The organism is Vibrio sp. QJM3NY_27, assembly GCF_057785955.1.
This window is the reverse complement of sequence record NZ_CM173511.1, coordinates 2,479,876-2,537,546: the sequence shown is the minus strand read 5'-3', so window position 1 is coordinate 2,537,546 and position 57,671 is coordinate 2,479,876. Positions and strand designations below refer to the sequence as shown.

The following is a 57,671-nucleotide window of genomic DNA, read 5'->3' as shown; positions in this document are numbered from 1 at the left end:
CCATGCTTGGTGCAAAAACTAGCCACCATGCCCAGTAGAAAATGGTCCAATCTTGTGGGAAATGCGTATTTTCGAACGTACCGTAGCCGCCGAATGGTTCTGCCCACGTTGCCATCACAAAGAAGTTAGACAATAGGCGACCAATCGAGTCTAGACCCGTCTCAAGCATGAAAATCGTTGGGCCAGCGATTAGGACGAATATCAATAGTCCCATTGCGCCCCAGAAGTTGATGTTACTGAGGATCTTGATGCCTTTTTCCAAACCCGCATACGATGAGTATGCGAATATAGCAGTACAAACCAAAAGCACCATAACTTGAGTTAGGTTATTTTTTGGTAGGCCGAATAAGTGGTTAAGACCTTCAGTAATAAGAGGTGCTGCTAAACCTAACGTTGTTGCTGCGCCACCTAATAGACCAAAGATGAATAGGATATCTACAACTTTACCTGCAACGCCGCGGCTATGGTGTTCACCCAATACTGGCATCAATGCACTAGAAATTTTTAGTACAGGTTGTTTACGTACATAGAAAAAGTAGGCAATTGGAATAGCAGGGATTAGGTAAATAGACCAAGCAATTGGACCCCAGTGGAATAAACCATAGGTCGCAGCCCAACGAACGGCTTCTTCACTGCCGGGTTCTAGTTGAAAAGGAGGTGATTGGTAGTAGTAAGCCCACTCGATACAGCCCCAGTACAAGATACTTGCCCCGATACCACCACAGAAAAGCATTGCTGCCCATGAAGCGGTTTTAAATTCAGGTTCTTCATCGGCTTCACCCAGTTTAATTTGTCCCATATCACTGAACACAACGTAAACCATGAAGGCACAAGCTGCGAGTCCAAGCGCTAGGTACAAGAAACCAAGTTGGTCTGTCATAAAGGTTTTAGCGACCGCGATCCAGTCTGCTCCTTGCGTCGGGAACATAATCAGCGGGAAGATGATCGTGAGTAGGAGTGCTATCGCACCAAAAAAGGTTGGCTTATCAATAAGCGCAAAAGAGTTTTTCACGAGTATTATTCCATTAAAATGAGAGCGGAATTATGTCGTGAACTCGTTTTTTAGGACAAATCAGGTCTGTTGTCGTGACGACAAATCGATTTTTTGTAATGAAAGAGGCTCAGAGCAATAGGGTCAATGTGAGCAGTGCTGTGCAAACAATGCACGTGGTGCAGTGAAAGGAATGCCGTAAAGGAAAGTTATATAAGAGCGAGAAGAATGCCACCAACCGTTGCCGCTGCGGATAAGTATTGCCCTGCTGAATAAGAACCATCGTCCTCTTCTTCAATCTTATCTGGGTGATCCATACCTAATGCGCCGTGAGCAAATGACTCAACCTTATCAGTAACGGTCGCGTTTTCAGCTTCGACTTTCTTGGCTTCTTTATCGATTTCTTTAAGGGCAGATAATAGGGCTTTGCCCTCATCGGAAAGCTTAACGGTATTTTGCTCAACCTTAAGAGGTGCAGGCTTGTCAGCTTCAATGCTTTTAGCTTGTGCGTTCATTTGCGAAGGTGAATACAGCTGAGTGTTACTCGTTCCTACTGGCGTCATATTGCTCTCCTTACCTATTCTTAAATATAGTATCGGCAGAGGTGTGAAAAACTTGTGCATTTAATCACCGTGGTGATGTTTTTTTATTCGCACAATATATCTTCGTCTGCTTAATCAAAACTGCTTGGTAATTAAGCAATTCCTATGCCGATATCAATATTTATCTTAGGGCGCGATTGAACAAGCTTTTAGTTTGCCAGACTTATAGCTATCCAGACCTAAACTTGAATAAGATTAAGTCTGGATAGCGAGTTTAGTCGCACTTGAGATCGGATCCGCGCTTAGATAGGTGCTTGTATGCCTTCATTCGGTTCTCTTTCTTAACAAAGCGAACCGGTGGCGAGAGAACTTCAAGCTGATAGTCACTGCTATCCGATGAGATCTCTTCAACTGGGCTGATGATGGCAATTTTCAAATCAGGGTTACGACGTAGAATCGATGCTGCAGTGCCTAAACCACCTTCGGTGTGGAACTTACCGGCCACATGAATCACTTGTTGGTCTGGGTTTGATGCGAGGTAATCAACAATCGACTCTGCCATGGTTTCGTCCCATGTTACTTGAGCCGCAAACTGTTTTTCTGTTTGCTCTGGTGTTCCGTGATGCATCGAAGCCATGAACTTTTCTTTGTAAAGGCTATCGCCAGTATCCACTTCTGAAGCAATCCATTGACGTTGTTCCGTCGTTAGCTTATCTAGATAGGATAATCCTTTACGGCCGATACATTGTACAAAGGATTTTGGTGCGTTTGCCGCAATGATATTGACGTCGTTGGTTTTAGCGAACTCCACTAACGCGCGGTAATCACTTTCGTAATTTGGCCAAGCAGCGGCTTGAGACATAAGAACTTGTTCGCCAATCTCATCATTTAGATATTGGTTTAATGTGTCTTGATGCTCTCGAGTGAATTGTTCCATTGAAAGCGCGATGTTTGATGTGGCGTTGCGGCGCACTTTTAAAAAATCGGTTTGGAAGCGATGGATTGCCGAGTGAGTGTGCCATTCGCCAATAAGAACCACATCAGCGTCAATCAGCTGTTTAGGTAATGCATTGAGAGAAAGCGCTTCGCCTTGTGGAGACGCGAATTGGTAGTCGTAGAATGTGGAAACGGCTTGCGTTTGCGTGTTAGCCACTTGTTGAGAAGTGTTGTTTGAAGGTTGATTAGCACAAGCTGTAAGCAGGGTAGCTAATCCGATAAGAATAATACGTTGCATGAAATGCCTCCTTGAAGAACACGCATACTAAAGGAGGCAAGATGAGATTTCAATGCAAACGATAATCAATATCAATTAAGTTGTTTGCGGTACACTCGTAGCATAAAGTCAGCTTCACAGTTGAATTGCCCTGAATCGGTGAGTTGTTGTTTAAATTCTTCACTCGCTTTCCAAGCAAACGGCGTCATCTGTAGCAGGTCGAATGCGTCTGACCCCGATAGTTCCATCATATAGTTTAGTTGCTCTTGGTGCTCAAGAGTAAAACCTTCGATCATCTCTGGATCTTCATCGTGCAAACGAACGCCATCATAAATCGCATCACGCAGCTGATAAAGGTGTCGGCTAGCAGGTGTCACGGTGACCACCACACCATTGTCTTTGATGGTGCGTTGCAGCTCTTCTGCCTTGCAAGGCGCGTAAATGCGTAGAATGCCGTCTAAGCTATTTTCCGCAAAGGGTAGGCGATGGCTAGAAGCGACTGAGAAGTCGACCGCTGGGTAGCGTTTAGCGGCGTATTTGATAGCAATCTTAGAGATATCTAGACCAAAAGTAGCGCCATTCTTTTCTTGAAGGTTTACCGCAATTTCATTGGTGTAATAACCTTCACCACAACCTATATCTAATAGGCTAGGGGCTGTTTCTGGCAGATAGCTAGCGCATAAACCAACAACGGCTTGGCGCATTGGATTGTAGTGGTTGCCTTCAAGGAAGCGGCGACGAGCCTGCATCATCTCTTTGTTGTCACCTGGATCTTTTGAGCGTTTGTGGTGTGCTGGCATCAAATTGACATAGCCTTCTTTCGCTAGGTCGAACTGATGGTTCTTTTCACACTTAAACGTACGATCGTTTTGAGATAAAGGTTGGTGACACAAAGGGCATTGGTAAGTCATTGCAAACTCGAGGTAGAAATTTCAAGTCCAAAATTTTAACAGGAAGCATAGTGGGGCGCTAGAATAAACGCAGCTGTCTTGGCTAACGGCAATCTGTGAATAGGTAGAGCCTGTTAGTGAAGAGATAGAGCCAACGTATGGTTGGCTCTATTGGTAATGAGCAAGTCACTGATAGAAAAAGTGAACTCGGCTTCTAGCTAAAAAAGTTAACTTGGTTCTTTAACGACTCAGCTTGTTTTTGAAGTTCATCAGCACTTTGAGAGGTCTTGGCGCTAGTTTCACGGCTTTGTTGGTTCAAATCGCTGATCGCATGCGCGTTCGCTGCTATTTCTTGAGAAACCTGAGCTTGCTCTTCTGATGTCGCAGCGATGGTTTCAGCTTGAGAAGCAATAGACTCAACTTGAGAGGCTATCGACTCTAGAGCCGTGCCTGCTTCTTGCGCTTTATCGAGTACTTGGTTGGCATTCGATTGGCTTTGTGTCATCAGGTTCACGGCATTGTTAGTGGAAGATTTCAACTTCTCGATGATGCTCACTACGTCTTGCACTGACGTTTGTGTACGATGAGCCAATGTTCTTACTTCGTCAGCGACAACGGCAAAACCACGACCCTGATCACCCGCACGCGCAGCCTCTATCGCAGCGTTCAACGCAAGTAAGTTGGTTTGTTCTGCGATGTCATCAATCATCTTGGTGACGGTTTGAATGCTTTCGCTATCAGAACTCACTTGCTCGATGGCCGATGCTGACTTGTCTAATTGATCATTCAGTTGGGCAACATCAATACACACACCTTCAACGACTTCTAAACCTTTCTGGCTGTCTTCATTGGCAAGGCGAACATTTTCAGCAATGCTGTTCACTTGCTGCGCTACAGATTCTGCAGAGGTGGCCATCTCTTCAATGGCGGTAACGACTTGCTCAACCTGTGCTTGCTGGCGGTCAGATTGGCTTAAGTTGTGGCTGGCATCTTGTGACACACTGCTCGAGCTATTCTGAACTTGATCACTGGTCGTACGTATCTCGCCCACGAGTGTATTCAATTGAGCAGCCATGTTCGCAACGCCGGTATTTAGGTTGCTGATCTCGTTTTTTGTTTGCTTGCCATTGTTTGGGATATGCAGGCTTACTTCGCCTTTTCCTAAACGCAGCATGTACTCGTTTAACGTCGTTAGTGGCGTCAGTGTACGGTTTAACACGAAGGTTAACGCGACGATGGTAGCGGCAGCAATCAAGGTAGCAATAATAGCGATGAGCTCGAGTAATTCATCACTGCCCTTGGTCACTTCCTTGATAAAAGTACCGCCAAGTAGTTTCCAATCCCAACCAGGAACTTCAGTGTAGACGAGATACTTTTCGCCTACCGTTCCTTGGTACTCAAAAGGGTAGAGAATCAAACCGGATTGCTGTTCAAAGATCTGATAGAAAGGTTTGTTGCCGTCGTAGTCAGCAACATCAACAATCGATTTACCACCGCCAACGTTAGTAGGGTGCAGTAAGTACTGGCCTTGATGCTCTTTCTCGTTATCAACAATGATGGTGTATCCCGTATCCCCCCAAGAAACAGAGCGTAGAGATTCAAACAGGCTTTGAGTCGCCTCTTCTACTGGCAGACCAATGAAAGAGACACCGTTTACTTTGCCTTGAGCATTGGTCAAAGGCGCATAGTAGGTGATGTAACGTTGACCGAAGAGCTTAACTTGAGAGTAATAAGGCTGGCCATTTTTGAGTTTGCTATAGCCTGGATGATTTTTCCCTAGCGTGGTCGCAACGACTCGTTCGCCTGAAGGTTTTTTAAGAGAAGTAGAGACACGAATAAAGTCGTCGCCAAATGGGGCAAATAGGGTTGCTACGGCGCCGGTGTCGCGGGTAAAGCTATCAACGAGTTTAGTGTCATTTATTAGGCTCTCACCATATTGAGTCATGTTGGGAATTGAATGACCGTTGAACTCAACGTCATAACTTTCAACATAAACACCTGCTAGGTAACCGTTACGAAAAGTGGATTCTAAAACTTTAGCGGTATGCAGGTAAGCATCAAACTGACCAGAGATGGTTTTGGCCATCGCTTCTACTTTGGATTGGTGTTCTTTTAACGTGTTGTCTAATAATACCTGTGAGGCATTGCGGTACACGAGTGTTGCAATGGAGCCAAAGGCAATAAGCAAGCACAGCAAAATGACCAACTTAAGTTGGAAGCCAACACTTTGATTTTTGTATTTCTCGAACATGAATTCACTATCCTGTCTTCATTGAGGTGTTGTTAAGTGGTTTTAAGGAAGTTTGTTATTGAGCTTTCTATCATAGGTACTTATTTATCGGCAGTAATTGATAATAATTAATGAATTGATAGTTATATTTATAAACTAGAGTGATGAGAACCATGTGGCGTGGGTTTAAACGGAGAGGCGATGGACTACTGGCTTGTGTTAAGACGTTGATTACTGGACGGTACGTGTGAGGTTCGGGGCAATAAAAAATGCAGCGTTATGAGCTGCATTTTTTTAATTCGATTAGCTAGAAGCTTAGTTCGAAGAGATAACCGTAATAAGCTGGTGGCTCTCGCCAGGCTGTAGCGTTTTACCAGCTTCTAGGCTTGGTGCGTGTAGTGTTGATTCTATACACATCATGGTTAGGTAACCGTCGTCTTGCATATCGCCCATACCTGCAGCGCCTTCCGCCCACGGGTTCCACAATACTGCAGAGTTATGACCGTGGTTCTCAACCGTTAGTGTGCGATCCAGATTTTTGTCAGCAACAAAGATTTGCGCTTCTGGTTGCGTGTAAACGCGGTCAATCGTATCGGTCAGTACCAGTTCAGAACCACCTTGGCAGATTTTACCACCTTGCAGACTATCAATGTACTCAGCACCCATGCCAGTTGTGGTTGTGTTGTGAATATCACCTACATTTAGGTAAGTGTGCAGTGCGCCAGAGAAAGTCCATGGTTGTGAATCTGTATTCTTCACGTCCAACGTTACTTTTAGTTGGTCACCAATTTCAACATTCAGTCGAGCATCGAACTGATGCGGCCACACTGCCAGAGTCGCTTCGCTAGGCTTTAGGCCTAGGCTTACAATAACGCCTGCTTCGCTTTCACGGTGCTCAATTAATTGCCATTCGCTTGAACGTGCAAAGCCATGTGCCGGTGCTGCAATGCGACCAAACCAAGGCCAACATACTGGAATACCACCACGTAAGGCTGTTTTTCCATCGAATTTAGCTTGTTGGCTCATCCAAATAAGGTTTTGTTGACCTTGTGGTTGGAATGACACCACATGGCCTCCAAACAATGAAATGGCTGCGTTTGCTTTATCGTGGATAACGCGAACCAATTTTACACCTTCGTGTTCAACGATAGTCACGTTGTCAGAAAGTACTGTCAGTGTAGGTAGAATAGATAAATCCATTACATGATCCTTCTAAGGAAATTGAATTCAAATGCTGGCTAGAACAGTGCTTGTGATTTTATGAGTGACAAGCAGAGCCAGTATTGGAATTAAATTTTGCGTTTTGATTTAAGTTTTTAGTTTTAGTTTTAGTTTAAGTGTTTGACTAGCCAAGGCATTTTGGTGGTCGGGGTCGAAGCCGCTTAAAAGATAGCAGGTATTAAAAAGGCGACACTAAGGTCGCCTTTTTCAAAGTCTGCTCAAAACAGTCTTCGCTAATGCTTATCTAAAGCTATTTCTAAAAAGAAATTACTTAGAGATGTGAGCGATTAGGTCTAGAACTTTGTTTGAGTAACCGATTTCGTTGTCGTACCAAGATACAACTTTAACGAATTTGTCAGTTAGAGCAACACCAGCTTTAGCATCGAATACTGAAGTTTGAACTTCACCGATGAAATCTTGTGATACTACTTGGTCTTCAGTGTAACCAAGAACGCCAGCCATTTCGCCTTCAGAAGCTTCTTTCATTGCAGCACAAATTTCTTCGTAAGATGCAGATGCTTTAAGGTTAACAGTTAGGTCAACTACAGATACGTTAGCAGTTGGTACGCGGAAAGCCATACCAGTTAGAAGGCCGTTTAGTTCTGGAAGAACAACGCCTACAGCTTTAGCAGCACCAGTTGAAGATGGGATGATGTTTTGAGAAGCACCACGGCCACCGCGCCAGTCTTTAGCAGAAGGGCCATCTACAGTTTTTTGAGTTGCTGTAGTAGCGTGAACTGTAGTCATAAGACCAGACTCAATGCCCCACTTATCGTTAAGTACTTTAGCGATAGGTGCAAGACAGTTAGTAGTACAAGAAGCGTTAGAAACGATGTCTTGACCAGCGTAAGATGCTTGGTTAACGCCCATTACGAACATTGGAGTTGCATCTTTAGAAGGACCAGTAAGAACTACTTTCTTAGCGCCAGCAGTGATGTGCTTACGTGCAGTCTCGTCAGTTAGGAAAAGACCAGTTGCTTCAGCAACTACGTCTACTTCGATAGCATCCCACTTAAGATCTTCTGGGTTACGCTCAGCTGTAACACGTACAGTTTTACCGTTAACGATTAGGTTACCGCCTTCAACTTCAACAGTACCGTTGAAACGGCCGTGAGTTGAGTCGTACTTAAGCATGTATGCCATGTACTCTACGTCGATTAGATCGTTAATACCTACTACTTCGATGTCTGCACGCTCTTGAGCTGCGCGGAATACGAAACGGCCGATACGGCCAAAACCGTTAATACCTACTTTGATAGTCATTGTAGTTGCTCCACAACTTAATTTCTGATTAAAGATAACTGGTAGTAAAATTACAGAATCCAGTATACATCTGCAATAGATAATCCGACTTAACTTGTTTAATGTCAAAAAAAAGCGACGCTTTTCTTAACAATTGGGCGTAAGTGGTTGAAAATTGACCATTGCAAGTGGCTCTGTACCCTTCCAGTTGGGTAAAATACCCCTAAATGATGATTCACTTATGAGTGTATATGTACAATGTTTCCTGGTGAGAAAGTATGTGCTACAAAACGACTGATATGCAAGCCTTTATAGAAAAAAGTAAATATAATAACTGAGAATGTGGAGAGATATTAACGTGGTTCAAAAGGGAGGAAATATGATAAAGCCTGATGAATACTGGCGTGAGCGCCTAACGGACGACGAATTTGCTGTGTGCCGTGAACGTGGTACTGAAGCCCCATATAGCGGTAAGTTACTGCACAACCATAACACTGGTGTCTATAGCTGCACATGCTGTGAAAGCCCTTTGTTTCTGTCGGATAACAAATATGACTCTGGGTGCGGTTGGCCAAGCTTTGATGCCCCAGTAAGTGATGAAGCGGTACGCTATATAGAGGATCTAAGTCACGGAATGAAGCGTGTGGAGATCCGTTGTACGGCATGTGATAGCCATTTAGGTCACGTTTTTCCTGATGGCCCGCAGACAACAGGTGAGCGATTCTGTGTTAATTCTGTGTCGTTAATTTTCAACAAAAATGACAAAAGTACGAAATAACTTGTCACTATTGTTTAATCCTTACAGGTCGTACTTGTCGATTAAGGACTACTGAACAGCCCAAGATTTCAGAATTAACTCTAGTACAAATAAAAACAGCTACCATGACGGTAGCTGTTTTTTTATGCATTAAGAAATCAAAACTAATAGTTCGGCACTATAGACGCGGTGTAAACGCCGTCTTCAATGGCTTCGACAATCTTTTCAGCATCATCATTGAATTGTTTGTATTGAGGTTTGTCGAAACGATACAGCACAGTGAGTTCAGCTTCAGAAGCAATGGGTACATCAAAGTCTTTGGCAACCATTGCCCACACGTACGCTTTTTCCATATGACCAAGGCTGTGGTTGATACTGGCCATCGACTTGAAGATTTCAGTGTTGACGACCGAACCGTTTGAAAGCGTTAACGCATTATTGAGTAGCTTAAGCGTTTTTGCATGATCACGGGTGGTATAGAAGGTTGCTAAGGCATATTGCATTTCTGCCGTATTTAACGCTTCTTTCCCTTCTAGCTGTAGGAAACTGCGTCTGGCGTTGGTGTCCCCGGTTTGTGACCACAAGAAGTAAAGCGTTTCCGGTGTATTGGATTGCGATAGTTCATCTACAATACGCTCAGACTCTTCGATGCTGTGCATTAAAGAGGTAAAGCGACGCTCTTGCAGCTTAGATTGGTCAATCGTCTCGATCTGCGCCGCAAGCTCTAGGCACTTTTTGTACGCCGTGACTAACTTGAACTCTTTAATCTTATTGGCTTCGGAGGGTTGCTTCTGAACTTCAAATCGATGCCAGATGAGGTCGGTACGTGCGACGCGACATTGCCCATCGTTCATGTTCAATTCCTCACACTGCAGCCCCGGATTACTTTGACAGAGTTGATCGGTATTTTTATTTCCTTCAAGACACCCAACCAGAGTGAAAGGTAATAGGCTAATCGCCAACCGTTTCATCATTTTCATATTCCTTCACTTGTGATCGAATGCACTTATTATCGGTCAGGTTCTTGACTCAATTCTGTTACGGGTTATTTTCTGGTGAAAATTGTTAAAACTAAGGCTTTATCATGGATGCAGAACAACTTCTTAGCGCAATGACACCCGAGGTCTACGAACGTTTAACTTATGCCGTTGAGACGGGTAAATGGCCAGAAGGTACGGCGCTCTCTAAAGAACAGCGCGACTCGTGTATGCAAGCAGTTATGTTATATCAATCTAAACATAACTCCGAAGCTCAACATATGACAATTGCAGCTGGTGGTGATATTAGCTTTAAATCTAAGTCTGAGCTTAAGAAGCAATTTAAGTCAGACCAAGAAGATATTGTTAGGGTTAACCCGAATCATTAGGCTTAAATTACACAAAGGGGTGACACTGTGCCACCCCTTTAACTGTTAAGCCGTTTATTTATAAGCAATAAAACGATTTAGTTCACGTTAAACGCCTGCGATTCCCATAAAACGACTGGGTTAATGCGAAGGTTTTGGTTAAACGTATAGCTAAACCTCTGAACCTATAGCTCTAAACCTCTAAACCTATAGCTGAACAAGCTTATAAACTCATCTCACCGCGCAACACTTGTTGCATTTGATCCTTCACTTGTTCGTAGCTTAAGTTTTGGCTCAACAGGTAATGTAACTTCGCCAGTGCCGCTTCTGGTGTCATATCGTAACCACTGACAACTCCAGATTCTGCTAGTGCGCAACCCGTCGCGTAACCACCCATATTGACTTTACCCGCCAAACACTGAGTTAGGTTCACTACAATCACACCTCGTTCTGATGCGTCTTTTAAGTGCTGAAGTAGCTCTTGATTTTGTGGTGCGTTACCAACACCAAAAGTAAGCAAAATCATTGCGTTAACAGGTTGTAGTAGCGTGTTGCGAATCACCTCATGTGAGATACCTGGGTACATAGTGATTACACCGATGGGTTGCGGAGTAATGTTATGAACCTTGAAAGCACCTTCAGGTTGCTCGTTTACCTTAACGTTATTGCTGATCTGGATATTGATACCCGCTTCTAGCAATGGGGTTAGGTTTGGAGAGGTAAACGCATTGAAGCCATCTGCGTGTGATTTTGTGCTGCGGTTACCGCGCATCAACTTGTTGTTGAAAAACAGTGTCACTTCGTTGATCGGGTAGTTCGCTGCAATGTGCAGAGCGTTCAGCAGGTTGGCTTGTCCGTCTGAACGTAACTCTGCCAATGGGATCTGAGAGCCCGTAACAATCACAGGTTTGCCGAGGTTTTCCAGCATGAAAGACAGAGCAGAGGCGGTGTAAGCCATTGTGTCTGTACCGTGTAGGATAACGAAACCATCGTACTTATCGTAGTTCGCGCGAATATCATCAGCGATAGTCTGCCAATCAAGTGGCGTCATATCTGAAGAGTCCATTAATGGAGAGTATTCATGAATGGTGTACTCAGGCATTTCTGGGCGATGGAATTCAGGCATGCCAGCTAGCTGCTTATCCATAAAACCTGCGACTGGGACATAGCCGTGGTCCAAAGACTTCTGCATGCCAATTGTGCCGCCGGTATACGCGATATAGATGTGTTTTCTTTCCATGGCGATTAATACTTAGTGTGATATAGGGAACAGGGGGGCGATTATAGCGAATTATCATGCAATAAAAAGAGGCGCCTCACACAGAGGCGCCTCTTGATAACAAAGCGTTGAGCTTATCTTATTGAACTTGGCAGTTTAAGCAAAAAGCGTATCGGCCTTGTGGGTCGTTAAAGTTGCCTAACAGCTGGCTATCTTGAGCTAACTGCTGAGTAACAGGTTGTAAACTGCTTGGAATCATTGATTGAAGATCAAAGCCTATCGACATCTGAACTTGATTCATAAATTCTTGAATAAATTGTTCAGTCGTTGAAAGTGGTTCTTCTACCCAGTAGATGTTGTAGGTTTCAAGCTCCGCAAGTGAAGCCGCTGCTGCAATCGCATCATCAAAATCACCAATTTCATCGACTAGACCTTTCTGGATTGCATCTTGGCCAGTCCATACTCGGCCTTGAGCGATCTTGTCGACAGCATCGACTTCTATGCCGCGATTCTCTCCAACTAGGCTAATGAATCGGCGGTAACCGTTTTCAATGCCCATTTGGAACGCATCTTTCGCGCCGTCGCTAAGCCCAGTCGTAATACCAAGACCAGAGAAAGGTGACGTACCAACGCCATCAGTGTAAATACCAATATCGTTCAACCCTTTTTCGAAAGTTGTGATAACACTAAAGATACCAATCGAACCAGTTAAGGTCGTTGGTTGAGCCAGGATCTTGTCCGCTCCCATCGAGATCCAGTAACCACCCGAAGCGGCAAGGCTAGACATAGATACAACAACCGGCTTGCCCGCTTGCTTGATCGCTTCAATTTCATTGCGAATCACTTCTGAAGCAAATGCGCTACCACCTGGGCTGTCTACACGAAGTACAACAGCTTTTACTTTGTCGTCGTTGCGCGCTTGGCGAAGTAGTGCTGCTGTCGTATCACCACCAACGGTGCCACGTGGCTGCTTACCATCCATAATTGCACCGCTAGCAACAATCACAGCAACATCGTGCGATTCACTTGTTAGGTCTGGAAGCATGGTTGTACGGTACTCGTAGTACCCAAACGCGTTATAGCTGTCTTGACCATCACTGCCGAAGACGTCAGCAAGCTCTAGTCGTACTTGCTGGCGAGTTGCCAGTTCGTCAACCAAACCAAGCTTCTCTGCCAGTTTTGCGATATCGCCATCAACCGACTCAAGGTCTTTTAAGAAAGAGTCCATGCTTGGGTTCAAGGTCTTAGCATCGATCTGACGGTTGTTGCTTACGTCATCAACGTATGCTCCCCATAATTGGCCTAACCAGCGAGAAGCAGATTCTTTCGCTGCATCTGACATGTCGTCACGAATGAAAGGCTCGATAGCTGACTTATAGGTACCAACACGGAAAACGTGCGTGTTGACATCTAGCTTCTCTAATAACGTTTTGTAGTAAAGCGAATAAGCGCTGTAGCCTTTAAGAAGAACCCCACCATCTGGTGATAGGAAGATTTTAGTTGCGTAGCTGGCTAGGTAGTATTGGCTTTGGTTGTAAAAGTCACCCACCGCATAAATTGGTTTGCCAGTTGCTTTGAACTCGTTGAGTGCTTTGGCAATGTAGCGAAGCTTGGTCAGATTGGTTTCTGGCAGTTCTTTGAGTGCTAAAACGATACCCGTAACGTTGTCATCGTCTTTGGCGTAGCGAATCGTCTCAACAATATCAAACAGGACGTTCTCTTTTGGAAGGTCTTTGCCAAGCAGTGAACCCGTGACCGAATCCATCGGGTTGATATAGCGACTTTGCTCCACGATAGGACCAGACAGGTTAAGTACTAAAGCCGATTCCTGTGGAACGGTGGGCTGAGCTGTGTCTGAGTGGAAGTATACAAAGTAGATGATGGCGATACTGAGTAAAAAGAAGAGGTTAACGAGCGCAAGACGCACAAACGTGATGAGCTTCCAAATCCCTTTAAAGATCATACCTATAAATTTGAATATCTTTTTCATTATGTCTCCGCAGTGAGATCACGTGGCTTTAACAAGCAACAGTACTATTAATCTCAATAATATGAACTGCTTAGTATCCTACGATAATTCCCTAGCTCAAACTACACCAAGAATTGTTAATCGATATATATTCTCATTAAGTGTAGACAAATTAAGGGTTTCTGAACGATTAATACCTTCAGCATTATGATCGGTGTTACAAAAATGTAAACGGTTGTTTGAACTTTTGGTGATTGAGTTATATTGTGGTCAGACCACAAGGATATAATAATAGAAGTGATGTCTGCCATGTACCCACATTTACTCGAACCACTCGATCTTGGATTTACTCAGTTACGTAACCGTGTATTGATGGGATCAATGCACACGGGTTTAGAAGAAAATAAAGAAGGCCTCCACAAGCTTGCCGCGTTTTATGAAGAGCGAGCAAAAGGAGGCGTTGGCCTTATTGTTACCGGTGGTTTCTCTCCTAATTTACGTGGCAGATTGACCCCATTTAGTGCTGAGTTCAGTAAAGTTAAGCACGCAAAAGCTCACCAAGTTGTTACCGAGGCCGTGCATAAGCATGGCGGTAAAATTGCCCTTCAGTTGCTGCATGCTGGCCGCTATGCAATGCACCCATTCGCGCAAAGTGCTTCGGGCATCAAAGCGCCAATCGCTAAGTTTGCACCGAGTGAGATGAGCCCTCGTCAAATTAAAAAAACCATCGGTGCCTTTGCCAACAGTGCAGAACTAGCTCAGGTTGCTGGCTATGACGGCATTGAGATCATGGGCTCTGAAGGCTACTTGATTAACCAATTTATCTGTAAACGTACCAACATGCGTTATGACGAATGGGGCGGTTCTTATGAGAAGCGCATGCGTTTCCCATTAGAGATCGTTAAATCGATTCGCGAAGCGGTGGGTAAAGATTTCATCATTATTTTCCGCTTATCGATGCTGGATTTGGTTGAGCAAGGTAGCACGTTCGAAGATGTTGTACTTCTGGCTCAGAAGCTAGAAGAAGCGGGCGTGACCATTATCAATACTGGTATTGGTTGGCATGAAGCTCGTGTTCCTACGATTGCGACTCAAGTACCAAGAGGGGCATTCTCTTGGGTGACGGAAAAAGTTAAACCATACGTGTCTATCCCAGTGGTGACATGTAACCGTATCAACACGCCAGAAGAGGCCGAACGTATCCTCAGCTCAGGACAGGCCGACATGGTATCAATGGCTCGTCCATTTTTGGCTGACCCTGATTTCGTAAATAAAGCGGCTCAAGACCAAGCTCAGTTCATTAACACCTGTATCGGTTGTAACCAAGCTTGTCTTGATAACGTATTCAAAGGCAAAAGAGCGAGCTGTTTGGTGAACCCTCGAGCTTGTTACGAAACTGAAATTGTTGTGCAACCTGCCGAAGCGACCAAAACTATTGCTGTTGTTGGCGCTGGGCCTGCTGGTTTAGCCTGTGCGACGACGTTGGCACAGCGTGGTCATAATGTTGATCTGATTGAGAAAAATGACCGTATCGGTGGACAATTTAGATTGGCAATGCAGATTCCGGGGAAAGAAGAGTTCAGAGAAACCATTCGTTACTTTGCTAACCAAATAGATGCATCAGGCGTGAACTTAAAACTGGATACTGAAGCGACGTTTGAGATGTTGTTGAAGTACGATGAAGTCGTAATGGCGGCCGGTGTTGAACCTCGAAAGCTTGATATTGAAGGGATAGATCAAGAAAACGTAGTCGACTATCAAACCTTGATTCGCGAAAAGACACCAGTAGGCGAAAAAGTCGCGATTGTTGGTGCCGGTGGTATTGGTATTGATGTGGCAACTATGCTGACAGAGCCGACCTCTCACAGCTTGGACGACTGGCTGCATGAATGGGGCATTGATAAGAATATGGAACACCCAGGGGGACTTTATCCTTATCCTGATTCGTTCAGTGATAAAACGGTTTGGGTGATGCAGCGTAAAGTCGGGCGTGTCGGTAAAGGCCCAGGTAAAACTACAGGTTGGATTCATAAACGCACATTAGAAAAACGTGGTGTGAACTTACTTGGTGGCGTGAGCTACAACAAGATTGACGACCAAGGTCTGCACATCAGCGTTGGTAAGAAAGATCAGGTACTCGATGCCGATTCCGTTATCGTGTGTGCGGGTCAGGTTTCAGTTCGTCCATTCGAAGACATGTGGCAAGAGTTTGGTGGCAAGCTTCACGTGATCGGCGGTGCTGATTATGCCGGTGAGTTGGATGCGGTACGAGCTATCCGTCAAGGTGTTGAGCTAGCTATTAAGCTGTAGAGCGGGTTATCAAGCCTTAGAACATCGTTAAATTTTCTCGCTAAACTAGCTTGAAGTGGAAAAATAAATAAGGCTCCTAAGTCATAGATTTAGGAGCCTTTATTGTTTCTACTGTCGTTTCAAATATGGCTTCAAATGGACAGCTGTTGAGATTTATTATCGTTTGTGTTTTGTGCTACAGTTCAACTATACAAACAATAAAAATTAGTAAGGACTTCAAATGGATGCTTTGGATCTATTGCTCAACAGACGCTCAATCGCAAAACTCTCTGATCCAGCACCTGAAGGTGTAGCATTAGAAAACATCATCAAAGCGGGCTTACGAGCTCCAGACCACGGAGCTCTAACACCATGGCGCTTTGTTATCGCGCAAGGTTCTGGTCTACAAAAGCTTTCAGACATCTTGGTGCGCGCCGCACAAGCCGATGAAAGCGAAGAAGCGGTTATCGAGAAAGTTAAAAAAGCGCCGTTTCGAGCTCCAATGGTGATTACCGTGATTGCAAAAGTGACCGAGCACGAGAAAGTGCCTGCATTCGAACAACACCTATCTGCGGGTTGCGCTGCACAGGCGATGCAAATGGCGGCCGTCGCTCAAGGTTTCCAAGGTTTTTGGCGTTCAGGTAAGTGGATGTTCCACCCTGAAGTACACCAAGCATTTGGCCTAGAAGGCGACGATGAAATTGTTGGCTTCCTGTATTTAGGTACTCCGGGCTGTACGCCAATGAAAGCGCCAGAACGTGACTTCTCAAAGTTCGTCGAGTTCTTGTAAAGAAAGCTGAAGTTTGAATAGTGGAATGCTAACTGTATAAACAACCAGTTTTCCTTGATTTCTAGGGGCCACATTAGATAATGTGGCCCTAATTGTTTGTAGCATCTGGAAAAACATGTCTCGTCTTATCATTGCTGAAAAACCAAGCCTAGGCCGCGCTATTGCCGCCGCACTACCGAATCCACAGAAGAAAGACCAAGGGTTTATTAAGTGTGGCAATGGGGATGTGGTGACTTGGTGTATTGGACACTTATTGGAGCAGGTTGAGCCAGACGCTTATGACGACCGTTATAAGAAGTGGAACTTAGCCGATCTTCCTATCGTGCCGGAGCAATGGCAGCTGAGACCACGCAAGACTTCCAGCAAACAGCTCACGGTGATCCGAAAGCTATTGAAGGACGCGACACAAATTGTCCATGCGGGTGACCCGGATAGAGAAGGGCAGTTGCTGGTTGACGAAGTGATTGATTACTGCAAGGTGTCCAAGGCCAAGAAAGAGTCGATGGACAGGCTGCTGATCAGCGATTTGAACTTACCAGCAGTGAAGCGTGCGCTCTCTCAAATGCGCAGTAACCGAGATTTTATTCCATTGTCTGTTTCTGCTTTAGCACGCTCTAGAGCCGATTGGTTATATGGCATGAACATGACCCGAGCTTACACCTTGCTTGGTCAAAAGGCGGGTTACCAAGGCGTGTTGTCGGTAGGGCGAGTGCAAACGCCAGTACTTGGTTTGGTTGTAAGACGTGATGAAGAAATCGAAAACTTCATTCCGAAAGATTACTTCACTCTGCACGCTTTGATCCCTTATCAAAACAACGGCCAGAGCTTTGATATTCGAGCGCGTTGGAAACCAAGCGAAGCATGTAAACCATGGCAAGATGAAGAAGGTCGCGTGCTCAATCGAAAGCTGGTTGAGAACGTGGCTAACCGAATTACGAATCAACCCGCGACGGTGACGGAATCAGAGCAAAAGCAAAGTAAACAAGCTGCGCCATTGCCTTATTCGTTGTCAGCCTTGCAAATTGATGCGTCTAAGCGTTTTGGTATGAGTGCTCAACAGGTACTCGACACTTGTCAGTCGTTGTACGAGAAGCACAAACTCATCACTTACCCACGTTCTGACAGCCGCTATCTACCTAAAGATCACTACTCACAAAGAGAGTCGGTCGTGGATGCTATCGCTAACAATGCGAAAGATCTGCAAAGTGGTGCTCAAGGTGCGGACCTTTCTCTTAAATCAAAAGCATGGAACGACAGCAAGGTTGATGCTCACCACGCGATAATCCCAACACCGAAGAAATCATCGGTGAATGGTCTGTCTGCCAATGAGATGAAAATCTATCAGCAAATCGCTCGTCAGTATCTAATGCAATTCTACCCACCTGCGGTTTTTGCTGATGCTAAGCTGGTTTTTGATATCGCTGGTGGCGTGTTCATCGCTAAAGGACGTCAGCTTATCAACACGGGCTGGAAAGTGTTGATGGGTAAAACGGACACTGAAGAAAAAGGTGATGGCACAGATACGGTTCCTCCGCTGGATAAAGGAACTGTGTTGACGTGTCGTGAAGGCATTATTGGTGATAAGAAAACTGAGCCACCAAAGCACTTCACGGAAGCGACCTTGCTACAAGCGATGACTGGTATCGCGCGCTTTGTCGCAAACAAAGACCTTAAAGCCATTTTGAAAGAGACCGATGGTCTTGGCACAGAAGCAACCCGAGCGGGTATTCTAGATACTTTATTCAAGAGACAACTGTTAACGCGACAAGGTAAAAGCATCCATAGTAGTCCGGCGGGAAGAGGCTTGATTAATGCTTTACCTGAGGACTCGACCTTTCCCGACATGACGGCTCACTGGGAGCATCAGTTGCAAGGCATGGCTGAACGAAATCAAGCGTATCAACCTTTCATGCAAGAGTTAGAAAGCAAGATCGACGGCTTGATGGGCAAGGTAAAAACGGGTGAAGTTCCTGAATCCCTACGTCATCTTCCTAAAGTGGAAAGACCGGCCTTTAAGCGCCGTAAAAGTGGTGGGACAAGGAAGAAGACTTACGCTAAGAAAGGTACTAAAAGCTAAGAATTAATTGTTAGGGACTGAGATCAACAACTGTCCATTATTTGATATTTGAAGCCGGGATTAACGACCGACTTTGCGCCCGCAGCGCTTAAACAGCTGCTGCCAATAATCAACGTGGCGGCGAGTGGATGATCGAAAGGCTTGATGCGCATCTTTGATGGGAAAGTAATAACTGTGTAGCTCAGGCTGTGCGTCAAACATAGCAAGTTGCGGGGCTAGCTGCTGATAGTAGCCATCCAGTTGCGCCATGTAAGGTTGAACCTGACCAATATATTGTTGCTCGAACACATTGTTAAGGTAGCGAAATTTCGTTGTGTCTCGCTGTTTTCCGCAGATGATGTTCGCATCAAAAGTAGTGAGTTGCTTGGTGATGGTATCAAGTTCAACTGACGCACGAGCGAGCGAATAGTATAAATCCCCGAGCGTAGAGCTCTTCTCTAATATTTCTTGAACCTCAATAGTCTTGCCGGAAACGAGCGGCGCGTTTAACGCTTGGTTGAGATGTTCTAAGGCGCCACTGGTTTGTCGTACCTGATCGCCGATATCAGCACGTAACCACTGACTACCACGCATTTGCGACTGCATGGCATCGCTGGCATAGATTAGATTCCACTGGTGCAGCGGAAACTGTGTGAGTTTCTGCTGCTCGATTTCTTTCAGTAGCTCTACGACCTCAGGGTCTAATTCGCTAGCGGATAAACATTTGCCAACACCTGCAAGTAGGGCGACTTGATAATCGTAATTACGAAACTCATCCGCGACTTTCCCAAGAACCGAATTTCTTTCTGCAATCAGATTGAACAATCCACACTGACGAAGCTGGTAACTGTCGATGAGACCGATAGAAAGCGATGGCACGTCAATCAACAGTTCTCTTTTTCTCGGTAGGTTTTCAAATTCCCATTCCTCTTTTATCTGGTCAACATCTTGTACTCTAGCTATCTTGGTTTGGTAGTCGTCGAATAAGTCTCCGGGGCCATCACGGAAACAGCCAGCTAGCATCACCGTCAGACAAAACAGTGTTGAGTGCTTAACTAGGTTTGAGAGAGGGCCATCATTCATCTGCGGGTTACCAGTCTATTTCACTGCCATCGAAATTGAAGAAGTGACCACTTACTTCAGTATTCGCGGACTCGATGACTTTGATAAGACCTGAAGCCGAAGTGTCGGTGTCGATGAGAGCGTTTGGCCCACCCATTTCGGTCTGTACCCAACCTGGATGCAGAGCTAACACGGTAACGCCATTATCGGTTAAGTCGTTACTTAGGCTTTTTACAACGGAGTTTAGAGCGGCTTTGGAGGAGCGATAGATGTAGCCGCCTCCCGAGGTGTTCTCAGTCATGCTACCGACTCTAGAGGACAGGCAAGCGACCTTTTTGATATCGCTGTCTTCTAGTAGAGGTAATAGCGCTTCGACAAGCTTCAGTGGGGCAATAGTGTTGACTTCGAATACGCGGCGCCACTCTTCGACATCGGTATTACCCAGACCATAGCCTTTAGGACCATAGTAGCCAGCGTTGTTGATCAAGATATCAATCGGCTCCATTTGCGAAGGGAGTTGGCCTACTGCTTGGTAATCGGTTATCTCTAATTGAATGCAGGTCAAGTTGGTGTTGTTTTTCGCCAATGACAGAAGTGCTTCTGCGGAGGAGGCATCACGATAAGTCGCGTACACCTTGTGGTTACCTTTTAAGTACTGCTGAGTCAGGCTTAAGCCAATGCCGCGGTTCGCTCCAGTAATAAAAATTACGCTCATGGTGATTCCTTTTCAGTTCAATTAGTTAAGTTTGATGGCTTAACACGAGAAAATCAACGCTCCACCAACTGGCCATTAGCATACCTATAAAAATCATTACTGCTGCCATTGAGCCGCAGATCACCCCAAAGATGAGTATTAGGTTTTTCATAGCTGTCTCTTTTTGAAAGTTTAGATAATGATAACTATTATCATTAATTAAGGTTGTCGCCTAGGCTGAGACTGTTATGATTTTGAGAAAGATACGCAATTAACCTGATTATGATTCCTTTAATTTACCACCCAATCTATTCGCAGTTACCTTTACCAGAAGGTCATCGTTACCCAATCAACAAATATCAGTTGTTACACAGTGCTGTTGAAGCGTTAATGGATAGCGATCCTCTATGGAAGAGCCAGTTTGAAATCTTCCAACCAACGCCGGTTTCGGTTGAACAGGTAAAACAGGTTCACGATAGTGAGTATGTGGATTTGCTTGTTTCTGGTAATTTGCCCGCGGCGAAAATGAGACGCATCGGGTTCCCGTGGAGTAAACAACTTATTGAGAGAACACTCTACTCAAGTGGTGGAACCTGCTTGGCCGCTGAAATGGCAATAGAGAGTGGTTTAGCGATTCATTTGAGTGGTGGTTATCATCACGCACACTATGATTTTGGTAGTGGCTTTTGTTTGTTGAACGATCTGGTGTTAGCGGCAAAACATGCGCTGACCTTTGAACATATCGATAAAGTGCTTATCGTCGACAGCGATGTTCATCATGGCGATGGCACAGCAACTCTTTGCCAAGAGAATGACGACATCATTACTTTGTCGTTCCACTGCGACAAAAACTTCCCTGCACGAAAACCGCTATCTGATTTAGATGTGCCGTTAAGTCGTGAAACAGAAGATAAAGAGTTTCTGCGTTGTTTTGAACAAGTCACTAAGTTAGCGATTGCTCACCATCAACCTGATCTGATTATTTATGATGCTGGGATCGATATCCATCAAGACGATGAATTGGGTTACTTGAATGTTTCGACAAAAGGGATATTTGAACGCGACTGTTTCATGGTTGAATTAGCGAAATCAGAGTCTATTCCGATGGCATGCGTAGTCGGTGGCGGATATCGAACTCAGCACCAAGATCTGGTTCCAATTCACATGCAGTTATTGAAGGCCGCATTTGCTGTTAGCAGTTGAGCGGTGAGCTTGTGTGATCTCCAGATACAAAAAAGCCGCTGATTTCTCAGCGGCTTTTTTTAATGTGGTGGAGGGATAGGGATTTGAACCCTAGAACCGCTATTAACGGTTGCCGGTTTTCAAGACCGGTGCTTTCGACCACTCAGCCATCCCTCCAATGGCGCGTATAATATAAGGCTGGCTTTGGCTTGTAAATACCCTTATCAACTGACTGCTTTTTTTATGAACAAGTTTGTGCATTTTTATATGGTTAGAGTGAAAATACATCGAAAAATCTTCCTGATCGTTTCGACTTCGGGGGGTAGGTATCATTTGAGGAAGGAAAATGGAGAAAGGATCGAATACAACTGATGTGAGGAACGTAATTAGGACCGAAGCCTTGGCTTTTGGTGTGTAGCCACCATTCCTCATTAGGGTTAACTTGCCTTTGCTGTCTATAAGATTCATAATGAATGCATCTTATAGAGTGAAATATCCCACCATGCATATCACACGTTACACTGATTATTCCCTACGAGTTCTGATCTATTTAGCGATCAACAACCAATCTCTTAGCACCATCGGCGACATTGCTAACAGTTATGGTATTTCTAAAAACCATTTAATGAAGATCGTTCAGCAACTCAACCTCAAAGGACATCTGATCGCCACAAGAGGAAAAAATGGTGGTTTGAAACTCAGTTGTCATCCAAGTCAGATCAACATAGGTACGTTAGTTCGAGAGTTAGAAGACAAACGTAACTTGGTTGAATGTTTTGGCGAGGATAATAGCTGTGTCATTACACCAAATTGCCAATTGAAAACTATCTTTGCTGAAGCTCAAGAGTGTTTTTACAAAAGCTTAGACGCTTATAGCTTGCAAGATCTCCTCGGCGAAGGGCACAGCTACAAGCTAGGGCAACTATTGGCGGTTGAAGTTATTTAAAAGTAAGCAAGTTTTGTTTACTCACTAGGTTTACGATGATGAAAGATTTAAATCAAAACCCCAACAATGGCGTTTCAATGGCGGCATTTTTCGAACTCGCGTTTCGACCATTTTTTTTGTTTGCATCACTTTTTAGTATTGCTGCATTAGTTGGTTGGGCTGCTTTTTGGAATGGCAGTACAACCTTAAATGTTTATGGCGGTGCAATGTGGTGGCATATTCATGAAATGTTGTTTGGCTTTGCAGCCACTGTCGTGGTTGGTTTTTTACTGACGGCCGTACAAAATTGGACGGGTGTCCGCAGTATTAACGGACGCGGGTTAATGATACTTCTGGCTCTATGGTTGTGTGCGAGAATAGCCATGTTCCTACCTGAGGTTCTAAGCCCTTGGTTGGTGGCTGGACTCGATTTACTGTTTTTACCGATCGCTGTAATTTATCTTGCCCACAATATTGTCAGTGTGAAGCTTTGGCGAAATCTGTTGTTCATTCCTATTCTGCTGCTTATGACCTTTGCCAATGCTGCGATGCACTATGGTGTTCTATTTCAGCAGCCACTCTTAATTTCACAAGCTAGCACAAGTATGGTGCTGTTGGTGACTCTAGTCATGTGCATTATGGGTGGACGAGTTTTTCCTATGTTTACCGCTAATGGCACACAGACACCACGAACCCCTGCATTACCATGGCTTGAAAAGCTGAGCATCGTGAGCACGATTTTCGCCGTTGTGTTGAGCTTTCAGATACTTCCAGTTCCACAAAGTCTCGTTGCTTTCGTGTTTATTGCCAGTGGCTTGGCAAATGCGATTAGGGCAGTAAGGTGGAAAATATGGGTTGCTTTTAAGACTCCTCTCGTGTGGTCTTTACACTTAAGCTACTGGGCCATTTCGTTAGGATTGGTCTTGTATGGCGTTTCGATCATTTCACCATTGGTCACGCAATCACAAGCGATTCATGCCTTAACCGTTGGTGGAATGGGAGTGATGATCTTATCAATGATCTCACGTGTCTCTCTAGGACATACCGGTCGAACTATCGCGATTGGTAAAATAATGACTGCGGCGTTAATCGCCATTGTTTTTGCCTTTTTTGTACGAGTGTTTGGCGGGTACTTTACCCATAATATTGTTTATATCATTACCTTATCCAGTGCTCTGTGGGTTGTCGCGTACAGTTGTTTCGTTGTGTTGTACTTACCAATTTTAATAAAACCAAAAGCTTAAATTACTACAAGTTGCGAATGTTCAATATTGATGACTTTAAAGTTGCATTTAAAATACATCTTTAATATTATGTCTGCAGTGAATGACTTAAACACAATCAAAGAGAGTATGATTATGAGCTGTTGTGGCGGATGTGGTGGTTCAAACCACGAAGAAAAAGCAAATGAAGCTGAACAAAAGAAACAAGCAGAGCAGCAAGAGACTAAGCAAGAAAACGCTTAATTAAAGTAGCGCTCAAGCCAAATTTAGAAATCCAGAGACTTAGATGAAGCCTCTGGATTTTTTTTATTTTTATGGATTTATGATGAGTGCCTGAAACAAGCCTAAACACTATTCGAGCCTGCAGTGAATTCTGACTCTCTAGCGAGTAACTGTACCCGATTGGCATGCACCACCGTCTAGTCATATTGAATGAACGCGCTGTGCAGATAAGTTTGGTCTAAGGTATGTATCGATGACTGGAGTGCGGAGAGAATATAAATTGAGCTAGCCAGTGATATTCAAACAGCTATAGAGTCGTAACAGGGCTTTAAACTGTTCAGAATGAACCAAACAATCTGTCTTTGGGGAATAGTTGAATATTAAACTTTAGATTCGATTCACTTTACGCTAGACGCAAAAAAGCCGCTAATTTCTTAGCGGCTTTCTTTAATATGGTGGAGGGATAGGGATTTGAACCCTAGAACCGCTATTAACGGTTGCCGGTTTTCAAGACCGGTGCTTTCGACCACTCAGCCATCCCTCCATTGGCGTGCATAATATAAGGGGGAGAGTGCCTTGTAAACCCTTAATTATCATAATCTTGTTTGGTTGCTTGTTTTCTAGTCATTAGCGGCAATAAAAAAGGGAAGCAGCATGCTTCCCTTTTTTATATGGTGACTAGTTAATCATTTTTTGTGTAGAAACGCTGCAGCTCTGTTAAGCCTTGCATTAATACTGGTAAGCGAGGGCTTACATCTTTTAGGCGTTTGTAGTTTTGGTCATACAACTTGTAGTTACCAAATTTATCTAACACAGTGGTTTGCTGGTCGGTAACAAGGGCAAGTTCACGTGAGTCACCCGCGAGAATCCACTTTCTGTTACGCTCATTAAACAGGCTGCGACCGCTACTGAAATCTGTTGGGTTTGAAGATACGCCCAATAGCTCTTGCATCAACGTTACGGACACGTCTAAATGACTAGAACGGTGAGTATATTCAGAAGCAGACTTACCAGGCCAGCTGATAAATAGTGGCACTTGTAACTGATAACGACTGTAGTTGGAGTTTGCGCCCCAGCTGTTGGTCTTAGTTTCGTTAAACTCGCTACCGTGATTAGAGGTAATGATAACCACCGTGTTGTCGGTTAGCTCTAAGCGTTCCAGTTCAGCGTAGATTGTTGCTAGCTGAGCATCGGCTGCTTGAGCAGACTTTTGATAGTCTGCGGCAAAACGTTCTGCAGTCGTTAACGTTGAGTCTGACTCTGAACTTGAATCGTAGCTAGAGAAGTTATCCAGCGTGGTCAGCTCAATGAAGTTAAACCAAGGACGTTTAGCTTGTGGTGATTGAATCCAGTTAGACCAAGCTTGTATCGCGCTTTTGTCATCATAAGTTGCTTGCTCTGGCATAACATCACGGCCTCGGAAGATGATTTCCGAGTAAAGTGCATCGTCAAAGTTGTCGCCACTGAAAGCCGCAAACTTATAATTGTGATTATCTAAAACGTCCAACAGTACTGCACTTGAACCCTGAGCTTCGATGCTGCTTGCGTAGCTGCTTGGAAGGCCATAGAACAAACCGAAGATACCAAACATGTCGTTACTTGAACTGTAGTGATTGGTGAAGTTGATCGATTGTTGTGCGTAGGCATAGCTGTTTGGCATCGCTGTGGCATTAAGTGCATCAGAGCGAAGGTTGTTTACACTCACCATCAGGATATTAAGATCATCACTGCGGCGGTTGTATTGAATTTTTTCGAGCGGGTAGCTAACTAAGTTTGCGTTCTCTTTGTTGGCTTCTAAACGCTGTAAATATTCTTCACGGTCTAATAGGCCATGTTTTTCCATAAAGCTTTTCGCTGTCATTGGGTATGACAGTGGGAAGTTCGCTTTCTGGCTAGTAATTGGGTTGTAGAAATACGCATCAGCCCACATGTAAGTCAAGTGGCTGCTGATGAAACACAAGAAGAAGACGGCAGTAATCGGACGGCCAATGTGTTTATGAGACAGTTTACGTTGCTTACGCCAAACCCACTCAGACAGACCTAGCTGTAATAAGAAGATAAGTGGCATAACAATGAAGAGGTGTTGCAAATCAGATGTGAATGCAGACTCCTCTCCACTGAATAAAACCTCCCACACGACAGGTGTCAGGTGGAGGTTTATATTTTGATACGTTTGGGTATCAATCAGTAGGACAGTTAAACCTATGGTTGCAAAGCAAACGGCAACCAAACGTAATAACTTCCTCGACGGAAGAATAAAAGTGAGCGGAAACAGCACTAATAGATAAAGCGCGAATACTAAAAACCCGAAATGACCAACCCAAGATGCAGCCAAATAAAATTGACCCAATAGGGTTTCTGGCCAAGCAGATTGAGTAATATAACGAGTACCAATCAACATCGCAGCAATGATGTTGAAAAATGCAAACCAGTGACCCCAACCAACAAGTCGAGATACGCGATCGCTATATGAGTTTGCGCTGTCTACCATTTATAATTCTTTTATCCGTCAATCAAATTTAGTGAGACTTTTTATCTTCAAGAGAAGAGATTAAAGCTTCGGCAAATTTTTCAGCAATTCCTTTGCGTTGTGAAGCAGCAACATTCTGATTTAAGACATTGGTTGCGATATTTCCAGCGATCATCAGTGAAAGTTCTGGTGAAGCTTTGTGCTTAGTGAGTACAGCACCTACTTCAGCTAGGATTTTTTCAACTTGATCATCTGTGTATTTAGATATAATCGGCATAAGGACTCTAATAATGATAGTAAAAGCGGCTTATGATAACCTACTATGCACGACAACTGAAACCTGAACGGTAATATTTTCACTATGAGCCTTCACCTTTCCAACGTAATTTTACACCAGCTGAGCAAGAACGATCAGGATGAACTGATTGTTAACTATCGTGCTGAATCTCTAGAGAACGATGCTTCATCTGAAAGCCTAGTTGCTGAACTTCACCGTGTTTTTAATTCAAAAGCAGGTAAAGGGTTTGGTTCTTTCAAATCCGACAGCGAATTCCAGCAGTCGTTGCATGAATTTCGAGCGGGAGAGCAAAGTTTCTATGATTTCTCTCAAAAAAGTGCGCTACGTCTAAAAGATGAGTTATCGAAATACCCATTTGCTGACGAAGGCACTTTGGTACTCGCTGAATACCAATCACTGGCGACAGACTACCTTTTCATCGGTTTACTGCCTTCGAACCAAAGTTTGAAAGTGACTGAAGGGTTAGACATCAGTGCGACTGATTACCTTGATATCTCAAAGATGGATATTGTGGCGCGCCTTGACCTTTCAACATACGACACAGACAAAGAGTCAAACCGTTACTTAACTTACATTAAAGGACGTGTTGGCCGTAAAGTCGCGGATTTCTTCTTAGATTTCTTACAAGCTGAAGTCGGTTTGGATGCGAAACAGCAAAACCAAGTACTGATGCAAGCGGTAGAAGATTTCGTTTCAGACTCTAAGTTAGAAAAAGAAGAAGCGATCAGCTATAAAAAGCAGGTTGCGGATTACTGTAACGAACAGCTAAAAGCGGGCGATGAAGTTCAAGTTCGTGAACTTTCTGGAGAACTGCCAGCAAGCACTGATGGTACAAGCTTCTTTGACTATACTAGTGAGCAAGGCTACGAGTTAGAAGACAGTTTCCCCGCTGATCGCGCAACTATGCGTAAACTAACAAAATTTGTTGGTGCTGGTGGCGGTTTGAATGTTAGTTTTGATAGTCTGCTTCTAGGCGAACGTATCTTTTACGATCCGGAGACAGACACGCTAACGATTAAAGGCACTCCACCGAACTTACGTGACCAACTGACTCGCAATAAGTCATAGTCCGAAGTTAATGAGTAAAAGCGGCAGCAAGATGTTGTCGCTTGTTTTGTGCTTAGTCTTTTAGCAAGTGTCATGGCTTCAAGTTAACACGCACAAGGAATATAGATGGAACAATCAGTAGCAAAGCCCAAACGCTTTAAAAAACCGGCCACTTTCTTGGTTGTGCTCTTGGCTCTGTGGCTACTTCCTTCATTGGCTCTCCTTAATCTAAGCCGTTCCTACACCAATTCTCTTGCTCAAATTGAAGAACTCGGTATTCGCGTCAATGAATTGAGGCAATCGCTTTATTTCTCTGAGCCGCTGCGAGTCTCTCGTATCAATGAGTTAGCACTTGATGCTCAGTTGGTTTATTCGATCCGACTGCAGATTGAATCTGATTTTCAACACGCCTTGTTTCGTCCTGATGCGAATCAACTGCTTTACGTAGCCGATCAGTTCCTAGAAAAGTTTGATGAGTTCATCCCGATAGAAAGCCAGGTTCAAGACATCGTTGACAATATTAAGATACTGCGCGCTGATAAAGAGCTTTCCCCTAAACTAAAACCGCTACTCAATGAATTCGGCGTTGTTGTTTTTGAAGCGATGTATTCTGACAATCAAAGCTCGTCAGCGACTTATCGTGCGTTTGATTCCATTCTAGAAAAATCATATTCATTAAAAACTGAAGAGCAAGACGCACTGCAACAGTTATTGGCTGATGCCTCAGCGTTGTTGAGTGATTACGCTCAGCTCAATTATTTAGTCGATAAAATCAAGAAAAACTCGGTGAACGAACAGATCATTAAACTTGAAGCTGAGTTCCATGACCGTCAGTTTAACCTATTGCTAGTGATGCTAGGTTTAAGCTTGGTAACGATGATCACACTAGTGTTGTGGGACGTTAGATCGAGAAAATTGATTCAACAAACAGACAAAGAACTGAGTCCTGAACCATTAGCCGATTCAAGTAAGGAAAATGCTCTCTCTGCGGTGAGACAACCAACTAATGACCCTTCCGTATTGAAGATTACGCCAACGAGCAAACATTCCGACCTTCAAGCTCAAGAGGGCATTAACGTAGCAAGCCAGGAAATTGTTCAGCAGAACACAGAGGAAGCTCCAGTGGCAGAGAAACACATTGCAAGTGTCACTGATTCAAAGCCTGCGATTGATATTGAAGACATGCTAGAAACGCTTGATGGTGATGCTGAGTCTGTCGAATTGCTACTTGGCGTCTTTGTACAAGATCACGCTGATGATTACACGAAGTTCAAATCTCTTCTCACTAAAGATGAAACCTCTGCTGCTCGTATTGTACATAGCTTAAAAGGTGTGGCAGGCAGTATCAAAGCGTCTCGATTAGCGATCATTGCAGCAACTATTGAAATGACAATGAAACAGTCGAGAGCGATCAGTGAACACGATTTAGAAGAACTAGAGGCGGCAATAAAAGCCTCTATAGATGCTGCGTTTGAATATTTAGATAAGCAGCGTTAACTTTTGTAGGAATTTTGACAATACTCTGACGAAGTGCTCATACAATCCGCGCCCTTAGTCTTTGTCAGAGGTTTACATGTTAAGATTTTCGAGTCGACGTTGGATGGTGTTGGTGCTTAGTATTGCGCTAAGTGGTTGTTCTCTATTAGAAGTTAAGTTAGATACTCAGACGACGCCTCTCACTCAACAAGAGCTGAATGCTCGAATCATGACGCGTGAATACGCCAAGATGTTTTTTATGCGAGTAGAAGACTCTGCCGATCTCATTGCTCAATCTTACCCTGCTGATGACACCTTACATCAATCTTATGTCTTGCTTTGGAAGATCCATGCGGAGCAGGGCTTACAGCAAGCGGCTTATCAAACTTCACCGATGTCTGCCTTAATCGACTCGTGGGTGTTCACTGCCCAAATGAATCAGTTTTATCGCCAAGGCGATGGTGCGGATCTGTTCGCGACGGATCATGCGGTAGAGACTGCTCGTTTTCTTGATCAAGAAGCAGAAAAACTGGCAAAGGGTGTATTGAGCTCGAGTGATTTCAAGAACAGCAAAGTGTTCGTTGCGCAGTTTGCTGCTAGCCACCCATTTAAAGACCTCACATTCAGAATCACCCCCGCTTACCGTGAATGGCTGAACTATCTAGGTAAAGACGAGTCGCAAATTGTCCAGAGCTTAGGCACCATGCCAGAAGCAATGAGTGACGCATCCGATCGTTTAAGTTTGATGGCTGACCAGACGCCTAAACTAATGTCTTGGAAAGCGGAGCTGGTTGCGTTAAACAGTTCGCTAACGGGTGAAGACCTGTCTATGACATTAGAAAGTCTTCGTCAAACGTCAGCAAGCATGCAAGACTTCATCGAGAACAACCCTGAGTACATGCAAACACTGGCTTCTATTATGTCGACAGAAATGCAGCCTCTACTCAACGACCTTAGCGACAAGACAGACCAGAAATTAGCGATGCTCACTGAAGAGCGTGTAGCGTTAGAAAAAATGGTGACACGTGAAAGAGAAGCTCTGGTAGAGATGATTGCGAAAGAGCGCATTGAGATTGCAGGTATCGTGACTTCAGAGAGGGAGTTGTTTACGCAAGACCTTGACCGCGTATCTCAAGAGGTGGTGGTACTTGCTATTGATAAACTGATGGAGTTAATCAAAGGTGTGATTATCTACTTCATCCTGTTTATCTTAGTGGTGTTCTTTGCACCGTTAGGCATCGGTTACTGGCTGGGTAAGCGAACCATAAATAGATGAACCAGTAGATTAAAAAAGAGCGCTCTAGGGCGCTCTTTTTGCATTTATATCATTAACGTTTTTGTGCTTACTTTCTAAAGCTCTGAGGCATTAACTTATGCTTGCTGCTTAGTAAGCTCTGCCGCTTCTTCAGTTTCAACGGCTGGTGCTGTTGGTTCACACTTATCAACGAACCAACCCATGTAAGAGGTAACGATAGTCACGATGATACAGATGAAGCTTAGCCACATGAACGGTGCGTAAGATAGCGTTGCAACGCCTAGAATACTCGCCATATAGATACCGTTATCACTCCAAGGAACCATACCTGACGTTAACGTGCCACCAAACTCAGCATTACGAGATAGGTTCTTACGTTTGTAGCCCAAGCGGTCGTAGTTCTTCGCACAGATTTTTGGCGTAAGGATTAACGATACGTACATCGCAGAACCGAACACGTTACCCATGAAAGCCGTACCAATTGTGCTCGTTGCTAGAGAACCTGCGCTGTTTACACGGCGCTCGAACACTTTAGCAATTGTCTCTAGTACGCCCACTTTATCCAGTAAGCCACCAAAACCTAGACCAAATACGATAACCGCGACCGAACCAAGCATTGAAGACATGCCACCACGGTTAAGAATTGAATCAATGAATTCTACGCCAGATGAGATAGAGAACGGTGCCCAAGCAGTGTTGAATGCCGTTAGGAAATCGATCTCTTGGATCATGACTGCCCAGATAATACCAAGCAGAGAACCAAAGCTGATTACTGGGAATGAAGGCATACGGAAAGCCAACAGGCCAAGCACGATCAGTACTGGAACGAATGAGTAAGGCGTGATGTAGAACTGAACTTCCATTGCTTTGATGACAGAATCTACTTGGCTCATGTCAACATTACCTGCGTAGTGGAAACCAAACGCAGTAAACATGATGCCAGTAATAATGTAGCTGATTAGCGCAACAGGCAGCATGCCTTTGATGTGTTCAACCACTTCGACACCAGACATTGAAGAAGCCAGAATCACTGAATCAGAAAGTGGAGACATCTTGTCACCGAAGTAACAACCTGATAGCACCGCACCCGCTGTAATTGGTGCTGGAACACCTAAGCCTTGGCCAATACCCATCATCGCGATGCCTGCAGTACCCGCAGCACCCCAAGACGTACCGGTCGCCAATGCGGTTAGAGAACAGATGATCATGGTCGCTAAAAGGAAGATAGAAGGGTGGATAGCTTTCAGACCATAGTAAATGATAGTAGGTACGATCCCGCCTGAGATCCAAGTACCAACAAGAGCGCCAACGGCTAAAAGTATTAAAACCGCGCCTAAGCCATTGGATATTCCTTTGAGTGCTGCTTTTTCTAAGTCTTTGTATTCGTGGCCAAGACGAATACCAAGAACCATGATAATGAACCAACCAATATACAAGGCAAGTTGAATTGGAAGGTCAAGCTTTGCTGTAAAGGAAAAAGCAAGGGATAGAAATAGTCCTAACGCGATGAATACCTGTAATAGGTTCGGTAGGCGAGTTTTACTCTGCTTCATAAAAGCCTCTTGTTAATTCGAGCATTTATAGTGCTTCGTTATAGTGTGTGGTGCAAAACGGACACTACAGTAATTAGTTTATTATATCGAAAAAATACGCCCAAGTTGTGATATTTGACTGTTAACTCAATCAATTGTGGTTTCATAATCTGAAATTTTGTTAAATTCATGATTGTTACATGTTGAAGTTTGTCGCACGTTGTTTTCGTTTTGTAAAATATAATTCTGATTAACCTTGGATTAAAAGAGGGATTTACTGTTTGTGATGGGTGTCGATTCAAGCAGTTTTGGTGATGTAAATATTTGAATTTGACGATAATGGGTGCTTTAACAATGGTGTAGACATTGAATGTCGATACAGAGATAACTGCACGATTCATTACGTTCACTTAAAAGAAACGAAAAAGTTACACTTTTTGACAAAAAGCGCTTGAGTTCTGTTTCTGAAAAACTTATAGATGGGGGAGAGCAATTTTTAATTTATACATGGAGAGTGAGCGATGAGAGTAGGTCTAGTTGGTTGGCGCGGTATGGTTGGTTCTGTACTAATGCAACGTATGGTTGAAGAGAAAGACTTCGACTTGATTGAGCCTGTTTATTACAGCACATCTCAGATTGGTATTCCTGCCCCTGTTCTAGGTGGTAAAGATGCGGGTCTACTTCAAGACGCTTTTGATATTGATAGCCTAAAACAGCTTGATGCTGTGATTACCTGTCAAGGCGGCGATTACACATCAAAAGTATACCCAGCACTGCGTCAAGCAGGTTGGAAAGGCTACTGGATTGATGCGGCTTCTACCTTACGTATGGACGCTGATTCAATCATCACTCTTGATCCTGTTAACTTGGCTCAAATTCAGCAAGGCATTCACGGCGGTACTAACACTTTCGTTGGTGGTAACTGTACTGTGAGCTTAATGCTTATGGCTTTGGGTGGCCTTTACGAGAAAGGCATGGTCGAGTGGATGAGTGCCATGACTTACCAAGCGGCTTCTGGTGCCGGTGCTAAGAACATGCGTGAACTGATCTCACAAATGGGTGTGATCAACGATAGCGTAAGTTCAGAGCTAGCAAACCCTTCAAGTTCCATACTTGATATTGATAAAAAAGTCGCTGATACCATTCGTTCATCTTCATTCCCAACAGACCAATTTGGTGCTCCGCTTGCGGGCTCACTAATCCCTTGGATCGATGTGAAGCGTGAAAATGGTCAAAGCAAAGAAGAATGGAAAGCAGGCGTTGAAGCGAACAAGATTCTTGGCCTAGATGGTCAGCCAATCCCGATTGATGGTACTTGTGTACGAATCGGTGCAATGCGTTGTCATGCTCAAGCACTAACAATCAAGCTTAAGCAAGACGTGCCAATGGACGAGATCGAAGAGATCATCGCGACGCACAATGATTGGGTTAAAGTGGTTCCTAATGACCGTGACATCACGGCACAGGAGCTAACACCAGCGAAAGTAACAGGTACTATGTCTGTACCAGTAGGTCGTCTGCGTAAGATGTCTATGGGTAACGAGTTCCTGAACGCGTTCACTGTCGGTGACCAATTACTTTGGGGTGCTGCAGAACCACTACGTCGTACTTTGCGCATTATCCTTGCTGAGAAAGCGTAATAGGCAAGATTGCTTAAATTCTATTAGCTGATAAACCGAAAGGGTTGACGATAAACGTCAACCCTTTTTAGTTTATTGATATCTCGTTATTCGGCCCTCGAAACTGTCCTTAAATCTCTTCGCATCTCGCTATTCGAATCTCGTGTCTGCTTTTATTTCTCGTCGGTGACGACACGCTTGTCTGGGTCTGCCAATTCACTCGCACAGTGTTTGCAATACATGGCATCCGAATCATGGCCAGCGCGGTTGCAGTTCGGGCACTTAACCAACTCTTTGTGTGAGTTCATTTCATTACTGAGTTCTGCGGTAATGATACCCGTTGGGACGGCTAGGATAGAGTAACCCAATAGCATGGTAAGTGAAGCGATCGCTTTACCTAACGCGGTTTGGGGGATCATGTCACCGTAGCCAACCGTGGTGATGGTTACGATTGCCCAATAAATACTGTGGGGAATACTGGTGAAGCCATTTTCTGGTCCTTCAATAACAAAGATCAGAGCGCCGAAGATAACGACCAAGATACCCACTGTACTGAAGAAGATCAGTATCTTTCGTCGTGCCATCAACAGTGAGCGCAACAAGATATTGGAATCTTGCAGGTAGCGAACTAGTTTTAGAATTCGGAAGATACGCATGACACGCAGCAGTCTCACTACACCCATAAATGAAGCGCCTGGGAAGATGATTGCTAGGTAGGTTGGAAGAATCGCCAATAGGTCAACGACACCATAAAAGCTGGTGGCATAAGATTTTGGTTTCGGAGAGCAATAGAGCCTTAATAAATACTCAAGAGTGAAGAGGGCTGTAAAGGTGTATTCGATATAACGCAGCTGCTGTGACCATTCGGTCATCACATTAGGGATGGACTCTAAGATCAGAACCAACAGCGAAGCCAAGATTGCAACGATCAGAGAGATATCAAATGCACGTCCAGCTGGCGTGTGAGTACCAAAGATAATGACGTACAAATGATGCTTGAGTGGCTTGCGTGACATAAGGAAAGATTCATCTTCTGTTAAATGCATTAACAATCATTATACAAGCTTCATAATAACGAGGCGAGTGAAAGCCCAATTGCTTTACTCGCCTCATCTATCGTTCAGTAGTGGTTGCCCTTTTTAGAGCAACTGAAATACCGTTAAATGTTATGCCAAACCTGGGAACAGGTTACGTAGACCATTAGCGATGAACTCGATGCCCAATGCACCAAGAATCAAGCCCATGATACGAGTGATAACGTTGATACCGGTTTGACCTAAAAAGCGAACGATAACCGGCGCTGAACGGAACAGAAGCCAAGAGCACGTTGCAAACGCGATGATACTAATGCCGATTCCTACGGTATCAATGGCTGCAGGATAGCGAGAACCATAAACAATGGTCGAGCTGATTGCACCCGGCCCCGCCATTAGCGGCATGGCCAGTGGAACAACTCCGATTTGCTCTTTGCTGATGTATTCAGATTTCTCTTGTTTGTTCTGTTTATCTTCACCGAGCTTACCGCTCATCATCGAAAATGCGATGCTCAGCAATAGCAAACCACCTGCAACACGAAATGAATCTAGCGAGATGCTAAACATATCAAGCAGCATTTGCCCCGCAACAAGCGACACAATCAGGATAACAGCAACAGCAATGTTTGCTTGTAAGGCTGTCCTGTTCCTCTCTTCTGGCGGCATATGAGCCGTAAGAGAAACAAAAACAGGCATGATGCCGATAGGGTTTACGGCAGCAACAAGCCCAAGGAAGAATTGCATAAAAATTGCGAGTTCTAAGCCTTGCATGAGAGCGGTCTCCAGTTAGCGTACTTAAAGTTGAAGTGTTGATCTGTGAATAGTCAGAGCGCGTAATGTAAGGGACAAACTCAATTTGCACGAATGAAAAAAACTAACCTGAAATAGGGGATTTTTTTTAGAAAAACTAATTGAATCTCACTTTTGTATTCGCCTTGTTGAAAGCTAGTTGTTAGTGTTTCATTTTGTAACTTGTTATTGAGTAACTGTTAACCATCGCACGAATTTAATAAAAATTATGTCAGAATCTAGCCGCTGCAACGGTATGGATATACTCTCAGTAGCACGAATATAGCTGTATACATGTAATTTAACGGACTAAAAATGAAACTTTTTTACAGTTTATGACGCTATGTAGAAAAAAGTTGTCTGTTTGCTTGTTTTTTGCGCTAACGGAAAGTGTGATTTTAATCTATGTAAATCATGCTCTTAAGTTAATTTTTGCGATTGCCTTACTACTTTCTGGTTAATTCTTTTTGGGTAACTGATCTGGGTCAATTTTTTTCACACAGTGAAATAATATACTCAGTCCTGAAAGCAATTTACTAAGAACGCTGATGTTTAAGGTTAAAGGCAAGCAGCGAATTTAATAAAAAGTTTTTAATATTTATTATTTTAGGAGATCCACCATGCCTGTAACTAACTTAGCGGAACTTGATGCTCTAGTAGCTCGCGTTAAAGCAGCACAAGAAGAGTTTGCAACATTCTCTCAAGAGAAAGTAGACGCAATCTTCCGTGCAGCTTCTCTTGCTGCTAACCACGCTCGTATCCCACTTGCACAACAAGCAGTTGCTGAATCTGGAATGGGTATTGTTGAAGATAAGGTTATCAAAAACCACTTTGCATCTGAATTTATCTACAACAAATACAAAGACGAAAAAACATGTGGCATCTTAGAAGAAGATGACAGCCTAGGCACAATGACTATCGCTGAGCCTGTAGGTATCATCTGTGGTATCGTTCCAACAACGAACCCAACTTCTACAGCAATCTTCAAATCTCTAATCTCACTTAAGACACGTAACGGCATCATCTTCTCGCCACACCCACGTGCAAAGAACTCTACTAACGACGCTGCTAAACTTGTTTTAGATGCGGCTGTTAAAGCGGGCGCACCAAAAGACATCATCGGTTGGATCGACCAACCGTCTGTAGAGCTTTCTAACGCGCTTATGAAGCACGACGGTATCGCGCTTATCCTAGCTACTGGTGGTCCAGGCATGGTTAAAGCAGCATACTCTTCTGGTAAGCCTGCTATCGGTGTTGGCGCTGGTAACGTTCCTGTTGTTATCGATGAAACAGCTGACATCAAACGTGCTGTAGCATCTATTCTTATGTCTAAAACATTCGATAACGGCGTAGTATGTGCTTCTGAGCAAGCTGCAATCGTAGTTAGCGAAGTATATGACGAAGTTAAAGAGCGTTTTGCTTCTCACAAAGCTCACGTTCTATCTAAAACTGACGCAGATAAAGTACGTAAAGTTCTTCTTATCGACGGTAACCTAAACGCTAAGATCGTAGGTCAACCTGCTCCAGCAATCGCTGAAATGGCGGGTGTTAAAGTTCCTGCTGATACTAAAGTTCTTGTAGGTGAAGGTCTTGGTAAAGTTTCTTACGATGACGAATTCGCTCACGAGAAACTGTCTCCAACTCTAGGTCTATTCCGCGCAGACGATTTCGAAGACGCTGTTGCTCAAGCGGTAACGATGGTTGAAATCGGTGGTATCGGTCACACGTCTGGTCTTTACACTAACCAAGACGTAAACGCAGATCGTATTCGTTACTTCGGTGACAAGATGAAGACGGCTCGTATCCTAATCAACATCCCTACTACTCACGGTGGTATCGGTGACCTGTACAACTTCAACGTTGCACCTTCTCTAACTCTTGGTTGTGGTTCATGGGGTGGTAACTCTATCTCTGAGAACGTAGGTCCTAAGCACCTTATCAACAAGAAAACTGTAGCGAAGCGAGCTGAAAATATGTTGTGGCACAAACTACCTAAGTCTATCTACTTCCGTCGTGGCAGCCTTCCAATCGCAATGAGCGACCTAGAAGGTAAGAAACGCGCATTCCTAGTAACTGACCGTTTCTTGTTCAACAACGGTTACGCAGACGACGTAGTACAAATCCTGAAAGCACAGGGTATTGAAGTTCAAGTATTCTTCGATGTAGAAGCGGATCCAACATTGTCTGTTGTTGAGAAAGGCGCTGAAGCAATGAAGAGCTTCCAACCTGACGTAATCCTTGCTCTAGGTGGCGGTTCTCCAATGGATGCTGCTAAGATCATGTGGGTTATGTACGAGCACCCAGAAACTCATTTCGAAGAACTTGCAATGCGCTTTATGGATATCCGTAAACGTATCTACAAGTTCCCTAAAATGGGTAAAAAAGCTGAGCTTGTATGTATCACTACAACTTCAGGTACGGGTTCAGAAGTTACGCCTTTCGCCGTTGTTACTGACGACAAGACTGGTGCTAAATACCCACTAGCGGATTACGAAATCACGCCAAACATGGCTGTTGTTGATGCTAACCTAGTAATGAACATGCCTAAGTCTCTAACAGCGTTCGGTGGTTACGATGCCGTAACTCACGCTCTTGAAGCTTACGTATCAGTTCTTGCGAACGAATACTCTGATGGTCAAGCTCTACAAGCTCTTAAGATGCTTAAAGAATACCTACCATCAAGCTACAAAAACGGTTCAGCAGACCCAATCGCTCGTGAGAAAGTACACAACGCTGCAACGATTGCTGGTATTGCCTTTGCGAACGCATTCCTAGGTGTGTGTCACTCAATGGCTCACAAAATTGGTGCTGAGTTCCACCTACCACACGGTCTTGCTAACGCACTACTTATCTCAAACGTTGTACGTTACAACGCGAACGATAACCCAACGAAGCAAACTGCATTCTCTCAGTACGACCGCCCTCAAGCACGTCGTCGTTACGCTGAAGTTGCTGACCACCTAGGCCTAAGCCAAGCTGGTGACCGTACTGCTCAGAAGATTGAACGCCTACTAACTTGGTTAGAAGAGCTTAAGAACGACCTAGACATCCCACTATCAATCCAAGCTGCTGGTGTTAACGAGTCTGACTTTATCGCTAAACTAGACGAGCTAGCTGTTGAAGCGTTCGATGACCAGTGTACAGGTGCTAACCCACGTTACCCACTAATCACTGAGCTAAAAGAAGTACTAACAACGTCTTACTTCGGTACTCCTTACGTTGAAGGTGAAACTTTCGAAGGCACTACAGTGATTCTTAAGAAAGCTGACCAAAAGCCAGCTGACGCGAAAGCGGCAAAAGCTAAAAAAGAAAAAGCTAACGCATAATAAGTAAGCATTAGTTTTGAGATAAGTTTTCGCTAGCACGAACCTTATCTATCGGGAAAAGATCAAAGCCCTAGTCGAGAGACTGGGGCTTTTTTTATGTTTACTGCCTGCTCTACGCGGCTTGAAAGGCTAGAGTAACGTCACTCGATTAGAAATGAATGGCTCAAATGTGCTTGGCATCGGGGAAGAACTAAACCTCAGCAGCGACCACTCGCCCACTAAAGTAATCATTAGAGACGATGTATTCCGTTGTTCTGGTCAGTTCATCTTGCAGCTGAGCCCAGTGGCATCGGTTGAGTTTGCCGTCGGAGTTATGAACCGCGGGGACAACGCCCCCGACTCGTATACCAAATGGAGTCAGTTCTTTGGCCCAGCTATGGGTAAAGCCGGTTATCATTGAGTTTGCGCTCTCTAGGCCGGATACATCATGAAAGTCATCATGAGATATCACATTCACAATCACGCCTTCTTTCTCCTCCTCTCGCAAGCGCTCAGCACTGATTTGACCAAAAGCGAATAGAGTAGAAGCCATAGAAGATAAGTCATTAATAAAACGACTCACCGGCTGATCACCAATAAGGCTAGGCATAGGTGAGCTTATCCAGTTATTAACTAACACATCTGGAGTGGTGTTGAACGTGTTTTGAATAAAATCGAATACGTTAAGGATCGCTTGGTTATCATTGTTTTTAAGCGTGTAGCTGTAAACAGAATCAGAAAAGCGAGCGCATTGTACATAGGTAGCCTGAAGTGCTTCAGGATCGTTGTCGCACAGGATGACGGTTGCTCCAAGGTTTACAAAGTGGTTCGCAATCGTCCCTCCCAGTCGCGAGCCGGCAGATGTTACCAATATGATTGAGCTTTTTATTTCCATCCCAGTACCTAAACAAATCGTCCGTGTCCGATAAGGATGGGTCAAATTTCATACAATGGGTGTGAATTGGTTCAAACTAAGGTACGCCAATTAATAAGTTTCTATGAACTTAGTGGCACGTCACATTTTGTAGTAACTTCAAGCGTTAACCGACATTTGGTGTTTTTAGGTTGCCTAAGACTAGTGGTTCATATCACTCGTATGAATGGTTTGAAGTGTGCGAGTTAATCGAAGAATCGCTGTGAATGGAAAGCGAAAAAGAGGAAAGGTAGGTACCGCTATACTTGAGCTTGAATTTGATACTGACGTTGCGCGGTTGTTAGCTCATTATAGAGCGTGGCATGTGGCAAATCAGGTAAATGCTTGTTTGCGAGTTTGCGACGGTCATGACCAGAAAGGTTTTGGTAAACCTCTTCGGGTAAGTCGGCCGTATCTTCAGGCATGAAAGCAAGGGCTTCCGGTTTCAAGTAATGGCTGAGTTTTGTGCTGGCAAGGCTAGCTTGATGAAAATGATTAGATTGCTGAGCTGAAATCTCATACGAAGATTGGTTCGAACGCAGCTGTTGCGGTTCTGCAACGCCGAAGTGTTTACGCAGGCGATCTTCAGTTGTCTCTGTGACTTCAATGGTGTCAATCGGCGTGCAATCACGAACGTCATTAGAAAACATAGACAACAGCAACGCGAAATCTGCACGGCGACCTTGCTCAACCGCTTGGCTGATCCCGATGCCGAACTTCAGTTCGTTGATGATTCCTGCTTTGTCTAAAGTATGTATTTGCATGCTGCCTCTCATTGGATACACCTTTAACGGCATGGAGTCGGCAAACTTTAGTGTTTAATTACAGGCAAATAGAGAATTTATGCAGGGCGGGGAAGAGTGCTAGGAATTGGTCGAGAAGTAAGCTCTCTTGGCTAACTGGCTAACTGGCTAACTGGCTAACTGGCTAACTGGCTAACTGGTTAATTGGTTAAGAAAGGTCAAGATTTTGTGGAATACGACAGATACAAAAAAGCTCACGCCGAGGCATGAGCTTTCAATAGATAACTCGCTATAAATAGCGCAGCGTAAGTAATAATTACTTAGCTAGGTTCTCTTCTACGAAAGACCAGTTTACTAGGTTCCAGAATGCAGCCATGTAGTCAGGGCGAACATTGCGGAAATCGATGTAGTAAGCGTGTTCCCATAGGTCAACAGTTAGAAGTGGAGTAACACCTTCTTCTGTTAGAGGAGTAGCAGCGTTAGAAGTGTTAACGATGTCTAGAGAACCGTCAGCTTTCTTAACTAACCAAGTCCAAGAAGAACCGAAGTTGTTGATTGCTGAATCAGTGAATTTCGCTTTGAATTCTTCGAAAGAACCGAACGCAGCGTTGATAGCTTCTGCAACAGCGCCAGTTGGTTCGCCGCCTGCTTTAGGAGCAAGACAGTGCCAGTAGAACGTGTGGTTCCAGATTTGAGCAGCGTTATTGAAAACACCACCAGTAGAAGTCTTAACGATCTCTTCTAGTGTTTTGCCTTCAAACTCAGTACCTGGGATAAGACCGTTTAGCTTAACAACGTAAGTGTTGTGGTGCTTACCGTGGTGGAAATCTAGCGTTTCTGCTGAGATGTGTGGTTCTAGCGCGTCTTTCGCGTAAGGAAGAGCCGGTAGTTCAAATGCCATTGCTCAATTCTCCATTGATATGAAAGAGTTAACTCTTTCGATTGCTTCCAGTGATATTATTATTCATGGTTCGCTTTACAGCCAACCATGGTCAATTTGCTGACTTGCGATATAGTTTAGCAAGTTTTTACTTTATTAAAAGCTTAATTCATCACTTTTGTGTGAATTGTTAGCTTAGCTCGTAAACCGCTTTTTTTATATGGTTTTTATTCTTTTGGTTTGGGGTAGAATAAAGGCAATAAAAGCCGTAATCCATTAACGAGGAAGCAATGGAAACTATCGATAAAATCAAACAGCAAATTGAAGAAAACACCATTCTACTTTACATGAAAGGTTCTCCTAAGCTGCCAAGCTGTGGTTTTTCTTCTCAAGCATCTCAAGCTCTAATGGCATGTGGTGAAAAATTTGCTTACGTAGATATCCTACAAAACCCTGACATCCGTGCAGAGCTTCCAGCTTACGCACAATGGCCAACGTTCCCACAACTTTGGGTTGACGGTGAGCTGATCGGTGGTTGTGACATCATTCTTGAGATGTTCCAAAAAGGCGAACTTCAGCCAATCGTTAAAGAAGCGGCTGCTAAAGTAGCTGGCGACGACGCTGAGTAAGCTTTAAGCCTTTGCGCTTAAATATTGAATGGAAGGGGCCCTTAATGAGGCTCCTTTTTTGTTTGAATGGTTTGAAAGACTCGATAAGGAATGAACAATGGACGTAAAACTTCATTATGTGCATGACCCAATGTGCAGTTGGTGCTGGGGTTATAAGCCAACATTAGAACTCTTGAAACAGCAGCTACCTGCGAGTATTGAGTTTAACTACGTAGTCGGTGGTTTGGCCCCTGATTCTGAAGATCCAATGTCAGAAGAGATGAAAGGTAAGCTGCAAGCTATCTGGAAGCAGATTGAAGCTAAGTTGGGTACTGAGTTCAACCATGAATTTTGGACTGAATGCCAACCAGTTCGCAGCACTTACCCGGCTTGTCGTGCCGTGATCGCTGCTGGTTTTCAAGACCATTACGAAGCGATGCTTGAAGCAATTCAACACGCTTACTATCTTCGTGTGATGTTGCCACACAGCCAAGAAACGCATTTGCAGTTAGCTGAAGAGCTAGGGATGAATGTACAACAGTTTGAAAATGATCTTTCTAGTAAGTTATTGGAAAGTGAATTAGATGACCAGTTAGGCTTTAAAGAAGCGATGGGCGTACATTCTTACCCGACGTTAATGCTTGAAGTGAACGGTATCTTTAGTGAAGTTGAGTTAGATTACCAATCGACTGAAGCGACGCTTAAGTCGATTCGTGAAGTGCTTGTGAACAACGCTCCCGCGGCATAATTCTGCGAGAGTTGTCTGTATTAATGCAAATTATTTCCAAGGCTTACTCATCAGAGTAAGCCTTTTTTGTTTGGCGTCGCCGGTTCATTGAGAGGAAGGAAGAGTGGAATGAATCCCAGGAACAAAAAAGACCGCACGAGGCGGTCTTTATAATGTCTTTCTTTAGCTTATAGCTTACTACTTACGGTTTATTGCGTATCGATTCTTAGCTAAAGAACCTAATTACAGAACCATAGCCGCAACCCAACCGAATACGATCAGTGGGATGTTGTAGTGTAAGAATGTCGGTACAACGGTTTCCCAAACGTGCTCGTGTTGACCATCAGCATTTAGACCAGACGTTGGACCTAATGTTGAGTCAGAAGCCGGAGAGCCCGCATCACCTAGCGCTGCAGCTGTACCTACTAAAGCGATCGTTGCCATTGGTGAGAAACCAAATGCAGCCGCTAGTGGAACGTAGATAGTCGCAAGGATTGGAATCGTAGAGAACGAAGAGCCGATACCCATTGTTACCAACAGGCCAACGACTAGCATAAGCAGTGCCGCTAGAGGTTTGTTGTCACCAATGCTTGTTGAAAGTGCTTCAACCAGAGACTCAACGCCACCCGTTTGCTTCATAACCGCCGCAAAACCTGCCGCTGCAATCATGATGAAACCGATCATTGCCATCATGTGAACGCCCTTAGTGAAGACATCGTGTGTCTCTTTCCAAGCGATTACGCCACCGAAGGTGAATACCATGAAACCAGCCAAAGCACCGATGATCATAGAGCCCGTCGATAGCTGAACCGTTAGCGCAGCAACAATACCAGCAGCAGCCACTAGAATGTGCTTCTTGTTGATCTCTTTCACTTCGGTTGAAACAACAGTATGAGACGTTTCTTTATATTGACGAGGCTTACGGTAAGTAAAGAATACAGCCGTAAGAAGGCCAAAGATCATGCCTGCAGCCGGTAACAACATCGCCATTGGTACTTGGCTTGCTACTACGTTTTCAAGACCGTTGTCGTGAAGGTTTTTTAGCAGGATGTTGTTTAGGAAGATGCCACCAAAACCAATCGGTAACACCATGTAAGGTGTAATCAGACCAAAAGTAAGTACACACGCAACTAGACGACGGTCTAGGTTCATTTTTGCGAATACGCCTAATAGAGGTGGGATTAAGATTGGGATAAAGGCGATATGTACAGGGATTACGTTTTGCGAAGACATGGTCACTAGGATCAAAGACGCTAGGATGCCATATTTTAGACCATTAGATGCTGCACTGTTCTCTTTACCGTGAATACGCTTAATGACGCTTTGAGCAAGCAGGTCTGTGATACCAGAACGTGAGATAGCAACAGCGAATGTACCAAGCATAGCGTAGCTAAGTGCGATAGTTGCACCGCCACCTAATCCACTTTCGAAAGCCGCGACTGCGTCGTTCAAGCCCATACCAGAGGCTACGCCACCGATAATTGCGCTGAACGTGAGAGCAACGACTACGTTTACGCGCATCAAAGCTAAAACAAGCATGATGCAAACTGAAATTACAACAGGATTCATATTATTCTCGGGATGTTGTGTTTTTTATGAAGGCAATACGAGTGAACGTTTACCGACTCTATTTTTTTATTCTTCGTCAACAAGAGGCCAACCACCAAGGGCTTTCCATTTGTTTACAATGCCGCAAAATAACTCTGTGGTTTTTTGCGTATCATACAAAGCAGAGTGTGCTTCTTTGTTGTCAAATTCCATCCCTGCAGTGCGGCAAGCTTTAGCCAAAACGGTTTGACCGTAGGCAAGACCACTAAGAGCTGCAGTGTCAAAAGTAGCAAATGGATGGAAAGGGACGCGTTTAAGCTTACAGCGCTCACTTGCTGCATTAACGAAGTTCAAATCGAATGTAGCGTTGTGAGCAACCATGATTGCACGACTGCAATCTGAAGCTTTTTGTTCTTTTCTCACTAGCTTGTAGATTTCTTTAAGGGCTTCTTGTTCCGACACAGCACCACGTAATGGGCTAAATGGGTCTTTAATTCCGTTAAAGTCTAATGCTGCCTGCTCTATATTTGCGCCTTCAAAAGGCTCAATGTGAAAATGAAGCGTTGATGCAGGGTGCAGATCTCCGTTCTCATCCATTTTTAACGTAATGGCACAGATTTCTAATAATGCATCGGTTTCAGCGTTAAACCCTGCGGTTTCCACGTCGATGACCACTGGAAAATAGCCACGAAAGCGTTTTTTTAGGGTCAGAGCTTCGTTTTCTACAGTCATGTTAGCCCAAATAAGTGTGATTAAGGCTGCATTATTGCAGATAATAGCAGTGATAAAAACTAGGGAAGGGCAATAAATCATAAATTACCTAATCCATTGCGGCTTGATAATTGCATATTTAAACGTGAGAGAAAAATGCGGCAATTGGCTGCATTGTTAAACGAATTGCTTAAGAGATACTCCACTTTATGAAGAAACAACTCATAACAGGTTCAATGCTATTTTCGCTACTTATGTCGTCACCAGTAATGGCACAAGAAAAGCGTTACGGAGCATCTCCTCAACAGTCAACGTGGGAGATGGTGGCCAACACGCCACTCGAATGCCGCTTGGTTCACCCTATCCCAAATTTTGGTGATGCTGAGTTCTCATCTCGCGCGAGTAAAAAAATCATTTTGGACTTTGAGCTTAAAATGCGTCGCCCGATGGGGGCTACACGTAATGTTAGCTTAATCTCTATGCCGCCACCTTGGCGTCCGGGCGAAAGTGCTGATCGCATGACAACCATTAAGTTCTTCCAACAATTTGATGGCTACGTTGGCGGTCAAACAGCTTGGGGGATTTTGAGTGAGTTGGAGAAAGGGCGCTACCCGACATTCAGTTACCAAGAGTGGCAGAGCCGTGACCAGCGAATCGAAGTGTCGCTGTCGTCGGTGTTATTCCAAGAAAAATACAATGTGTTCAGTGACTGTGTTGCTAACCTGCTGCCTTACAGCTTTGAAGATATCTCTTTCACTATTTTGCACTATGACCGTAACAGTGATCAGCTGAACAAGTCGTCGCGCAAAAGGCTGAGCCAGATCGCCGATTACGTTCGCTATAACCAAGACATCGATCTTGTGCTGGTGGCAACGTACACCGATTCTGTCGACAGCAAAGGAATTAGCCAAAACCTTTCAGAGCGCAGAGCGGAATCGTTAAGAGAGTACTTCAAATCTTTAGGCTTGCCAGAAGATCGTATCCAAGTTCAGGGCTATGGTAAACGTCGCCCGATTGCAGACAACAATTCGCCAATTGGTAAAGACAAGAACCGACGCGTTGTTATCTCTTTAGGTCGTACGCAGGTTTAAGCAGAATAATTGCTTGTTTTGAAATCAGATAGCCCGTCGTAATGACGGGCTTTTTTGTCTTTAAAATTTGGAGCCATTGTCTAAACGTAACTCGTTTAGTTCAAGCGGAAACGAGCGATCATTTCACAGTTGGTCGCGGTATCGATCTTTTCTACCATAGAAGCAATTTTAGGGTTGGGATGGCGTTTCATAAAATCGATCAGTGCTTTCTTACAGCAACCAATAGAATCGATAAAGCTGGAACATTGAGTGTTAGGGCACTGCGGGATCAGTGTCAGCACTTTTTCTGAAGCCAATTGAAGATACTTGAGCTCGTATTCGGTATCACCAGCCCATCGCCAGAATTGCGCGAGATTGTGGCAAGAGATCACTGAGATCAGTAGGCGTTCGTCAGCCTGAATATCAGTGCGTTCAGTAATTTCTTCGCTTAAGTTTAATGCTTGCTGATAGTGAAGAATACTTCGTACAGGATCGTCGAGCTGCAATGCAGTATCGGCAAGTAACGTGTGTTTTTCCCATTCGCTAATCATTGTATTACCTCACTAATCAATAGGTGGTTAATTTAAATGATAATCATTATCATGTAAAGTTTCATTGGTGAGATTGTTAATAATAATTAGTGAAGGGTATTGTTCATGCGTGGAAACATAAAAAAGAAGCGAGCATAGGGCTCGCTTCTTTTGGTATTGGTTTAGGCTTTTATTTTCAAAGCCAAACTTTATAGCGGTTTGTTAGGAATTAACCTTCTAGACCAGCACTTGCTTGTTTGTTCTGAATAAGTTCAATCATGTAGCCATCAGGATCTTTAACGAATGCGATGTGTGTAGAGCCGCCTTTAACCGGACCAGCTTCACGCGTTACGTTACCGCCTGCTGCTTTAATTGCATCACACGTTGTGTAGATGTCATCAACACCGATAGCAACGTGACCGAAAGCTGAGCCAAGGTCGTATTCAGTCGTGCCCCAGTTGTGAGTCAGCTCAATCACAGCTCCTTGAGATTCATCACCAAAGCCAACGAAAGCCAGCGTGTATTCGTACTCTTTGTTTTCGTTCTTACGTAATAGCTGCATGCCCATTACATTGGTGTAGAACTCGATAGACTTGTCTAGATCACCCACGCGTAGCATGGTGTGTAAAATACGACCGTTTGACATGATTTGCTCCTAGCTTTAATTATGTATACGTTTTTGTAATTCTGTTTTATGCCGCTAGAAAAATGCGGCATTGTTTAGCTTCTTAGCTTCTTAGCTTCTTAGCTTCTTAGCTTCTTAGCTTCTTTCGCTTAGGGATAACAGCTTATGAGCCTAAACGTCTGTTTTCTCTTTGAACTCACACAAGTCTTCAATGATACAGCTGCCACAGCGTGGTTTACGCGCGACACAGGTGTAACGTCCATGAAGAATGAGCCAATGGTGGACATCTAATTTGAATTCTTTGGGAATGACTTTGAGCAGCTTAGCTTCAACATCGTCGACCGTTTTACCCATTGCTAACTTAGTGCGGTTTGATACACGATAGATGTGAGTATCAACGGCAATAGTCGGCCAACCGAAAGCGGTGTTCAATACTACGTTGGCAGTCTTACGGCCAACGCCAGGAAGGGCTTCTAATGCCGCACGATCTTCTGGTACTTCACCATTATGTAGGTCAAGCAGCATACGACACGTTTTGATAGTGTTTTCTGCTTTCGAATTAAACAGACCGATGGTCTTGATGTACTCTTTTAGGCCGTCGACACCTAGCTCGAAAATAGCCTGTGGCGTATTAGCAACTGGATAAAGCTTATCAGTGGCTTTGTTGACGCTGACATCGGTTGCCTGCGCAGATAAGAGCACTGCGATCAGCAACTCGAAAGGGCTGTTCCAGTTAAGCTCGGTTTCTGGCTTTGGATTGTTTTCTCTTAAACGCTCAAGTATTTCTACTCGTTTTACATTGTTCATAGCGACATTACTTTCAAATAGTTAGGGCTTGAGTTCCGGCGAAGTTCTTTCAAACTTACTCGTTTTAAAATAACAAGTTCCGCAATGGTTCAGGCTTTATCATCGGTTACGCGCTCTTATGAGCGTCATTATTATGTGTGCTTGGTCAATCTATTTACCTGCTGAGCGGTTGAGCTACTCAGCAGGATTTAAGCTACTGTAACTTATCAGGCATTGGTAACGCGAGCGCGTTCAATAGCTGGTTTTTCTTGTTTTGGCTGTCTAGATTTAGCTTGGTTGTCGATGATGTTTTTCAAAGCAATCAAGAAACCAACACCAATGAAGGCACCGGGTGGTAGCAGGGCTAACAAAAAGCTGTTATCAAATTGGAATATCTGGATTCGTAACACCGAAGCCCAATCACCAAGGAGTAGGTCTGCGCCATCAAATAGCGTTCCGTTGCCAATAACCTCGCGCATCGCACCCAATACAACCAGTACCGATGTCATGCCAAGGCCCATCCAGAAACCATCTTGAGCTGCAGGAAGTACTTCGTTTTTAGAAGCGAAGGCTTCAGCTCGGCCAATGATGATACAGTTGGTTACGATCAGTGGGATAAAGATACCCAAAGAGAGGTAAAGGCCATACGCGTATGCGTTCATCAGAAGTTGAACACAGGTTACCAGTGACGCAATGATCATCACGAATACTGGAATACGCACTTCTTTTGGCACATGGTTTCGAACCAAAGATACAGACACGTTCGAGCCAACTAGTACAAGCAAGGTAGCGATACCTAATCCAAGAGCGTTAGTCACAGTTGAAGATACAGCCAACAGAGGACATAAGCCAAGAAGTTGTACTAGGGCTGGGTTGTTAGCCCACATGCCATTTTTGATTAGTGTTTTATGGTCACTCATTATTCACCACCACAATTTAGAGGTTGAGCAAGCAATGCTTGGTTGTTTTGGTTAACGTACTGCACCGCCTGTTTGACGGACTTAACGACAGCTCTTGGTGTGATGGTCGCGCCAGTAAACTGGTCAAAGTCACCACCATCTTTGCGAACTTTCCAGCGATCAAGATTCGACTCGGTTACTTGTTTACCTGCAAAAGAGAGTATCCAATCACTCACTCGAAGGTCTATCTTATCGCCTAACCCCGGAGTTTCCCTGTGGGAAAGCACACGTGTACCCAAAATGGTACCGTCAATTTTCATCCCAACAATTACTTTTATTGCACCATTGTAGCCATCAGGTGCAATGGCTTCGATCGCAATCGCGCTAGGTTCACCGTTGAGTGTAGCAATATAAGCCGGCATTGCTTGTTCTGTTCCAAGCTCCTCAGCTTCAACCAAAGTACAAGCTGAAAACAGCTCGTTGTCATGAAGGTTGTGCGGGATCACTTGGTTAAGCACAGACAGTAACTGAGCCTGTTCTTGCTGTTTGATCTGATCTTTGGTCAGGTAGTGAGTAACGGCCACCAAACCTGTCGAAGCACAGGCAAAAATCGCAAGTACAAGACCGTTTTTCTTTATTGCATTTAGCATGGTATCCGCTCCCTTAGTGGCCGTATGTACGAGGTTTGGTGTAGTAGTCAATCAGTGGAACACACATGTTGGCTAACAATACAGCAAACGCTACGCCATCAGGGAAGCCACCCCAGCTGCGGATGATAAATACTAGACCACCGATCAGCGCACCAAATACCAAGCGACCTTTCACTGTCGTTGATGCTGAAACTGGGTCGGTTGCAATGAAGAATGCGCCAAGCATAGTCGCGCCAGACAATAGGTGAATGGTTGGAGACGCGGTTTCACCTGGAGTTAAGATTAAGAATACCAGGCTAAACAGCGCAAGGCTGCCGATGAAAGCCACAGGAATATGCCATTGAATCACGCGTTGCTTGATGAGCACTAATCCGCCGACTAGGTAGGCAAGGTTAACCCATTCCCAGCCCACGCCTGCTAACCAGCTGAATTGTGGTTGAGACAGAGCTTCAGAAGCGGTGTTGCCTGCTGTCAATGCGGTTTTGAAGGCATCAAGTGGTGTTGCCATGGTGGTACCATCAATACCAAGGCGTGCTTGTTGAAGAGATAAACCTTCATTATTGAAACCAGTAAAGATCATCAAGAAGGAGTCAACAAAACTCGTTGCCTCAGCGGTTAAGCTGGTCGGCGCATTCCAGCTGGTCATCTGAACTGGAAATGAGATCAGCAAAACAACGTAAGCTACCATCGCTGGATTAAATGGATTTTGTCCAAGGCCGCCATATAGGTGCTTAGCGATGACAATAGCGAAGAACATACCTATCACTAGAATCCACCAAGGAGAATGTGGCGGAATCGCGACACTTAACAGCCAAGCGGTCACAACCGCACTGTAATCACGCAATGCCATCACTGGCGGGCGCTTTCTTAGCAGCATTACAGCGGCTTCAAAGGTAACGGCAAGTGCAATAGCAAATACTAACTGGATGAGCGTACCCCATCCGAAGAAGTAGGTTTGAGCTAGTAGACCTGGCAATGCACAAATAGCGACCCATTTCATGAGATCTGGGGTGCTTCTACGATTGTGTGCGTGCGGTGAGCTGGCGATAAAGAAGGCCACTACTCTTTCTCCTCATTATTCTTTTTGTCTTGCTCTTGCTGCGCCTTTCTTGCTTTAGCACGAGCAATTGCGGCAGCAACAGCTGCTTTTTTAGGATCGACTGGTTCTGATCGAATCTCAGCTTCCACTTCAATTTCAACTACAGCTTCAGGAGCGGTTGCTTCTGCTTCGACCTGCTTAGCTTGCTGTGCTTTCTTCGCTTTAGCGCGAGCTATTGCAGCGGCAACGGCCGCTTTTTTAGGATCGACGGGCTCTGATTGAATTTCAGCTTCAACTTCAATCACTGGCTCAGGAGTTTCTGCTGTTTGGTCTTGCTTAGCTTGCTGTGCTCTCTTGGCTTTAGCGCGAGCAATGGCCGCAGCGACGGCATCTTTCTTAGCATCGCCAGAGCTTTTAGCTGGAGCTTCACTTTCGGTTTGAGCAGCTGATTCCGCTTGTTGAGCTTTCTTGGCTTTAGCACGAGCAATGGCCGCAGCGACTGCGTCTTTCTTGGCATCGCCAGAGCTTTTAGCTGGAGCTTCACTTTCGGTTTGAGCAGCTGATTCTGCTTGTTGTGCTTTCTTCGCTTTAGCACGAGCAATGGCCGCAGCGACTGCGTCTTTCTTAGCGCCGCCAGAACTTTTAACCGGCGCTTCACTTTCGGTTTGAGCAGCTGATTCTGCTTGTTGAGCTTTCTTGGCTTTAGCACGAGCGATAGCTGCAGCAACAGCATCTTTCTTAGCGTCGCCAGAACTTTCAGCTGAAGCTTCAGACGCTGACTCCGCTTGTTGAGCTTTCTTGGCTTTAGCGTGAGCAATAGCCGCAGCGACAGCATCTTTCTTAGTATCGCCAGAGTTCTCTGCTGGATTATCCGTTGCAGCTTGTTGTGCTTTACGTTCTCTAGCTTGTCTCTTACGCTCTTCTCGTAACTTAGACATTTCAGAGTTATCAGGTCCGGCGTCGTTTGCTTTTTGAGCTGCAGCTTGTTTCGCTTTTGCCTTCGCAATCGCAGCGGCTACCGCAGGTTTCACTGCTGGTTCTGCATTAGCTGTTTGGTCTGCCGCAGCTTTTTGCGCTTTAACGCGAGCAATCGCAGCTGCAATCGCATCATCACCATCCGCAGACTTCATATCTTTACGACGGTTGTCAGCAGCTTTCTTGAAGCGATTTTCACGCTCGGCTTTATCACGCTCCATACGAGCGTTTTTCTCTTCGAAACGAATCTTGGCGCGCTCTGCAGCTGTCGCTTCGTCTTTTCTTGTTTTGATTTCGGCTTTCGCTTGGCGATAGTACTGAACAAGAGGGATTTCACTTGGGCAGACAAACGCACAAGCACCACATTCAATACAGTCTTTAATATTCAGCTCTTCACACTTATCCAACTCGTTGGCTTTCGCATGCCATTGCAGTTGTTGAGGAAGTAGAGACGCAGGACAAGCTTCAGCACACGCGCTGCAACGAATACATTCCATCTCGTAAGTGCTTGGTGAGATCTCACGACGCGTTGGCGCTAAAATACAGTTCGACGTTTTGGTGATTGGCACATTGGCATGCGGCAAGGTAAAGCCCATCATCGGGCCGCCCAAAATTAAACGCGGCAGTTTTTTATCTGCTTTGTAGCCAAACTCTTCAAGTAACTCATGTACTGGTGTGCCTAATAGCGCCCAAACGTTACGAGGTTGCTTAAAGGTTTTACCGGTTAATGTCACAACGCGGTTAACCACAGGTTCGCCGTCAATTACCGCTCGCTTAATCGAGTAAAGAGAGCCGACGTTCTGAACCAAAACACCAATATCTGCAGGAATACCGCCAGCTGGAACCTCTTTGTTGGTGAGGATCTTGATAAGTTGCTTCTCACCACCAGAAGGGTATTTAGTTGGGATAACACGAATGACGATATCTTTGTCTTTCGCTGCAATCTCAAGTGCTTTTATCGCATCTGGTTTGTTGTCTTCAATGCCGATAACCGTCAGCTTTGGTTGAAGGATGTGTTCAACCACTTCGATGCCTTTCAATACTTCTTCGGCATGCTCTTGCAGCAACTTGTCATCTGAGGTGATGTAAGGTTCACACTCAGCAGCGTTGACGATTAAAATGTCGGTACGACCTAAGCCTGATTGAAGCTTTTTAGCGGTGGGGAAGCCTGCGCCACCCATGCCTGAGATACCAGCTTGGCGAATTACATCAAGCAGTTCATCGGATGTCTTTGTAGAAAAATCTTCAACCGGGTGTTTTGCAACCCAAGCGTCGAGGCCATCAGGTTTAATAACCACGCACACGTCGCTCAAGCCTGAAGGGTGAGCGGTGGTTCGTGGTTCGATAGCGGTAATCACACCCGATGTTGGTGCATGTACTGGCAAAGTAAAACCAGTCTCTAAGGCCGTCAGTTGTTGACCTTTGAGTACGGCATCACCGACAGCAACCAACAAGTTACCAGGCTTACCGATATGCTGTTTCACTGGAAGAACGATTTCTTCTGGGAGCCTTGCATGCACGATATCAGTAGTATTCGACTGTTTCTTGTTTTCAGCAGGGTGCACACCGCCCGGGAAGTTCCAAATTGAGCCCGTGCGAATTTGTTCAATTAAAGAGATCATACTAACCCTATGCCTTAGGCTCTGACGCGGTCGCATCAGTCGCTTGGTTAGTGATATCAGTAACAGGAATGATGTTCATCTGCCATTTCCAATTTTCAGTCGTTGTTGCCACTGGAATCATTTCGATACAGTCAGTAGGGCACGGTGCGACACATAGATCACAACCTGTACATTCATCTTTGATTACTGTGTGAAGTGCCTTGGTGCCACCAACAATGGCATCAACAGGGCAGGCTTGAATGCATTTGGTACAGCCAATACACATATCTTCATGAATGAAGGCAACGGTTTTTACTTTGTTATCTAAGTCATGAGCGGAGTCTTCAACTTCTACGCCCATTAAATCTGCAAGCTTCTCAATGGTTGCTTGGCCGCCTGGAGGACATTTGTTGATCTTATCTCCGTTAGCGATCGCCTCTGCGTATGGGCGGCAACCGGGGTAGCCACACTGGCCACATTGAGTTTGCGGTAAAATTGTGTCGATTTGATCAACGATCGGATCGGCTTCTACTTTAAAGCGGATAGAAGCAAAGCCTAAGATAGCGCCAAAAACGGCGGCTAAAACGGCGAGTGCAATGATTGCAATTAAGATGGTGCTCATGCTTATTTCACCAACCCAGTAAAGCCCATAAATGCCAGAGACATTAGGCCTGCTGTGATCATCGCAATCGATGCGCCTTTGAAGGGCATTGGAACATCAGCAACCGCAATACGCTCACGCATTGCAGCAAATAGGATCAATACAAGCGAGAAACCAACCGCAGCACCGAAACCATAGATGATTGACTGAATGAAGTTGTGGTTTTCATTGATGTTCAGAAGTGCCACACCTAATACCGCACAGTTGGTGGTGATAAGCGGCAGAAAGATCCCCAATAGGCGATATAGTGTTGGGCTGGTTTTGTGAACGACCATTTCCGTAAATTGAACAACCACCGCGATAACCAAGATAAAGCTCATGGTACGCAGGTATTCAATACCCAGAGGGGTAAGGATGTAGGTTTCTACTAGGTATGCAGAGACCGACGCTAACGTCAGAACGAAAGTCGTCGCGAGGCCCATGCCAATCGCAGTCTCCAGTTTCTTGGAGACTCCCATGAAAGGACATAGCCCTAAAAACTTCACTAGCACAAAGTTATTGACCAGCACTGTGCCAACCAACAACAAAAGGTATTCGGTCATAATGGATTAATTCTTGAGATTCCGATCCCGATATTATCCTGCTTTGCTTACCTAATAACAACCAAGGATCACTAGGGATTTAGACACTTGGTGAAAAAAACATCAGGTAATCGATTGATTATTAAAGTTACCGTAAGTATAGACGGCCAATTTTTACTTCGTGAGACAAGTTTGTAGGAGTAGTTGAATTGGATCTTTCATAAGATCACTCTTGAATTGAACTCGATTTGCTTCCTACGAATAGGGTCATATTTGTGGATTTTGGTGCTCAGAACTATCAAAAAGAGAAGGAAGTTGCGAGTCGAATACGCTCCCAAACCGCTAAAACGCAAAAAGCCGCATCGAGTAATGCGGCTTCTTTAAATTTGGCCCCCTTGTCGAGACTTGAACGCGGGCGGCTAGGTTTGTGACATTAACTTGGAACAAGTTAGTCGCAGTTACATACGAAAAAAGCCCAATCTTTCGATTGAGCTTTTTTCTGAATTTGGCTCCCCTTGCAAGACTTGAACTTGCGACATACGGATTAACAGTCCGCCGTTCTACCAACTGAACTAAAGGGGAATTGCTTGTTAGCGACGCGGATTTTAATAATAGTCCGAATTTCTGTCAATAAAAAATAGCAGAAAAAAATAATATAAATAACTTTACTTTCTTGGACGCCTTACCGGATTTAGCCTTTCTTTAGTTATCCACCAAAATTGTGGATAAGTGTGTGTGTGAAACTTTAACAACAATAATTGGGATAAATCTGAGAATATAAAAATCTGAGGTAAGGTAATGTATTTAAAAGATTTGTATCAAAATATCACTATTGTATAACTTTTGACGATTATAAAATATACAGTAAAACAAGTGCTATTTTTAGATTTTTTGGGGAAAAGTAGTGGATGAAAAGTTAAGTGATTTAACTGAAGAGATCTTGCAAGGGCACGGATAATACCAAGTTCTAAAAGTAAAAGCTATCACTGATATCTAATCTTAAGATGCATTTCTCTAGATAATAGTTGCAACTACACTCCTCCTAGAGTGACAATGACCTGATTATAAAAACAGTATGGAAATGGCGACCTATGAGTAAACTCTTTGACTTGGTATCGGACTATAGCCCATCCGGAGATCAGCCGACTGCGATAACCAAATTATTAGATGGATTAGATTCCGGTTTGGCACATCAAACTCTATTAGGGGTTACGGGCTCTGGTAAAACCTTTACGTTAGCCAACGTCATTTCTCAATCTCAAAGACCTGCAATTTTGTTAGCCCCTAACAAAACGTTGGCAGCTCAACTTTATGGCGAGATGAAATCTTTCTTTCCGAATAACTCCGTTGAGTACTTTGTTTCTTACTACGATTATTACCAACCGGAAGCCTACGTTCCAACCACGGATACCTTTATCGAGAAAGATGCGTCGATAAATGCTCATATTGAGCAAATGAGACTTTCAGCTACCAAAGCTTTGTTAGAAAGAAAAGATGCCATTATTGTTGCATCTGTATCGGCTATCTACGGTCTTGGTGATCCTAAGTCTTATTTGAAGATGATGCTTCATTTGAGTCGTGGTGAGGTGATGGATCAGCGAGACATCCTACGCCGCTTGGCTGAGCTGCAATATTCAAGAAACGATGTCGCGTTTGAGCGTGGGCAGTTCCGTGTTCGTGGTGAAGTTATTGATATCTTTCCCGCTGAATCTGACCAAGATGCGGTTCGAATTGAAATGTTCGATGACGAAGTGGACTGCATTAGTATTTTTGATCCTCTGACTGGTGCGGTGAAACAAAGAGACTTACCGCGTTTTACCGTTTATCCAAAAACTCACTATGTAACCCCAAGAGAGAAGATCCTTGAGGCGATTGAGAAAATTAAGGATGAGTTGCGCGATAGGGCTCAATACCTAAAAGACAACAACAAACTGTTAGAAGAACAGCGTATTTCTCAAAGAACTCAGTTTGATATCGAGATGATGACGGAGTTGGGTTTCTGTTCCGGTATCGAAAACTATTCACGATACTTGAGCGGCCGTGCGGAAGGGGAAGCGCCTCCAACGTTATTTGATTACCTGCCTGATGATGGTTTGCTGATCATCGATGAGTCACATGTAACTGTGCCGCAAATTGGCGCCATGTATAAAGGTGACCGCTCTCGTAAAGAAACTTTAGTTGAGTTTGGCTTTAGGTTGCCTTCTGCGTTGGATAACCGTCCGATGAAATTTGAAGAGTTCGAATCGATCGCGCCACAAACCATTTTTGTGTCGGCCACGCCGGGTAATTATGAGATTGATAAATCAGATGGTGAAATTGCTGATCAAGTGGTGCGTCCTACTGGTCTGTTAGACCCAATCATCGAAGTAAGACCTGTCGCGACTCAGGTGGATGACTTGTTATCTGAAATCAGAATCCGTTCAGTTAAAGAAGAGCGCGTATTGGTCACTACGTTGACTAAACGAATGGCAGAAGACTTAACCGAATACCTTAGTGAGCATGGTGTTAAGGTTCGTTATTTGCACTCGGATATCGATACCGTTGAGCGTGTAGAGATTATTCGAGACCTACGTTTGGGCGAGTTCGACGTGTTAGTGGGTATTAACTTACTTCGTGAAGGTTTGGATATGCCTGAAGTGTCGCTGGTGGCGATTCTTGATGCAGACAAAGAGGGCTTCTTGCGTTCTGAGCGTTCTCTGATCCAAACCATTGGTCGTGCTGCGCGTAACTTGGAAGGTAGAGCGATCCTTTATGGTGATTCGATTACTAAGTCGATGAGAAAAGCGATTGATGAAACCGATCGTCGTAGAGAGAAACAGCAGGCTTACAACGAAGAGCAAGGCATCACGCCGCAAGCGTTGAAACGCAATATCAAAGACATTATGGAACTGGGTGATCTAACCAAGTCGAAGCAGCAGCGCCAATCGAAACAAGTTCCACTATCTAAGGTGGCAGAGCCTTCTGAAAGTTATGCAGTACTTACGCCGCAACAGCTTGATAAAGAGATCAGCAAGCTAGAAGCTGCGATGTATCAGCATGCTCAGAATCTGGAATTTGAATTGGCCGCACAGAAGCGTGATGAAATTGAGCAGTTAAGAAAGCAGTTTATTACCAACAGTTAATCTCACTTTTCACTCGAGAAGTATTCCCCTCAACACAAGAATTGAGAGTGTTTCAGACAAAAAAACAGCCAGTAGTAAATGTTCTACTGGCTTACGTTTGTGAACACTCGGTCCACTAACAACGTCAGTTGGCTAGGTGACCCGAAGGTCATTTATATCGTTGCATCGTTCGTGC

General features: G+C 44.4%; 48 protein-coding genes, 3 tRNA genes and 2 pseudogenes (1 of these 53 running past the window's edge). 19 read left to right on the top strand and 34 right to left on the bottom strand.

Features of this window, described 5'->3' with window-relative positions; all coding sequences use genetic code 11:
- From AC3CIA_RS11220 to gap, 7 genes are all read right to left on the bottom strand, one after another.
- A protein-coding gene (locus AC3CIA_RS11220; protein ID WP_488518131.1) for a BCCT family transporter crosses the window boundary here: on the bottom strand, positions 1-1,012 show its 5' portion. It extends 875 nt beyond the left edge of the window; 1,012 of the gene's 1,887 nt are visible here — the first part of the coding sequence; the start codon lies at positions 1,010-1,012; its stop codon lies beyond the left edge, outside the window.
- Positions 1,013-1,200: 188 nt separating this feature from the next.
- Complete coding sequence (locus tag AC3CIA_RS11215; RefSeq protein ID WP_004734101.1) at positions 1,201-1,554, bottom strand: hypothetical protein; 354 nt, start codon at positions 1,552-1,554, stop codon at positions 1,201-1,203.
- A 253-nt stretch (positions 1,555-1,807) separates the two neighbouring features.
- Positions 1,808-2,767, bottom strand: coding sequence for a ChaN family lipoprotein (locus AC3CIA_RS11210; protein ID WP_488518130.1), 960 nt, complete (start codon positions 2,765-2,767; stop codon positions 1,808-1,810).
- Between the two features lie 71 nt (positions 2,768-2,838).
- Entirely contained in the window at positions 2,839-3,657 is an 819-nt protein-coding gene (gene rlmA, locus AC3CIA_RS11205) for a 23S rRNA (guanine(745)-N(1))-methyltransferase (RefSeq protein WP_488518129.1), read from the bottom strand.
- Positions 3,658-3,850: 193 nt separating this feature from the next.
- A complete protein-coding gene (locus AC3CIA_RS11200; protein WP_488518128.1) occupies positions 3,851-5,887 on the bottom strand; it encodes a methyl-accepting chemotaxis protein in 2,037 nt (678 codons plus the stop codon).
- A gap of 294 nt (positions 5,888-6,181) precedes the next feature.
- Entirely contained in the window at positions 6,182-7,066 is an 885-nt protein-coding gene (locus tag AC3CIA_RS11195) for a D-hexose-6-phosphate mutarotase (RefSeq protein ID WP_488518127.1), read from the bottom strand.
- A gap of 288 nt (positions 7,067-7,354) precedes the next feature.
- Positions 7,355-8,350: a type I glyceraldehyde-3-phosphate dehydrogenase gene (gene gap, locus AC3CIA_RS11190; RefSeq protein ID WP_026012234.1), complete on the bottom strand. Its 996-nt coding sequence runs from the start codon at positions 8,348-8,350 to the stop codon at positions 7,355-7,357.
- Between the two features lie 319 nt (positions 8,351-8,669).
- On the opposite strand from gap, the gene msrB reads away from it, so the two are divergent.
- Positions 8,670-9,107: a peptide-methionine (R)-S-oxide reductase MsrB gene (gene msrB / locus AC3CIA_RS11185; protein ID WP_017072517.1), complete on the top strand. Its 438-nt coding sequence runs from the start codon at positions 8,670-8,672 to the stop codon at positions 9,105-9,107.
- A gap of 143 nt (positions 9,108-9,250) precedes the next feature.
- Here msrB and AC3CIA_RS11180 read toward each other — a convergent pair whose 3' ends face one another.
- Positions 9,251-10,057, bottom strand: coding sequence for a DUF2989 domain-containing protein (locus tag AC3CIA_RS11180; protein ID WP_029222678.1), 807 nt, complete (start codon positions 10,055-10,057; stop codon positions 9,251-9,253).
- Between the two features lie 113 nt (positions 10,058-10,170).
- On the opposite strand from AC3CIA_RS11180, the gene AC3CIA_RS11175 reads away from it, so the two are divergent.
- Positions 10,171-10,452: a YeaC family protein gene (locus AC3CIA_RS11175; RefSeq protein ID WP_004734093.1), complete on the top strand. Its 282-nt coding sequence runs from the start codon at positions 10,171-10,173 to the stop codon at positions 10,450-10,452.
- 202 nt (positions 10,453-10,654) lie between these two features.
- Here the strand turns inward: AC3CIA_RS11175 and ansA are convergent, their stop codons facing one another.
- Both ansA and sppA read right to left on the bottom strand, forming a co-directional pair.
- The gene (gene ansA / locus AC3CIA_RS11170; RefSeq protein WP_004734091.1) at positions 10,655-11,671 is read right to left on the bottom strand and encodes an asparaginase; all 1,017 of its coding nucleotides are present in this window, start codon (positions 11,669-11,671) and stop codon (positions 10,655-10,657) included.
- Positions 11,672-11,789: 118 nt separating this feature from the next.
- Positions 11,790-13,640 carry a signal peptide peptidase SppA gene (gene sppA, locus AC3CIA_RS11165; protein WP_488518126.1) on the bottom strand — a complete coding sequence of 617 codons (1,851 nt, stop codon included), beginning with the start codon at positions 13,638-13,640 and terminating at the stop codon, positions 11,790-11,792.
- 279 nt (positions 13,641-13,919) lie between these two features.
- Between sppA and AC3CIA_RS11160 the strand changes: the two genes are divergently transcribed.
- From AC3CIA_RS11160 to AC3CIA_RS11150, 3 genes are all read left to right on the top strand, one after another.
- Positions 13,920-15,929 (top strand): NADPH-dependent 2,4-dienoyl-CoA reductase, encoded by a 2,010-nt coding sequence (locus AC3CIA_RS11160; protein WP_171314190.1) that lies wholly within the window; start codon positions 13,920-13,922, stop codon positions 15,927-15,929.
- 220 nt (positions 15,930-16,149) lie between these two features.
- Positions 16,150-16,698, top strand: a complete 549-nt coding sequence (locus tag AC3CIA_RS11155; RefSeq protein ID WP_265974376.1) for an NAD(P)H nitroreductase — start codon at positions 16,150-16,152, stop codon at positions 16,696-16,698.
- A gap of 115 nt (positions 16,699-16,813) precedes the next feature.
- Positions 16,814-18,775 (top strand): DNA topoisomerase III, encoded by a 1,962-nt coding sequence (locus AC3CIA_RS11150; RefSeq protein WP_488518125.1) that lies wholly within the window; start codon positions 16,814-16,816, stop codon positions 18,773-18,775.
- 60 nt (positions 18,776-18,835) lie between these two features.
- On the opposite strand, the gene AC3CIA_RS11145 is transcribed toward AC3CIA_RS11150, so the two are convergent.
- Positions 18,836-19,837 carry a DUF3080 domain-containing protein gene (locus AC3CIA_RS11145; protein WP_237300046.1) on the bottom strand — a complete coding sequence of 334 codons (1,002 nt, stop codon included), beginning with the start codon at positions 19,835-19,837 and terminating at the stop codon, positions 18,836-18,838.
- Between the two features lie 7 nt (positions 19,838-19,844).
- A complete protein-coding gene (locus AC3CIA_RS11140; protein WP_237300048.1) occupies positions 19,845-20,531 on the bottom strand; it encodes an SDR family oxidoreductase in 687 nt (228 codons plus the stop codon).
- Between the two features lie 261 nt (positions 20,532-20,792).
- Here AC3CIA_RS11140 and AC3CIA_RS11135 point away from each other — a divergent pair, with 261 nt between their 5' ends.
- Positions 20,793-21,713, top strand: coding sequence for a histone deacetylase family protein (locus AC3CIA_RS11135; protein ID WP_237300049.1), 921 nt, complete (start codon positions 20,793-20,795; stop codon positions 21,711-21,713).
- A gap of 65 nt (positions 21,714-21,778) precedes the next feature.
- Here the strand turns inward: AC3CIA_RS11135 and AC3CIA_RS11130 are convergent.
- Positions 21,779-21,869 (bottom strand) — tRNA-Ser (locus AC3CIA_RS11130).
- Between the two features lie 325 nt (positions 21,870-22,194).
- Here AC3CIA_RS11130 and AC3CIA_RS11125 point away from each other — a divergent pair.
- From AC3CIA_RS11125 to AC3CIA_RS11115, 3 genes are read left to right on the top strand one after another with little or no spacing between them, the layout of a single operon-like run.
- Positions 22,195-22,638, top strand: coding sequence for an RrF2 family transcriptional regulator (locus AC3CIA_RS11125; RefSeq protein ID WP_004734067.1), 444 nt, complete (start codon positions 22,195-22,197; stop codon positions 22,636-22,638).
- A gap of 38 nt (positions 22,639-22,676) precedes the next feature.
- Positions 22,677-23,861 (top strand): NnrS family protein, encoded by a 1,185-nt coding sequence (locus AC3CIA_RS11120; protein ID WP_065204962.1) that lies wholly within the window; start codon positions 22,677-22,679, stop codon positions 23,859-23,861.
- 30 nt (positions 23,862-23,891) lie between these two features.
- A complete protein-coding gene (locus AC3CIA_RS11115) occupies positions 23,892-24,083 on the top strand; it encodes a hypothetical protein (RefSeq protein ID WP_065204961.1) in 192 nt (63 codons plus the stop codon).
- Between the two features lie 432 nt (positions 24,084-24,515).
- On the opposite strand, the gene AC3CIA_RS11110 is transcribed toward AC3CIA_RS11115, so the two are convergent.
- From AC3CIA_RS11110 to AC3CIA_RS11100, 3 genes are all read right to left on the bottom strand, one after another.
- Positions 24,516-24,606 (bottom strand) — tRNA-Ser (locus AC3CIA_RS11110).
- 138 nt (positions 24,607-24,744) lie between these two features.
- A complete protein-coding gene (locus AC3CIA_RS11105; RefSeq protein WP_488518124.1) occupies positions 24,745-26,553 on the bottom strand; it encodes a DUF3413 domain-containing protein in 1,809 nt (602 codons plus the stop codon).
- 28 nt (positions 26,554-26,581) lie between these two features.
- Positions 26,582-26,809, bottom strand: coding sequence for a YejL family protein (locus AC3CIA_RS11100; protein WP_004734063.1), 228 nt, complete (start codon positions 26,807-26,809; stop codon positions 26,582-26,584).
- An 84-nt stretch (positions 26,810-26,893) separates the two neighbouring features.
- Here AC3CIA_RS11100 and yejK point away from each other — a divergent pair, with 84 nt between their 5' ends.
- The 4 genes and pseudogenes from yejK to AC3CIA_RS11080 all read left to right on the top strand — a co-directional run bounded on the left by yejK (position 26,894) and on the right by AC3CIA_RS11080 (position 30,629).
- On the top strand, positions 26,894-27,898 hold the full coding sequence (gene yejK, locus AC3CIA_RS11095; protein WP_017079528.1) for a nucleoid-associated protein YejK: 1,005 nt from the start codon (positions 26,894-26,896) through the stop codon (positions 27,896-27,898).
- Between the two features lie 105 nt (positions 27,899-28,003).
- Positions 28,004-28,793: pseudogene (locus AC3CIA_RS11090) on the top strand (Hpt domain-containing protein); the annotation flags it as partial.
- A gap of 185 nt (positions 28,794-28,978) precedes the next feature.
- Positions 28,979-29,374: pseudogene (locus AC3CIA_RS11085) on the top strand (Hpt domain-containing protein); the annotation flags it as partial.
- A gap of 76 nt (positions 29,375-29,450) precedes the next feature.
- Positions 29,451-30,629 carry a chemotaxis protein gene (locus AC3CIA_RS11080; protein ID WP_237290283.1) on the top strand — a complete coding sequence of 393 codons (1,179 nt, stop codon included), beginning with the start codon at positions 29,451-29,453 and terminating at the stop codon, positions 30,627-30,629.
- A 95-nt stretch (positions 30,630-30,724) separates the two neighbouring features.
- Here AC3CIA_RS11080 and nhaC read toward each other — a convergent pair whose 3' ends face one another.
- Positions 30,725-32,161, bottom strand: a complete 1,437-nt coding sequence (gene nhaC, locus AC3CIA_RS11075) for a Na+/H+ antiporter NhaC (RefSeq protein ID WP_017079531.1) — start codon at positions 32,159-32,161, stop codon at positions 30,725-30,727.
- Between the two features lie 500 nt (positions 32,162-32,661).
- Between nhaC and asd the strand changes: the two genes are divergently transcribed.
- On the top strand, positions 32,662-33,780 hold the full coding sequence (gene asd / locus AC3CIA_RS11070) for an aspartate-semialdehyde dehydrogenase (protein ID WP_488518123.1): 1,119 nt from the start codon (positions 32,662-32,664) through the stop codon (positions 33,778-33,780).
- A 152-nt stretch (positions 33,781-33,932) separates the two neighbouring features.
- On the opposite strand, the gene AC3CIA_RS11065 is transcribed toward asd, so the two are convergent.
- Entirely contained in the window at positions 33,933-34,775 is an 843-nt protein-coding gene (locus AC3CIA_RS11065; RefSeq protein WP_026012221.1) for an ion transporter, read from the bottom strand.
- A gap of 150 nt (positions 34,776-34,925) precedes the next feature.
- Positions 34,926-35,564, bottom strand: coding sequence for a YchE family NAAT transporter (locus AC3CIA_RS11060; RefSeq protein WP_004734056.1), 639 nt, complete (start codon positions 35,562-35,564; stop codon positions 34,926-34,928).
- 638 nt (positions 35,565-36,202) lie between these two features.
- Between AC3CIA_RS11060 and adhE the strand changes: the two genes are divergently transcribed.
- Positions 36,203-38,908: a bifunctional acetaldehyde-CoA/alcohol dehydrogenase gene (adhE, locus tag AC3CIA_RS11055; protein WP_054547228.1), complete on the top strand. Its 2,706-nt coding sequence runs from the start codon at positions 36,203-36,205 to the stop codon at positions 38,906-38,908.
- A 190-nt stretch (positions 38,909-39,098) separates the two neighbouring features.
- On the opposite strand, the gene AC3CIA_RS11050 is transcribed toward adhE, so the two are convergent.
- The 3 genes from AC3CIA_RS11050 to sodB form a co-directional block, all read right to left on the bottom strand.
- On the bottom strand, positions 39,099-39,782 hold the full coding sequence (locus AC3CIA_RS11050) for an SDR family oxidoreductase (protein ID WP_065103206.1): 684 nt from the start codon (positions 39,780-39,782) through the stop codon (positions 39,099-39,101).
- Positions 39,783-40,060: 278 nt separating this feature from the next.
- Positions 40,061-40,564 carry a VC2046/SO_2500 family protein gene (locus tag AC3CIA_RS11045; RefSeq protein WP_301335836.1) on the bottom strand — a complete coding sequence of 168 codons (504 nt, stop codon included), beginning with the start codon at positions 40,562-40,564 and terminating at the stop codon, positions 40,061-40,063.
- A 295-nt stretch (positions 40,565-40,859) separates the two neighbouring features.
- The gene (sodB, locus tag AC3CIA_RS11040; protein WP_004734050.1) at positions 40,860-41,444 is read right to left on the bottom strand and encodes a superoxide dismutase [Fe]; all 585 of its coding nucleotides are present in this window, start codon (positions 41,442-41,444) and stop codon (positions 40,860-40,862) included.
- Between the two features lie 269 nt (positions 41,445-41,713).
- Here sodB and AC3CIA_RS11035 point away from each other — a divergent pair, with 269 nt between their 5' ends.
- Together AC3CIA_RS11035 and AC3CIA_RS11030 are read left to right on the top strand one after the other, a co-directional pair.
- The gene (locus AC3CIA_RS11035) at positions 41,714-42,052 is read left to right on the top strand and encodes a Grx4 family monothiol glutaredoxin (RefSeq protein WP_017076187.1); all 339 of its coding nucleotides are present in this window, start codon (positions 41,714-41,716) and stop codon (positions 42,050-42,052) included.
- A 97-nt stretch (positions 42,053-42,149) separates the two neighbouring features.
- The gene (locus AC3CIA_RS11030) at positions 42,150-42,779 is read left to right on the top strand and encodes a DsbA family protein (protein ID WP_488518122.1); all 630 of its coding nucleotides are present in this window, start codon (positions 42,150-42,152) and stop codon (positions 42,777-42,779) included.
- Positions 42,780-43,001: 222 nt separating this feature from the next.
- Here the strand turns inward: AC3CIA_RS11030 and AC3CIA_RS11025 are convergent, their stop codons facing one another.
- Together AC3CIA_RS11025 and rnt are read right to left on the bottom strand one after the other, a co-directional pair.
- Positions 43,002-44,327: a Na+/H+ antiporter family protein gene (locus AC3CIA_RS11025; RefSeq protein WP_054547232.1), complete on the bottom strand. Its 1,326-nt coding sequence runs from the start codon at positions 44,325-44,327 to the stop codon at positions 43,002-43,004.
- Positions 44,328-44,393: 66 nt separating this feature from the next.
- Positions 44,394-45,038, bottom strand: a complete 645-nt coding sequence (rnt, locus tag AC3CIA_RS11020) for a ribonuclease T (protein WP_017061178.1) — start codon at positions 45,036-45,038, stop codon at positions 44,394-44,396.
- Between the two features lie 188 nt (positions 45,039-45,226).
- On the opposite strand from rnt, the gene motY reads away from it, so the two are divergent.
- On the top strand, positions 45,227-46,108 hold the full coding sequence (gene motY, locus AC3CIA_RS11015; RefSeq protein WP_004734048.1) for a flagellar protein MotY: 882 nt from the start codon (positions 45,227-45,229) through the stop codon (positions 46,106-46,108).
- 95 nt (positions 46,109-46,203) lie between these two features.
- On the opposite strand, the gene AC3CIA_RS11010 is transcribed toward motY, so the two are convergent.
- The 10 genes from AC3CIA_RS11010 to AC3CIA_RS10965 form a co-directional block, all read right to left on the bottom strand.
- Entirely contained in the window at positions 46,204-46,638 is a 435-nt protein-coding gene (locus AC3CIA_RS11010; RefSeq protein WP_004734047.1) for a DUF2753 domain-containing protein, read from the bottom strand.
- A 208-nt stretch (positions 46,639-46,846) separates the two neighbouring features.
- Entirely contained in the window at positions 46,847-47,263 is a 417-nt protein-coding gene (gene gloA, locus AC3CIA_RS11005) for a lactoylglutathione lyase (RefSeq protein ID WP_054547234.1), read from the bottom strand.
- A gap of 150 nt (positions 47,264-47,413) precedes the next feature.
- Positions 47,414-48,049, bottom strand: coding sequence for an endonuclease III (gene nth, locus AC3CIA_RS11000; protein WP_488518121.1), 636 nt, complete (start codon positions 48,047-48,049; stop codon positions 47,414-47,416).
- 206 nt (positions 48,050-48,255) lie between these two features.
- Positions 48,256-48,948, bottom strand: coding sequence for an electron transport complex subunit E (locus AC3CIA_RS10995; protein ID WP_017088559.1), 693 nt, complete (start codon positions 48,946-48,948; stop codon positions 48,256-48,258).
- Entirely contained in the window at positions 48,948-49,577 is a 630-nt protein-coding gene (rsxG, locus tag AC3CIA_RS10990) for an electron transport complex subunit RsxG (RefSeq protein ID WP_016793915.1), read from the bottom strand. The genes AC3CIA_RS10995 and rsxG overlap by 1 nt, the downstream gene beginning before the upstream one ends.
- Positions 49,578-49,590: 13 nt before the next feature.
- Positions 49,591-50,637, bottom strand: a complete 1,047-nt coding sequence (rsxD, locus tag AC3CIA_RS10985) for an electron transport complex subunit RsxD (protein WP_004734042.1) — start codon at positions 50,635-50,637, stop codon at positions 49,591-49,593.
- Positions 50,637-53,213, bottom strand: coding sequence for an electron transport complex subunit RsxC (gene rsxC, locus AC3CIA_RS10980; RefSeq protein WP_488518120.1), 2,577 nt, complete (start codon positions 53,211-53,213; stop codon positions 50,637-50,639). The genes rsxD and rsxC overlap by 1 nt, the downstream gene beginning before the upstream one ends.
- A gap of 7 nt (positions 53,214-53,220) precedes the next feature.
- Positions 53,221-53,814 carry an electron transport complex subunit RsxB gene (gene rsxB, locus AC3CIA_RS10975; RefSeq protein WP_004734040.1) on the bottom strand — a complete coding sequence of 198 codons (594 nt, stop codon included), beginning with the start codon at positions 53,812-53,814 and terminating at the stop codon, positions 53,221-53,223.
- Between the two features lie 2 nt (positions 53,815-53,816).
- Positions 53,817-54,395: an electron transport complex subunit RsxA gene (gene rsxA, locus AC3CIA_RS10970; protein ID WP_004734039.1), complete on the bottom strand. Its 579-nt coding sequence runs from the start codon at positions 54,393-54,395 to the stop codon at positions 53,817-53,819.
- A gap of 485 nt (positions 54,396-54,880) precedes the next feature.
- A tRNA-Asn gene (locus tag AC3CIA_RS10965) sits at positions 54,881-54,956 on the bottom strand.
- Between the two features lie 509 nt (positions 54,957-55,465).
- Between AC3CIA_RS10965 and uvrB the strand changes: the two genes are divergently transcribed.
- The gene (gene uvrB / locus AC3CIA_RS10960; RefSeq protein WP_054547236.1) at positions 55,466-57,496 is read left to right on the top strand and encodes an excinuclease ABC subunit UvrB; all 2,031 of its coding nucleotides are present in this window, start codon (positions 55,466-55,468) and stop codon (positions 57,494-57,496) included.
- Positions 57,497-57,671 lie beyond the last annotated feature (175 nt).

Excerpts from the sequence above, each read along its gene's own strand:
- AC3CIA_RS11215 (WP_004734101.1), bottom strand. The coding sequence starts at position 1,554 with ATGACGCCAGTAGGAACGAGTAACACTCAGCTGTATTCACCTTCGCAA.
- AC3CIA_RS11210 (WP_488518130.1), bottom strand. The coding sequence starts at position 2,767 with ATGCAACGTATTATTCTTATCGGATTAGCTACCCTGCTTACAGCTTGT.
- rlmA (WP_488518129.1), bottom strand. The coding sequence starts at position 3,657 with ATGACTTACCAATGCCCTTTGTGTCACCAACCTTTATCTCAAAACGAT.
- AC3CIA_RS11200 (WP_488518128.1), bottom strand. The coding sequence starts at position 5,887 with ATGTTCGAGAAATACAAAAATCAAAGTGTTGGCTTCCAACTTAAGTTG.
- AC3CIA_RS11195 (WP_488518127.1), bottom strand. The coding sequence starts at position 7,066 with ATGGATTTATCTATTCTACCTACACTGACAGTACTTTCTGACAACGTG.
- gap (WP_026012234.1), bottom strand. The coding sequence starts at position 8,350 with ATGACTATCAAAGTAGGTATTAACGGTTTTGGCCGTATCGGCCGTTTC.
- msrB (WP_017072517.1), top strand. The coding sequence starts at position 8,670 with ATGTGGAGAGATATTAACGTGGTTCAAAAGGGAGGAAATATGATAAAG.
- AC3CIA_RS11180 (WP_029222678.1), bottom strand. The coding sequence starts at position 10,057 with ATGAAACGGTTGGCGATTAGCCTATTACCTTTCACTCTGGTTGGGTGT.
- AC3CIA_RS11175 (WP_004734093.1), top strand. The coding sequence starts at position 10,171 with ATGGATGCAGAACAACTTCTTAGCGCAATGACACCCGAGGTCTACGAA.
- ansA (WP_004734091.1), bottom strand. The coding sequence starts at position 11,671 with ATGGAAAGAAAACACATCTATATCGCGTATACCGGCGGCACAATTGGC.
- sppA (WP_488518126.1), bottom strand. The coding sequence starts at position 13,640 with ATGAAAAAGATATTCAAATTTATAGGTATGATCTTTAAAGGGATTTGG.
- AC3CIA_RS11160 (WP_171314190.1), top strand. The coding sequence starts at position 13,920 with ATGTCTGCCATGTACCCACATTTACTCGAACCACTCGATCTTGGATTT.
- AC3CIA_RS11155 (WP_265974376.1), top strand. The coding sequence starts at position 16,150 with ATGGATGCTTTGGATCTATTGCTCAACAGACGCTCAATCGCAAAACTC.
- AC3CIA_RS11150 (WP_488518125.1), top strand. The coding sequence starts at position 16,814 with ATGTCTCGTCTTATCATTGCTGAAAAACCAAGCCTAGGCCGCGCTATT.
- AC3CIA_RS11145 (WP_237300046.1), bottom strand. The coding sequence starts at position 19,837 with ATGAATGATGGCCCTCTCTCAAACCTAGTTAAGCACTCAACACTGTTT.
- AC3CIA_RS11140 (WP_237300048.1), bottom strand. The coding sequence starts at position 20,531 with ATGAGCGTAATTTTTATTACTGGAGCGAACCGCGGCATTGGCTTAAGC.
- AC3CIA_RS11135 (WP_237300049.1), top strand. The coding sequence starts at position 20,793 with ATGATTCCTTTAATTTACCACCCAATCTATTCGCAGTTACCTTTACCA.
- AC3CIA_RS11125 (WP_004734067.1), top strand. The coding sequence starts at position 22,195 with ATGCATATCACACGTTACACTGATTATTCCCTACGAGTTCTGATCTAT.
- AC3CIA_RS11120 (WP_065204962.1), top strand. The coding sequence starts at position 22,677 with ATGAAAGATTTAAATCAAAACCCCAACAATGGCGTTTCAATGGCGGCA.
- AC3CIA_RS11115 (WP_065204961.1), top strand. The coding sequence starts at position 23,892 with ATGACTTTAAAGTTGCATTTAAAATACATCTTTAATATTATGTCTGCA.
- AC3CIA_RS11105 (WP_488518124.1), bottom strand. The coding sequence starts at position 26,553 with ATGGTAGACAGCGCAAACTCATATAGCGATCGCGTATCTCGACTTGTT.
- AC3CIA_RS11100 (WP_004734063.1), bottom strand. The coding sequence starts at position 26,809 with ATGCCGATTATATCTAAATACACAGATGATCAAGTTGAAAAAATCCTA.
- yejK (WP_017079528.1), top strand. The coding sequence starts at position 26,894 with ATGAGCCTTCACCTTTCCAACGTAATTTTACACCAGCTGAGCAAGAAC.
- AC3CIA_RS11080 (WP_237290283.1), top strand. The coding sequence starts at position 29,451 with ATGTTAAGATTTTCGAGTCGACGTTGGATGGTGTTGGTGCTTAGTATT.
- nhaC (WP_017079531.1), bottom strand. The coding sequence starts at position 32,161 with ATGAAGCAGAGTAAAACTCGCCTACCGAACCTATTACAGGTATTCATC.
- asd (WP_488518123.1), top strand. The coding sequence starts at position 32,662 with ATGAGAGTAGGTCTAGTTGGTTGGCGCGGTATGGTTGGTTCTGTACTA.
- AC3CIA_RS11065 (WP_026012221.1), bottom strand. The coding sequence starts at position 34,775 with ATGTCACGCAAGCCACTCAAGCATCATTTGTACGTCATTATCTTTGGT.
- AC3CIA_RS11060 (WP_004734056.1), bottom strand. The coding sequence starts at position 35,564 with ATGCAAGGCTTAGAACTCGCAATTTTTATGCAATTCTTCCTTGGGCTT.
- adhE (WP_054547228.1), top strand. The coding sequence starts at position 36,203 with ATGCCTGTAACTAACTTAGCGGAACTTGATGCTCTAGTAGCTCGCGTT.
- AC3CIA_RS11050 (WP_065103206.1), bottom strand. The coding sequence starts at position 39,782 with ATGGAAATAAAAAGCTCAATCATATTGGTAACATCTGCCGGCTCGCGA.
- AC3CIA_RS11045 (WP_301335836.1), bottom strand. The coding sequence starts at position 40,564 with ATGCAAATACATACTTTAGACAAAGCAGGAATCATCAACGAACTGAAG.
- sodB (WP_004734050.1), bottom strand. The coding sequence starts at position 41,444 with ATGGCATTTGAACTACCGGCTCTTCCTTACGCGAAAGACGCGCTAGAA.
- AC3CIA_RS11035 (WP_017076187.1), top strand. The coding sequence starts at position 41,714 with ATGGAAACTATCGATAAAATCAAACAGCAAATTGAAGAAAACACCATT.
- AC3CIA_RS11030 (WP_488518122.1), top strand. The coding sequence starts at position 42,150 with ATGGACGTAAAACTTCATTATGTGCATGACCCAATGTGCAGTTGGTGC.
- AC3CIA_RS11025 (WP_054547232.1), bottom strand. The coding sequence starts at position 44,327 with ATGAATCCTGTTGTAATTTCAGTTTGCATCATGCTTGTTTTAGCTTTG.
- rnt (WP_017061178.1), bottom strand. The coding sequence starts at position 45,038 with ATGACTGTAGAAAACGAAGCTCTGACCCTAAAAAAACGCTTTCGTGGC.
- motY (WP_004734048.1), top strand. The coding sequence starts at position 45,227 with ATGAAGAAACAACTCATAACAGGTTCAATGCTATTTTCGCTACTTATG.
- AC3CIA_RS11010 (WP_004734047.1), bottom strand. The coding sequence starts at position 46,638 with ATGATTAGCGAATGGGAAAAACACACGTTACTTGCCGATACTGCATTG.
- gloA (WP_054547234.1), bottom strand. The coding sequence starts at position 47,263 with ATGTCAAACGGTCGTATTTTACACACCATGCTACGCGTGGGTGATCTA.
- nth (WP_488518121.1), bottom strand. The coding sequence starts at position 48,049 with ATGAACAATGTAAAACGAGTAGAAATACTTGAGCGTTTAAGAGAAAAC.
- AC3CIA_RS10995 (WP_017088559.1), bottom strand. The coding sequence starts at position 48,948 with ATGAGTGACCATAAAACACTAATCAAAAATGGCATGTGGGCTAACAAC.
- rsxG (WP_016793915.1), bottom strand. The coding sequence starts at position 49,577 with ATGCTAAATGCAATAAAGAAAAACGGTCTTGTACTTGCGATTTTTGCC.
- rsxC (WP_488518120.1), bottom strand. The coding sequence starts at position 53,213 with ATGATCTCTTTAATTGAACAAATTCGCACGGGCTCAATTTGGAACTTC.
- rsxB (WP_004734040.1), bottom strand. The coding sequence starts at position 53,814 with ATGAGCACCATCTTAATTGCAATCATTGCACTCGCCGTTTTAGCCGCC.
- rsxA (WP_004734039.1), bottom strand. The coding sequence starts at position 54,395 with ATGACCGAATACCTTTTGTTGTTGGTTGGCACAGTGCTGGTCAATAAC.
- uvrB (WP_054547236.1), top strand. The coding sequence starts at position 55,466 with ATGAGTAAACTCTTTGACTTGGTATCGGACTATAGCCCATCCGGAGAT.